We start from the raw sequence: 57,671 nt of genomic DNA, 5'->3' as shown, positions 1-57,671 counted from the left end.
CGACACCCAGGGCTTCCGAAGAGAGATCTACGGTCGTCACAGTCCAATTAGGGGCCTCTAACACCAAACTAATCGAGATGCAACCACTTCCAGTCCCTACTTCTGCTATCCAAACTTCTTCATCACCAAAAAGGCTCTTTCCTTCTTGAAGAACACCTTCGACTAATAGCTCCGTTTCAGGCCTTGGAATTAAGACGGACGAATTGACTTCATACACACGTCCATAAAACTCTTGATCCCCTACGATGTATTGGATCGGTTCCCCTTCCGCTCTACGAGCTAGCCACTTATCCCACTCCAATGTTACATCGGCCGGAAAAGCATCTGCCATCTTCATAAATAATTGTGTTCGATTCAGTCCTAACAAACGGCGCAATAACAACTCAGCTTCAAATTCGGGTGAATCGCTTCCTCTATCTCGTAAAAAAGAGGAAGCCCCTGCAAATGCTTCCCGAATCGTTTGACCGGTATGCATTGGGATTCCTCCTGATCCACATTAACCTTCTGTGGTAGATTGTAACATCTCTTGCTGATAAGTCACGATCAAGGTATCTATTACTTCCTGCAAATCCCCATCTAAAATCGCATCTAGACGGTGGAGTGTTAAGCCGATCCGATGATCGGTTACACGGCTTTGCGGGAAATTGTAGGTACGGATACGTTCACTACGATCTCCAGACCCTACCGCACTTTTACGTGCACTTGCTTGTTTCGCTAGCTCTTCTTGTTGCTTCATATCATATAAACGAGCGCGAAGAACACGCATCGCTTTATCTTTATTACTAATTTGCGATTTCTCATCCTGACAAGACACGGCGATCCCTGTTGGAATATGAGTAATCCGAACCGCCGACTTCGTTGTGTTTACACTTTGTCCACCCGGTCCACTCGAACAGAAGGTATCAATCCGCAAATCCTTTTCATGAACCTCGATCTCTACTTCCTCAGCTTCTGGCAATACTGCCACTGTAGCTGTGGAGGTATGAATTCGGCCGCCTGACTCAGTAGAAGGAACACGCTGGACACGGTGCGCACCACTCTCAAATTTCAAGCGGGAGTAGGCACCATTTCCTTGAATGGAGAAGACTACCTCTTTCGTACCACCCAAACCGGTTGCACTCAGTTCCAATATTTCTACTTTCCAGCCTTGACGTTCTGCAAACCGAGTATACATACGATAAAGATCAGAAGCAAATAACGCAGCTTCATCTCCTCCAGCCGCACCACGAACCTCAACGATTACGTTCTTATCATCATTCGGATCTTTCGGCAATAGGAGAACTTTAATTTGTTCTTCTAACTCTTTTTTACGAGGTGCTAGCTCGTCCAGTTCCATCTTGACTAGTTCACGCATCTCGTCATCTAATTTATCTTCTAGCATCGCTTTTGCGTCTTGGTATTGTTCAAGTACTTGTTTATATTCTAAATAAGCTTGATTTTGCTCTTCAATCGAGGATTGCTCTTTTGAATAGGTACGCAATTTATTAGAGTCACTAATTACTTCTGGTGTACAGAGTAATTGACTTAGCTCTTCATAGCGGCGATGAATCGCTTCCAGACGATCCAGCAATGGGGCTCACTCCTTATTCGGTAGACAAACTTAACAATATATCGGAATTAATAGCATAAGATTTATTCTAACACAACTGATGAGAAATGAGAAAGATTCCTCATCGAATATGGTACCATCTAGATATATTCTTTAAAAAAAGGAGCATATTCATGAACGACTATACAGAGATCATTTTCTTAATCGCATCATTTTCACTTCTGATTTTACTTGCATATCTCGTAAACAAAGTGGATTACACGATACAAGTGAAGGGAACCAGCAGTTGGAATGGCGTCTCTCACGTCATACAAGCTCTCTATGGATGTATGTATCTTCTCGTGATCCTCATAGCATTACTTGCTACTACTAAAAACATATATACCATTGCGGTAATACTTTTCTCTGCCTTAGGACTTTCTTTCCTCATTCCTGCTGTAAGAAAAGGATTGGCCAGACTGATTCCCATTAATCCAAATTCGCATGTACATACTTTTGCTTTGCTAACTAGCATCTTTATTCCTACTACACTCTTTCAATCCTTAATCATGCCCACAAGTCTGGCAGATGTACAACAAGAAACGATTACATTAGTCTCTTCCCTTTCCAGCCTTTGGGCCCAAAACATCTTATGTGCTGTCTTTGCAATCATGGGTGTAGGTTATCTGACCAGAAGAAATTGGAAACAAACCAGAGAACGCCTCGGACTCTACCGCCTTACCTTCAAGCAACTTTTAGGTGCGATTGCCGTAGCAATTGTGTTTGTCGTTCTACAGTCAGGACTCACCATTGTTTTTACTCAGCTTGGTCTATCTGATGAACAAGAAGTACTAAAGGTAAACGAAGCGCTTATGGCTCCACTATTCAACAGCGTGATCGGCATTATCTCCATCGGTCTCGCAGCCGCTTTAGGGGAAGAATTAGTGTTCCGTGGAGCCTTGCAACCTCGTTTCGGGATCATCCTAACCAGTATCCTTTTTGCCCTGACTCATTCTAACTACGGCCTGAGCATTGGCACGATTGTGGTTCTGGTTCTGGGTTTTGGTATGGGGTATTTCCGCAAACGTTGTTCTACTACCTACACTATGGTCATTCATGCCTCCTATAACATCATGGTGGGAGCCTTAGGTTATTTTTTCCCGTAGATGATCCAATCGACATAAAGCAAGTACGGCTCGGCCCATCATCTATCCAAAAATATTCACAGACTGTGCTCGTCCTTTTTGTCATAGGAGCATGTTCTATCGGCATATGATGGAGTGAAATAAGAATTCTCCTCCAAGCGCTACTTATCACCAGATAAGGGAGCTTGGAGGGCTTCTGTGGAAAGTCGAACCCCTTTCGCTTCCACAATTTCATCTGTATGGTAGAAGAATATGCTCGTCTTCCCTAGTGAGTCCTTCGTTTCTTCTCTCCGTTCGACCTTCTGTACTTGATGACTTCCCTTATTTAAAAACAATCGGTATGAGATCGTCTCTTGGTGATTAGCCGTTTCCAACTTATCACGACTTCGTTTGCCTAAATAGTTTTGAAATACTTCCGTATCTTGATCGCTTACTTTCACTTCGATGATCCAATAGTCCCCTTGCTGAGTAAGCTGAAACTTGTTTTTATGGTCTTTTGCAAGCCCTTGTAGTACATAAGTAGGGTTTGCCAATTCGCATAACATCTGAAAGTTTGCCGAGACAGCATCCGATCCAACGGTCTCCTTGCTCCACTTCCCACCTGCCCTCACAAACAGATAAGGTGCTTTTTCTTTCACAAACACCATCTCATATTGCTGTGTGGGAACATCATTTATATACCGAATACTTACATCTTCCTTTACACAAGCCACCTCTAGATGTTCTTTCTTATCTGCATTTTCGATATGTAACTTTGCCTGCCATCCCGCATAGTTCTGAACTGCTTGCTGTGCTTTTCCTACTAACTCACGAGCTTGTTTCGTTGCGCGATCAGTCGATACATGATCAGACTGCCCGAATAACTCCCAGCCTGTACATCCAGTCATCAGCAAACTACACAGAATCAAGCTTACCCATCTCATTTATACCGCCCCCATTCATCTACTATTATGAAAACATAGTTTGGTATAAATTTCCAGAAAAAAGAAAAAGCCCAACGTGGGCTCTATGTATATGATAGATCAATCTATACTCTTTCTCTTTCCTTAGGCACTTCGTGACAATGCCTGCAACGAGCCTCGTACTGCTCATCGGCGCCAACTAAAATAATTGGCTCATCTTTACCAGCAGGTTTCCCATCAATCAGACGTTGAGTCCTCGCTGCTGGCTGACCACATTGTACACAGATAGCTTGTAGCTTCGTCGCGTATTCAGCAATAGCAAGTAGATGAGGAGTAGGTCCGAAAGCTTGTCCGCGGAAATCTTGATCCAGCCCTGCACAGATAACTCGCACGCCACGATCTGCTAACGTTTGGCATACTTCTACGATCTCTTCCGAGAAGAATTGCACTTCATCAATCGCTACAACATTTGTTGTACTTTTAACCGCTGATACAATTTCGTATGGATCTCGAATGGCTTTCGCTTCAGCCATAAGACCATTGTGTGACGCGATCGACTCTGCATGATAGCGATCGTCGATTGCTGGTTTAAAAGCCTGAACTTCCTGCTTGGCAATCCTCGCTCTTCGGATGCGTCGGATTAACTCTTCACTTTTCCCTGAAAACATCCCACCACAGATAACCTCAATCCAACCTTCTTTATGCATCAATTGCAAAGACCGTACCTCCCATACTATGAATGTATCGCTTAAAGAATATGAAAAGGCAAGCGGGTGATAGCTCGCTTGCCCATGGGAAACCCCAACAAATTTATCATATTAACCAATGTTATATTTCTTTTTGAAACGATCGACACGTCCACCTGCGTTTACCATTTTTTGTTTACCTGTATAGAATGGATGACAAGCGGAACAAATATCCACTTTCAATTCTGCTTTGGTCGACCCAGTTTCAAAAGTGTTACCGCAAGCACAACTTACAGTAGCGGCTTTGTATTCTGGATGAATAGCTGCTTTCATCGAGTTCACCTCTTCCTTAATCCGATCCTAAACGTTTTCGAAGTTGAAAACTACTGAAGTATTATAGCATGAACGCTTGAGGACTGCAAGATGAGGGATCGATCTGGCTACGTCCATTTCTCTTCTCCAAAGTGAAGATGGCTTATGGCTTATTTAGGTAATACTTGCAATGGATTTAATACAGAACCGTTTTTGTGTACTTCAAAATGAAGGTGATAGCCGGATGCATTACCTGTTATTCCCATAAAACCTATTTGTGCCCCTTGGGAAACCGTACTTCCTTTTCCGACCAATATTCGACTCAAATGGGCATAGTACGTGACCCAACCATCGCCATGGTCGATCACAATCAAGTTTCCATAAGCGCCTGAATATCCTGCTTTTACGACCGTTCCACTCGCCGCAGCAAAAATGGGTTCCTTTGACTTCTGCTCACTCCAGATGTCCACTCCTTTATGCTGACGTCCATTTCGCCAACCAAAGTTACTCGTCACTCTACCGTTAACAGGCCAGATAAACCGCTCATTACCTGCTCGCGGGGGAGCTACCTGCTTCACAGATTTTTTGTTTGCAGGAGTCGTTTTGCTTACTTTCATCTTTTGCTTTTGTGGAGTTGATTGTTTGGGAGTATCTTGTTCTTCCTCAGGCAAAGTAATCAACTCATCCTTGGGAACGAAAAGTAAGCTGTCGACAGATAAAGCGGATGATTCTCCAAGCGACGGGTTTAGGTGAAGAAGTACATCTTTAGTCGTTCGATACGTACTGGCGACGGAATCGATTGTATCTCCAGAACGAACAGCGACCAACTTCACCCTGAGCGGAATGGTGAGATTACGCCCAACTGACAATAAGCGTGGATTCTGCACTTCATTTTGATTCGCGATCTCTGGATGTGGCACTTGGAATAGTGAACCGATCTCGCTTAGTGTGTCACCTCTTTGCACTCTGTACAAGATCGGTTTACTTTTGAGTTCTGCAAGGCTACCTGCGTAATACGTCAGCTTAGGAAGGACATTGGCTGTATTCCGCATGGTAATCTGCAACGGCTCACCATCGCCATCCGTCTTTCCCAAGTTCTCACCGAGTATTGAATGAGAATCGGTGCCTATCGCCCAAGCAGTAGATGCAGAACAAATGGCCAATGAAGAAGCCAAAAGCGCTTTTTTGCGGGACATTTCATCAACACCTCAGATCAAGGATTGGTTAGGGTAAGTACCCGAAACATTCTTATGTGCTTTGAGAGTGTTGTATGTCAAAAAAAGAAATACGCACATTAGGAAACAGTAGTAGGACGCCCGGAAGCTCTCGGTTTCTCTTGATCTAAAGATGCTAAAAACTCTTCGTTGGATTTCGTTTTTCTTAATTTACGGATGAAAGCTTCTGTATAATCATTGTGCTCCGAAAGAGTATTACGCATGGACCAGATTTTCTCCAGCTCCTGCTTACCCATCAATAGCTCTTCACGACGCGTTCCGGAACGGCGAATATCAATCGCTGGGAAAATTCGGCGTTCCGCTAATTTCCGATCCAAATGTAACTCTAAGTTGCCCGTACCTTTAAATTCTTCATAGATCACGTCATCCATACGAGAACCCGTATCAACTAGTGCCGTCGCCAAGATCGTTAAGCTTCCACCTTCTTCAATATTTCGAGCCGCTCCGAAGAAGCGTTTTGGACGGTGAAAAGCAGCAGGGTCAATTCCACCCGATAATGTTCTCCCGCTCGGAGGGATTACTAGATTATAAGCACGTGCGAGCCTTGTAATACTATCTAATAAAATCACAACATCTTTTTTCGATTCTACTAAACGTTGTGCCCTTTCTAAAACAAGCTCTGCCACTTTTATATGATTCTCTGGCAACTCATCAAAGGTAGAACTTACTACTTCGCCTCTGACGGAACGCTGCATATCGGTTACTTCCTCCGGACGCTCGTCAATTAACAGAACAAATAACTCAATCTCTGGGTAATTTTCCGAGATGCTATTTGCTATCTCTTTCAACAACATCGTTTTCCCAGCTTTTGGTTGAGCGACAATTAATCCACGCTGTCCAAGACCTACAGGTGCGATCAAATCCATCGTACGAGTCGAAATTCTTTCTGGTGTTGTTTCCAATAGAAGTCGATTTTGAGGATATAACGGAGTAAGTGCAGGGAAATGAAGGCGTTCAGCAGCTACTTCGGGGTCTTGCCCATTTACAGCTTCCACATGTAGTAAGCCAAAAAAACGTTCATTTTCTTTAGGAGCACGTACTTTTCCGGAGACTAAGTCCCCAGGGCGGAGATCAAAGCGACGAATCTGGGAAGCAGATATATAGATATCTTCGGAGGAAGGCAAGAAGTTAATTGGGCGTAAGAAGCCGTATCCTTCTGGCAGAACATCCAACACTCCGCCCATAAACATCAATCCATCTTTTTCTGCTTTTGCTTTTAGAATCGAAAAAATCAATTCTCTCTTTTTGAGTTGGCTATAGTATGGAATCTGGTATTCTTTTGCCAATTTATACAAGTCTGTGAGTTTCTGATTCTCTAAATCACTTAATGTATAATCCATAAGCATGTATCACCACTTTTTTTCAGGCTCGAACGTTTGGCCTGTTCCAGTGTGGGAACAGGTCCATCTATTCTAACACGTAATTTGGTTTCTTTTCTAATCTGTGCGTCCCTTCCATAAAACGAATGGTACCTGTTTTCGCCCGCATGACAAGAGAATGTGTTTGAACCTTATCCCCTTTGTAGCGAACTCCACGTAATAACTCGCCATCTGTCACGCCTGTTGCGGCAAAAATAGCATCTTCCGTACGAACGAGATCAGTCATGCGCAGCACTTTCTTCGGATCTTCAATCCCCATTCGCAGACAACGCTCGAACTGCTCGTCATCCTCTGGTAAAAGTCTACCTATCATTTCTCCACCCAGGCACTTTAACCCTACCGCGGCTAGCACACCCTCTGGCGCACCTCCCGAACCGAATAATATATCAACCCCTGTATCATAGAAGCCCGTGTTTAGAGCGGCGGCTACATCTCCGTCAGGTATTAATTTGATTCTTGCACCCGCTTGGCGAATCTCTTCGATTATCTTAGCATGACGAGGACGATCCAGTAATACAGCTACTAGGTCTTCCATATCTTTGCCATTAGCCCTGGCGACCGCCTTTAAATTATCAATGACGGGAGCATCTATATCAACTTGTCCAACCGCTTTTGGGCCCACTGCTATCTTATCCATATACATATCAGGAGCATGCAACAAACCACCTTTGGGAGCCAACGCAACCACTGCGAGCGCATTCCACAAGCCATTGGCAACGATATTCGTTCCCTCTAATGGATCAACAGCTACATCCACTTCAGGTAGATAGCCAAGCCCGAGACGCTCTCCAATATAAAGCATAGGCGCTTCATCCATTTCCCCTTCTCCTATTACAACGGTTCCACGCATAGGAATGGTATCAAATACCTGTCTCATAGCGGAAGTAGCGGCTGCATCTGCCTCGTCCTTCTTACCCGATCCGATCCAACGGCCGGACGCAATGGCCGCGGCTTCTGTGACACGTACAAGCTCCATTGTTAAACTTCGTTCCATTCTATCCATCTCCTTTATTCGTTCATGACTATTTATGTAATTAGCATAGCATATCTTTTAATTAGTGTATTATATTTGGCGTAAATGTAACACATGGTGTAAAAAGATGGAAGTACAGACTAGAGTAATGAAGCTAGCAGTGCTACAAAAAAGAAGGACCCCTACTTAGCAAGGGGCCCCTCTCATAGATAACTCATACTTGCTTATTTCGACTTCGCATTTTTCCAGTCTGCTTCAAACTTAGCAATCCCTTGAGTGGTAAGTGGGTGATTCACCATTTGAGTAAGGATTTTGTATGGAAGGGTCGCGATGTCAGCCCCGGCTAGTGCAGCTTGGGTCACATGGATCGGATGGCGAACACTCGCGGCAATAATTTGTGTATCAAGGCCGTGGATGTCAAAGATATCACGAATTTGTTGGATGAGCTCCACACCGTCATAGCTAATATCATCCAAGCGCCCTAAAAACGGGCTAACAAAAGTCGCCCCTGCTCGTGCTGCCATCAAAGCTTGGTTAGCAGAGAAAATCAAAGTAACATTTGTCTGAATGCCTTTATTAGCAAAGTGACGAACTGCCTTTAACCCTTCTAAGGTCATCGGGAGTTTTACATTTAAGTTAGGAGCAATTTTAGCAAGGCGCTCTCCCTCTTCGATCATGCCTTCATGGTTAGGAGACATCACTTCTCCACTCACTGGACCCTTTACAAAACTAGTAATTTCAGCAAGTACCTCTTCGAACACACGACCAGAACTAGCAATTAAACTTGGATTGGTTGTCACACCTGATAGTAATCCTAATGAATGAACTTCACGAATTTCTTCTACAACTGCTGTATCTAAAAAGAACTTCATATACTTCCCACTCCTTTATGTAAGAAAGAAAAGGTAGATAGATAAGGCACCCTTTCGCACCTATCTATCTACTCTTACCTTGTTCAACTACTGCCATTGTACCCGATTGCCCTTAAACTATGCATAACCTCGGACACTAGGCAAGACTTATGCTTTTCCTTCACTACCAAAGAGACGAATTTTATCTTTCACTGTCTCTTTAATGGCGTCACGCGCTGGACCTAAGTATTTGCGTGGGTCAATCATTTCGTGATTACTTGTAAGAAGCTCGCGTACCAACTTCGTACTAGTTACTTGGTTTTCTGTATTGACGTTGATTTTACCTACACCACGCTGGATCGATTGACGGATCGCTTCATCCGGTACACCCGAGCCACCATGGAGAACGATGGGTGCATCAATTGCATTTGCTACCTCTTCGATAATATCAAAACGAATCTTAGGTTCACCTTTATAAATCCCGTGTGCAGTTCCTACGGCAATAGCCATCGCATCCACACGTGTCTCTTGCCAGAAACGGATCGCATCTTTCGCATTCGCTAGAGTTGCATCTTCATCCGCTACGTCTAGATCATCTTCTACACCTCCGATGGTTCCGAGCTCACCCTCTACTGATACTCCGACAGCATGAGCCGCTTCCACAACCTTTTGGGTCAAACGGATATTTTCGTCTAGCGGATAGTGGGAACCATCAAACATAACAGAAGAAAACCCTTCACGAATACATTGCATGACCACTTCAAAGCTACTTCCATGGTCCAAATGAAGCGCAATCGGCAAACCAGATTCTTCTGCCGCGATCTTCGATAATGCTACTACATTCTTTAAGCCCATATAGCGAATCGCACCTTCGCTAGCACCAAAAATCAGGGGAGAATTCAACTCTTTCCCTGCCGCTACAATGGCTTGAACATATTCTAGGTTGTTGATATTAAACTGACCTACCGCAAACCCTTCTTTTTTGGCTCGTGGTAAAAATGCATTCATAGACACTAATGCCATATGTACAACCCCCTCAATTAACTTCAACAAATTTATCTTAGCAGAAGAGCCCATCTTCTGCGAGAGGGATCATGAAATTTGCAAGATCTTCCTCGCCTCGTCAGGAGTCGCAATTTCCCGACCTATTTCCCGGGAAATCCGCACCACTCTCTCCACCAATTGTCGATTTGTCGCCAATTCACCTTTTCTATAATATATATTATCTTCTAAACCAACGCGAACATGCCCACCTAATAAAATAGCCATGGTAGACATTGGCAACTGGGCACGACCCACTCCAGCAACGGTCCACGTCGCTCCTTCTGGAATCTGTTTACTCACAAATAGCAACTGTTCAGGTGTTGCTGGCATTGCCCCGGGAACTCCCATCACAAAGTCATAATGTAGGTGCCCGCGAACATAGCCGTCTCGAACTAACTTGTAAGCGTTTTCAATCATTCCTGTATCAAAAATTTCAAACTCTGGACGAATCCCATTTTCCTTCATCTCTAACGCAAAACGGCGGATCTGTGTTGCTGAGTTCATAAACACTTCTTCGCCAAAGTTAACTGTTCCGGTTGTTAGAGTAGCCATCTCTGGCTTCAGACTTACTGGCTGGATCCGTTCATCATCTGTCATGCCTACCGCTCCCCCTGTAGACACTTGAATGATAATCGGACATCTCTCTCTAATCTTTGCGATGATCTCTCTGTATACTTCCCTATCTTGTGTCGAATTACCCTCTAAATCCCTTGCGTGAATATGAACGATGGAGGCGCCTGCTTCATACACTTCTCGTGCTTGCTCCGCTATTTCATCTGGGGTAATCGGTAGATGAGGCGTATCCTCCTTCCGAACCTCTGCACCTACTAAAGCAACTGTAATAATCAACTTTTGCATAAATATACTCTCCTACGATATTTGAATTGTTTTATCTTTTTCTCAATGCAAAAAAAGGCCCTTGTTTTACCTAGGAGGTACCACACAGGTGCCAGATGCTTTGGTAACCAGTTTTGGCTCTTCTAATACAAAAGCTTTATAGGGATACTCCGGATCGCGACTTGCTTCAATCACTTTATATGCTTCAAAGCTCATTTTCCTAGATGTATTTCCTACTTTCGTAATCATTCCTACTGCCTCTATGTAGTCGCCAGCATAAACTGGGCCCGTAAAAACCACTTCATCATAAGCCACAAACAAGCCTTCATCGCCATCATTTCGGATCAGCAGCTCCGTAGCTACATCTCCAAACAGAGCTAACATTCTTGCACCGTCCACTAAATCTCCACCATAATGAGCATCCGCTTGGCTCATACGTAATCGAATTTTCACTTCCACGTCGATTCCTCCTGACTTTCATTCATGATGCGAGTTGACGAATCACTTCGTTACATAGATCTTGAATATCAAATGGTTTTGTAAAATGAGCCAACGCTCCTAGATGGGTAGCCTTTTCGACCATATCCAGCTCTCCATAGGCGGTCATCATAATGACCTTTAGTGTTTCATCCATCTTTTTTAGTCGGCGTAAAATCTCTAACCCATCCATACCCGGCATTTTCATATCCAATAATATTAAATCCGGACGCTCGCTTTGCACAATTTCAAGTGCCTGCATTCCATTGGCTGCTTGAAGTACCTGTAATGGATATTTGGAAAAGACTTCTTTGACTAAGATTCGGATTCCGTATTGGTCATCCACAACGAGTACTTTTTTGCATTCCATTAACTGCCCTCCATTTTTCCTAGTAGTCCATTACCTACGTGTACTTAATTTCGTTTTAACAGGATCTTTTCCTTCTTTTTAGCGACTTTCTTTTTTCTCATCATTTTAAGGAGAAGTGTTACTATAGAGAGAAATGCTTAAGGAGGAAGGAAATATGCGGGTACTCGTAGTTGGAGCAGGAGCAGTAGGTGGCTATTTCGGGGGAAGATTATTTGAAAAAGGGGCAGATGTTACGTTTCTCGTTCGTCGAAAGCGGCAAGAACAGTTGAACAATGAAGGCTTGATCATAAAAAGCGTTCACGGTGATGCTAAATTAGCCGTACCGACGATTACATACGGACAATCAGCAGAGCCCTTTGATCTCATTATTTTATCGGTAAAGGCATACCACTTAACGGATGTATTATCTTCTTTAGATCCTTATGTATCATCCAACACGACTATCCTTCCTCTATTAAATGGTTTTGCTCATTTCCCTCTTCTACAGGAGCGTTATGGAAAAGAAAAGATATTAGGCGGACTCTGTGTGATCGAATCTACGGTAAATGCAGAGGGGTATATTGAACAATACAGCCCTTTTCATGATCTGGTATACGGAGAATGGTCCGGGCAAGCAAGCGGGCGAATGGATCAGATGGCGCAGTTGTTTGCAGGTGTGACATGTAACATAACTCAAAGCTCTCAGATCGGGCTAGATGTGTGGAAGAAATATGTGTTTATCTCCACCATGAGCGGCATGACATCGCTTACTCGCAGTAGCATCGGTACAATCTGGGATACTCCCACTGGGGAACGGACTTATCGGCGACTTGCACAGGAAGTAATCCAGATCGCTCAATCTCAAGAACCACAACTTCATTTTGACGAGGTTTATCAACAAGTTATGAAGAGGTCTCTCCATTTGCACGAGAGTATGAAATCGTCGATGTCCCGCGATATTGAAAAGGGACAACCGATTGAGACAGATCACTTTCACGGATATTTGTTGCATGTGAAACCAGAGCAAATGCAAGCACCTACGCTTGAGACAATCTATACTGCATTATCTGCATATCAAGCAACACGTGAGGAATAAGGACTTTAGCTATGTCAAGTGCTGGATCTATAATGACAATATAAAAAGCTCTGTCTCTCAATCCTAATGATAGACAGAGCTGTCTTTTCTGTTCAATATAACTAATCTAGTAAATCCCTATCACTGACTATCCCTCTTATATTCGATGATTTCTGTTTACTCATCAAGATGAAAGCCGCAACCATGGCGATCGCAACTCCAAACGCTCCGATCCAAGTAACAGAAGACAGAGATACCTTCTCTACGAAAATGCCTCCAATCCCTGCACCTACAGCCATTGCTAATTGCATCATAGACTGATTAATACCAAGCAATACACCCGATACTTCTGGTTCTAGAGTAGCTAGATTATACTGTTGAGTTGGACCTGTAGTCCATGCAGCGAACGACCATAACATAAGAATAATGAGTACTCCCATATACGAGCCGGTTACAACGGATAGCAAAACTAACATGATAATATGCAGCGTCATACTACTGATCAATGTAGCAGACACTCCCCAGCGATCAGTGCTAAATCCTCCGAATTTTGATCCTACCAAACTTGCGATACCAAACATAAGTAGAATGCCACTCATCATACTCTCGCTAATCCCAGAAATGGTAATGAGGTATGGCGATAGATACGTAAAGACAATCGAATATCCACCTAGCCAGAAAAAGGTAATCGATAAGCCCATTGCGATTTTGGGATTTTTAAAAAGAGCAAGTTGTTTCCATAAAGGCACCGGCTTATCCCCTTGGATTTGCGGAAGAATCAAATATAAAACCAACATAACAAGTAATCCCAATAAGGCAATCCCACCAAATATAGACTTCCAGCCAAATGCTTCTGCCACTACTCTTCCAATGGGAACACCGATAATGAGAGAAGCGGTGAACCCCATTACTACAGTAGCAATCGCGCCACCTCTTTTTCCTTCCGGTGCGATTTTAGCTGCGATGGTTAGTGCATTTACCACCACTACACCTTCTCCCATTGCCATAATGATCCTAGCTGAAATAAACCATGCATATCCAGGTAGTACAAATGCCACCATATTCCCTATCACAAACAAACTGAGGGCATACATCATTAATTTTCTTCTATCCATACTGGCTGTTACTGCCATCAAAATAGGCGTAAAAATCGCATACACAAGGGAAAAGATTGTAATCAACTGGCCCGCAGAACCGATTGTGACTCCTAATGTATGGGAAATCTTGTCCAAAGTGCCTGAAATCACGTACTCCGAGGTACCTACTAAAAAACTAGCTAAAGCTAACATATAAACTTTCCAAATGTTGGACATTATCATCCACTCCCTTATTTATTATCTTCATAAAAAAACAAATCGCGATATGTAGATTTGTTTCGTTGTAAAAATAAACATCTACATATCGCGATGTCTATTTTTACAACGACTATAAAACGGGACCTTGGTATCATCATACAGTTTCATGATTATATTTCGACTTTCAACAAATCGGCAATTTTTTCAAAGGTGCCCTCATCTCTTTTATAGTACGTATATTTTCCTATACGGGATGCCTTGATCAAGCCCGCTCTTAATAGAATCGTGAGATATTGGGAAGCAGTCGATTGTGTCATTTTCAATTTATCTGTTATCTGACTAACACATACCCCTGTTATATTCATATCCACTCCTTCATGGGGTGTAAAATGACGATCAGGCTCCTTCAACCAGTGTAAGATTTGTAACCTTGATTCATTTGCTAGTGCTTTAAAAATCTCGATTGGCTCCATGATTTAATCATATCACGATTTATCGATATGTCAATGTGTGGGGTTCCAGTTTTTTATTATGATTTTAAATATAAGTAAGTTGACCTATCCCTTGTAACATTTTATATTTATATAGTATGGAAAAGTGAATATGTTTCATGGATCCTTCGGGGCAGGGTGAAATTCCCGACCGACGGTGATGGTAGTCTGCACTACCTCAGCCCGTGACCCGCTTATAGCGGTTGACTCGGTGAAACTCCGGGGCCGACAGTATAGTCTGGATGGGAGAAGGATGATAACTCGTACGACTGTTGAAAAAACAGAGTATCTACGGGCTTTTTTGAGTATAACTTTTACCGAAAATCCTGTAGTTCGTCTTTGGCGTACAAACAACCCCGAAGCAAGGAGATCTTACTCCTTTTTGCTTCGGTTTTTTATTGCCATGATTCGTGCGGTTGTCATCAGAATTCACAAATCATTAGAGGAGTGTTGTTCTGATGCAACAGAAAAGTAAAGTAACCAAGATGGTTTTACTCGCACTATTAGGTGTGATCTCATTTTTAATTGAAAACATTAGTTTTCCTCTTCCTACCCTACCACTCTTTCTCAAGGTAGATTTCAGTGAGCTTCCTGCTCTGGTAGGTGCTATCCTCTTCGGTCCTTTAGCAGGCATCGTTATCGAATTTATCAAGAATGCTTTCCACCTAATGTTTACAGGAGGGGAGATTATTGGAGTCACAGCTAACTTCCTAGCCGGAAGCATCTTTGTCTCTGTCATCTCTGTCATCTATCGTAAATTTCAGGGCTGGAAGGGCTTTGTATATGGCTTTATCACTGCTACCCTAATGATGACACTCTTTATGGGGATCGCTAACTTCTTTGTCTTCCTGCCACTTTATGCGGCCATTACCGATCCTACGGCGAAAACTACCTTTATCCTCAATATCATTACGCCTTTTAATATCATAAAAGGGATTTTGGTATCCATTGTCTTTGTGCCATTTTATTTAAAAATCGTTCCTTATTTAAGAAGTCGTAGCTCGATTTTGTAGTTCTAACGAGAACGATTTGGGGGATTTAATTGATATATAGATCAGCATATCTAGAGAATGAATCTATTCACAAAACAGAATAAATTCATTCTCTTTTTATTTTCATCCTCTATAGTGATCGTTTATCAGCAAGCTTTACCAGTTAACGGATCATTATATATTTACATTATTTTAACTTAACAGATAGTAAATAATATTTACACATTAATACATAAACTATATGATAATTTAGTAATCTAATTCCATCATAGAAGGGAACTATCTATGAAAAAGTTATCAATTCTGTTTGCATCTGTTGCTATGATTGTAAGTGTCGTATTTCCTAGTTCGTCTGCTGTCCAAGCTGCTCCAGATCATTTGTTAATCACGGAGGTATATGTAGACACCAATCTTCCGAGTGAGCCAGAAGAGTACATCGCGGTAACGAATCCAACTCGTGCTTCGGTAAATATCGCGGGTTGGCGGCTCACTAGTGGGAAAAATAGTATGTCGTTTCCGAGTGGTACCTCTGTTTCGCCAAATCAAACGTTGTATGTCACAAAAAATGCAAGTAAGTTTCTGCAAGAATTCGTAACGATCACACCCGACTTTGAATACGGGGCAGATAGTAGCCCAGACACTCCACAGATGAGTTCAAGCATCGGATCTCTCGCCAATAACGGCGGAGAAGTCCTCCTGAAAAATGGGAATACTGTTGTGGATGCAGTTGTTTATGGTAACTCGTCCTATAAAGGAACTGGCTGGTCGGGAGAGGCGATTCCCACGAAACCATCTGGAGTCATGACTGTTCGGGATCGGACAGAGTCTAGCGGTATCTGGGAAGATACCAATACGCGTGCTGATTTCAATCAACTCCGTGTCTATCAGGCAGGACAATCACGGTTTGATTTAGCCAGCTTTACGTTTAAGGGAACTGTAACCCCTTATACCTCTCCTGATAGCAGTTTTAGCACGTTAGAAAAATATCTGAATAGCGCTAAAAAAACGATTGACTTAAATGTCTACGAGTTTCAAAACACCTATTTGTTAGAACCGATAAAAAAAGCCCTAGCACGCGGTGTGAAAGTACGCCTCTTCTTAGAAGGACAACCTGTAGGCGGCCTCCTGGATCAATCGAAATACGTAGCTCAACAAATCACAAATGCAGGCGGGCAGGTACGATTTATTATTAGCGATACGGCAAATGAACGATATAAACGATACCGATTTAATCATGCCAAGTATGCCATCGTGGATGGGGCTCGTGTATTGATGCAAAGCGAGAACTGGAAAAGCACAGGTGTCCCCACTACCAACTCGTATGGGAACCGGGGCTGGGGAATCATCATTCAAAACCCAGGCTTTGCTTCTTATGTAAAAAAAGTTTTTGAATCAGATTGGAATCCATCCTTCCGCGATAGTTTTCCTTATACGCCTGGTACCAAATACGGAGAACCTTCAGCAGGCTTCGTGCCTGACAAGAGTAATCCAACTGGCAATTATCCAGCCCCTTTCCCTGCCAAAAATATAACCGGTGCCTTTACCGTAACCCCTATATTTGCCCCAGACTCAACGATGCTACAGGAAAAAGCGGTTCTTGGGATGATGCGAAATGCGAAATCAGAACTATTTGTGGAACAACTCTATATTCATAAGCACTGGGGCGATACCAAAACAGGCTCCCCTGAATCAACCCCGAATATCTATCTGGAAGAAATGATCAATGCGGCGAGGCGCGGTGTAAAGGTACGCGTGGTACTAGATGCTTCCTTCCTCGATGCTTCAGATCCTCGGGATAATCAATATACGATCCGATACATCAACGAAATTGCATCACGCGAAAAGCTCGACATGGAAGCCAAACTCTTTAATCAATCAGCCATACAGGTAGATAAGATTCATAACAAAGGCATCATCGCCGATCAAAAAGTGCTTGTATCTAGCATTAACTGGTCACGAAACAGTCCGGAAAACAATCGAGAGGCAGGTGTCATCGTCGAAAACGCAGAAGTAGCGAACTTCTATAAAGACGTCTTTTGGTGGGATTTTACAGACGGAGCCAAGAAACCTCACCTCGGCAAATGAAAAGCAAGCTTCATATCTCTAAAATCTACTGTTCGAATATTGTTGAATGTATATATAATGATACTCTATTCATAACACCTCTCTCTCGAGAAGGGTGTTTTTTATTATTAATCATAGAAAAGGAGTTTTTTCATGAACACACTAAGTAGTTCGGCTGCATTAAGGAAAGGGATAGTAGCATTTATTACCTACTTCATTTATTATACGATGTTTATTTTTCCTGAAGTCCCCCTAGGTGCGGGCGGATTTGCTTTTATTCTCACTGTTCCTATTATAACGATCGGGTATATGAAGCTTTCTTATCTCATTGACTATATAATCGTAAAAAAACAATACCATTACCCATCGATATCCTTATTTCTTGATCACAGTTTTATATGATTCAAGACTGTTTATATCCATCGTTTGTACATTATCATTAAAAATATTGTATCTTTCTAGGAGATGCTTGCCGGAGTCTTCGTCTTTGGATGCCGATTTCAGGGTATTATCATAGACATACACCACTACACCGATATCATGAAAATTCATTTTCTTTATCTCCTGTAAGAGATTCGAAATCGATGCAGTAGTCCGCTCATCTTGCTTGTAAATATCAAGAGATAATCGCAAACATATGTCCTTATCCCCTCTTTTTAAAACATCAAGAGCAGAAGGAATATCTAAGGTATATTTCCTTTTCACACCCTCCTTATACCCATAGAAGAATCCGTCCCTTATCCATCTCAAATCGAATGTCTTAGAGGCTAATTCCTTAATAGATGGCTCTATTTCATTTGTGAATAGGCGATTAACATATGAGTCTTTAAAACCATCGCCGTCTGGGGAATCAACACCTACACCTACATAAATAGAAGTGTTCTTACCATCTTTAACTGTCCCATTAATACTATAATCCCCCAAAACCCGACCTTTGGATATTTTATCAATCACAAATTCTTTACCATAAGTCCTCTGGATATATTGGATCGCAGATTCTTTTATTTGCTGCTCTTCATTCGATGTCATCTTAGACTTATCTCCAGACATCGTACTACACCCTGTCAGCAACATCACGATCATCAATAGAAAGGTTACCCATCTGATTCCCACACTTGTCACATCCTTAGACAATTATTATCTCGGAACTATATTCCCATTATTTTTTTCATACATAGAAGTTACTGCAGTTTCAATCTCAACCCTTTCTATCTCAGGCATCATGGTCTTTAGCTTGTTTTCAACACTCGGAAACTCCGTCCTTTTAGGCATTTCAGGCTTAGTTTTCTCATAAGAATACCCTGTAAACTTACCAATTCCATGATCTGACAAACTTGGTACCATTCCAGAAAGAGATGGTTTCGGTGGGGATACAATATTATTTCTAATAATCAGTGTTTCACCCGGCTTCGTCCCAAGATTCCCCACAGTATCATCCTCATATACGTAATTCCGAGAGACTCCCTTATACATCCCTTTAGCATGATTAAGTACTGCTTTCCTTTCATCACTATCACTAGATTTCGGATTAGGAATGGTATCCCCAGGTAGAGGATGGAAACCATATCTTCTCCCTCCGGGAGTTGCTTCAATATAATCTCCAGGAGCGTTAAAAGTAACAGTTGGAATAAAGTATTTCATTGCTACCTTATTAGCTAAGTTCCCACCTAATGAATGACCAGTAGCAGATATTTTATATCCAGCAAACTGTGGGTCATTCATAACTTGCTCTGCAAACTTAATAGCCGGACCTGTCTGAGGATTAATATAACTATATACTAAGACTAGATCTGTAAAGAGATCTTTACCCTCCTGTGTTCCTCGATAGGCTATGATTACTTCTTTAGTTTTTTCATTGTAAAACATTACCCCCTGCATGCTGTTTGGAGTATCCATCTTCGGACCTAATTGCCAATCTGCTCCCAATCTATCTTGCACGTCTGTAGTTGTAAGACCATCTTCATACGCAAGCTGAGACATAATTGCCATCTGTTGGTCAGTTGTTTTTCTATCTGCTAGTTCTCCATAAGGTCTCTCAGGATTTACTTGTCCTGTATTCCTAGGTCTATTACTAACGGAGCGAGTATTTTTATTCCACCATACTACCGTTGCAGTAGCTGCTGATAAGACCAATGCAAAGATTGCTATACGCATACTATTAATTGCCTTACCTAACTTATCAAGAATGCCTGATATGAACTCAGTAATTTTTTTCCATTTTTCAGCACACCAGTCTGTAAAGGAATTCCATCTTTTTGAAGCCCAATCACCTACCTTGTCCAAAAATCCTTTTTCCTTGACTGAGTCATTAGCCATCTCTTTATCAAATCTACTATCTATAGGAGTTTGATCGATAAAGCCAGCTGCTACGGCCACTCCATTCCCTGTGAAACATAACATCATTCCCATGACACATAAAATCAAAAAATAATTCTTCCTTTTCACTGATGTAAACTCCTTTGTTTCATTATGCGTTATTACAATGAATCGTTTAATCGTTAAAAAAGGCAGTGTAGATATACTACATCCGCCTTTTTCAATGTTAATAAAGTACTATCATTCTATAAATTATTATACTACTTACACATAATACGCCATAATAGGACTATTTTCAATATTTTATCCGTTAGGAAACCATCATATTTGACATATGGTCTAGAACCCCGTATCCCAAAATAGACACTAGAAAAAAGCCACTTCTAGAACTCTACTTAGAAGTGGCTTTTTTTGTATTATACCTCTACTCCACTCGACTTTTTCACATGCAATGTCGCAGCTACGAAGTCGCGGAATAGGGGTTGGGGGCGGTTGGGACGGGAGGTGAACTCTGGGTGGAACTGAGCGGATAGGAACCATGGGTGGTCCTTATACTCTACAATCTCTACAAGACGACCGTCTGGAGAGGTTCCGGAGAATACATATCCGGCTTGCTCCATCTGTTCACGGAATTCGTTGTTAAACTCGTAACGATGGCGATGACGCTCATAGACGAGATCTTCTCCATATGCTTTATGAGCCAGTGTGCCTGTGCTTACTTTACAAGGGTATAGGCCTAGACGTAATGTACCGCCAAGATCTTCTACTTCTTTTTGTTCTGGCAGTAAGTCGATCACTGGATATGGAGTATTCGGATCAAACTCAGAGCTATCCGCAGATGGAAGGCCTGCCACATACCGCGCACCTTCTACACACATCATCTGCATACCTAAGCAGATTCCGAGGAATGGAATTTTTTGCTCACGGGCAAAGCGAGTGGCGATAATTTTCCCTTCGATTCCACGATCACCAAAGCCACCTGGAACGAGGATTCCATCTACCTCTTCTAAGAACTCTGTCACGTTTTCATCTGTTACATCTTCCGAGTTCACCCATTTGATCTCAATCTCAGCATCATTTTCAAAGCCCGCATGGCGCAATGATTCAGCGACACTCATATACGCATCTTGTAAGGAAACATATTTTCCTACGATCGCGATTTTGGTTCGGCGTTTCAAGTTTTTCACTTTTTGTACCAAGGCAGTCCAGTCTTTCATGTCTGCTTCTGGTACATCAAGACCAAAATGCTTGACAACGATCTCATCCAATCCCTCTTCTTGCATCATGAGAGGGATTTCATATAATGTTTCCGCATCACGAGCTTCAATGACTGCTTCACGATCGATATCGCAAAAGAGAGCGATTTTACGCTTCATAGATTCGGTTAATGGATATTCGGTACGCGTTACGATGATGTTTGGTTGAATCCCAATACTGCGCAGTTCTTTTACACTATGCTGGGTTGGCTTCGTTTTCAGTTCTCCACTCGCACGTAGCATCGGAACCAGCGTACAGTGAATGTACATCACATGCTCACGACCTACATCGCTTTTAATCTGACGAATAGCTTCTAAGAAAGGAAGACTCTCGATATCGCCAACGGTTCCCCCGATCTCCGTAATCACGACATCCGGCTGGGTTTCACGAGCCGCACGAAATACACGATCTTTGATTTCATTGGTGATGTGCGGAATGACTTGTACGGTTCCTCCTAGATAATCACCACGACGTTCTTTCTTAATAACAGACTGATAAATTTTACCTGTTGTCACATTGCTGTTTTGGCTTAAGTTGATGTCAATAAAACGCTCATAGTGCCCCAAATCTAGGTCTGTCTCCGCACCATCATCTGTTACAAATACTTCACCATGTTGATAAGGAGACATCGTACCTGGATCGATATTTAAGTATGGATCAAACTTTTGAATCGTTACCTTTAGGCCACGGTTTTTTAGCAACCGCCCTAAGGCAGAAGCGGTAATCCCTTTTCCTAACGAAGAAACGACTCCACCTGTTACAAACACAAATTTCGTTTTCATCTCCATTTTCCTCCTATATAAGAAAGCATTCCCTTTTTAAAAAACATTCTTCCAGAAAAACAGAAAAAGCGCCCCTAAATAAATAGAGGCGCTCGATTGATTTCGTCAATAATTGTGTACCCATTTTTAATGAGCCCAAAAAATATTCTAACTAAGTTTACTACAGCTGTCAATAAACTCATTAGTGAAGAATATCATTTTATTTTTTTAACAGAAAAACCGACATTCCCCCATGAAAACAGGCTTGTCGGTTTTCTCATTCCCTTTGGTACCAAGGAAAAATTCTTAGAGCTCGTCTTCATCCTCGAGATCTAATTCATCATCGTCCTCGTCCTCTTCTCCATCAATGTCTTCCTCGGTAAAGCCATCCGCTGTATCGTCGTCTGGCTCATCTGCATCTTCAGCACCAACGGTGTACAATGGATCTTCTTCAATTGGCTCTGGAGCGAAGTCATCACTTTCATCTTCGTATAGGTCATCACCAAAGTCATCATCGTCCAAAATGTTACTTGCGATCGCAGAATCAGTCGCTTGATCGGTTGGATACCATTCACGTAGGCCCCATAAGCTACGACCTACGCATACAAAGCGCCCATCTACGTTTAAATCGGTGTAGAATTGAGCAATGTATTGGGTTACCTCTTCTTCGGTATAACCTTTCACCTTCGAGGCGTATTCGATCAATTCACGATAGAGCATCGGTTGACCATTATTCTGTTCTAAAGCTATGTATGATAAATCGACCATAGCTATTTCTCTAATTTGCTCAAGAGTGAGGTTGTCGCTCAATCTGGACACATCCTTCCAATGTAGGTACACGATACAACTACACGTCTACCTTCTCGTCATTATTTTATCCAAAAAACGGTTGAAGTCAACGTGTAGAGGTATAGATGACGTGGAAAGATTTATTTTTTTACATATTACGACGATACTGGCCACCCACTTCGTAGAGAACAGAAGTAATTTGCCCGAGGGATGCAACTTGAACGGTGTTCATAAGTTCCGCGAAGAGATTTCCATTGTGTCTGGCAACCTCTTTAAGACGTTGCAGGGCGATTTCGGCTTCAGAAGCATAACGCTTCTGGAACTCTTGTACGTGAGCGACTTGTAATTCTTTTTCACTAGCATCTGCACGGGATAATTCAATCTCTGTCTCTTCAGGTGGATGAGGGTTTTCAAATGTATTCACGCCGATGATAGGGAGTTCCCCGGAGTGCTTTTTCATCTCATAATACATCGATTCCTCTTGGATTTTGCTACGTTGATACTGCGTTTCCATCGCACCAAGTACCCCACCGCGATCGCTAATTCGTTCAAACTCCTGCAATACGGCTTCTTCCACTAAATCTGTTAGTTCATCGATGATAAAGGCACCTTGCAATGGATTTTCGTTTTTGGCTAATCCGAGTTCTTTAGTAATGATCATCTGAATCGCCATAGCACGACGAACTGACTCTTCTGTAGGCGTGGTGATCGCTTCATCATACGCATTGGTATGAAGGGAGTTGCATTGATCATAGATCGCCATCAATGCTTGCAAAGTGGTACGAATGTCGTTAAAGTCGATTTCTTGGGCATGAAGTGAGCGTCCAGAGGTCTGGATATGATACTTTAGCTTCTGGCTACGTTCGTTTGCACCGTAGAGACGTTTCATCGTAATCGCCCAGATCCGGCGAGCCACACGGCCGATAACGGTATACTCTGCGTCAAGTCCATTGCTAAAGAAGAAAGAAAGATTATGAGCAAAATCATCTACATTCATCCCACGACTCTTATAGTACTCAACATAGGTAAATGCATTAGCCAGGGTGAAAGCGAGCTGTGAGATGGGATTGGCCCCTGCTTCGGCAATGTGGTAACCGCTAATACTAACCGAATAGTAGTTACGCACTTGGTTTTGGATGAAAAACTCTTGCATGTCCCCCATCATTTTGAGTGCAAATTCGGTTGAGAAGATACACGTGTTTTGACCTTGATCTTCTTTTAAGATATCTGCTTGCACGGTTCCCCTTACCGTACGCAGAGTAAATGCGCGGATTTGATTCCGTTCTTCTTCGCTTGGCTCTCTACCTTCGCGCTCTGTAAACAAGTGAACCTGCTGATCGATCGCCGCATTTAGGTACATAGCTAGGATAATCGGTGCAGGACCATTAATCGTCATCGATACACTAGTGTTCGGAGCACAGAGGTCAAATCCGGAAAATAGCTCCGCCATGTTATCTAAGGTACAGATACTAACACCTGATTCTCCTACTTTTCCATAGATGTCTGGGCGCTCTGCTGGATCTTCGCCGTACAGCGTCACACTATCAAAAGCGGTCGAGAGGCGTTTGGCCGTGTCATTTTTGGATAGATAATGGAAACGGCGATTGGTACGTCCAGGAGACCCTTCTCCAGCAAACTGACGCTTCGGATCTTCGTCTGCCCTCTTCAGCGGAAATACCCCCGCCGTATATGGGAACTGGCCAGGTACGTTTTCTCTTAACAACCAACGCAACCGTTCCCCCCAATCCTTAAAACGCGGCAGAGCGACCTTCGGAATTTTGCTACCCGATAAGGTTTCGTTGTATAAAGGAGTGCGGATTACGCGATCCCTCACTTTGGATTCTAGAAAGTCTTGACGATACATCGACTGGAGCTGTTCCCACTCATCTAGCATTTTTTTATGATGCGGTAGCAACTCTAGCTCCTTTTTCTGGGTGACCTGCTCGATTCCCTGCACAACTTCTCTCTCAATCGATTGGGTAGCAAGTAGATTTCGAGCTCCATATAGCTGATAGAGTTCGGTTGCTATTTTTGCTTGTTCCTCAACATCTTCATAGTACTTGCGAACGGTCTGAGCTAAATCCCGAAGATAGTGGATTCTCTCTGGTGGGATAATATATTCTAACTGACTGGTACCAATAGGTATATCGATCGTTGAGACCCAGTCTACTTCACACTTCACACCGATCGATTCAACCATCTTTTTATAGAATAGATTGGTTCCGGGATCATTATAACGAGAGGCCATTGTACCGTAGACGGGAATCGCTTCTTCTGGTGAATGAAAGAGGTTATGATTACGTCGATATTGCTTCTTCACATCACGTAATGCATCTAATGAACCTCGACGATCAAACTTATTAATTGCAATGAGATCTGCATAATCTAGCATCTCAATCTTCTCTAGTTGAGATGGAGAGCCAAACTCTGCCGTCATCACATAGATGGATAAATCACTGATTGGGACAATATCGGCATTTCCTTGCCCGATTCCGCTTGTCTCCACGATGATTAGGTCATAACCCGCGCTCTTCACGACTTGAATCGCTTCTTGAATTGCTCCACTTAGCTCAGTACGAGTTTTACGTGTTGCCAAACTGCGCATATAAACGCGTGGATGATGAACCGCGTTCATGCGGATCCGATCGCCGAGTAGTGCGCCACCTGTCTTCTGTTTCGATGGGTCAATCGAGAGAATCGCCACTTTCTTATCCGGAAAATCCTCGAGAAAACGACGTACCAACTCATCGGTTAATGAGCTTTTCCCTGCTCCACCTGTACCTGTGATCCCGATAACGGGAATGCGCTTTGCAGTGGATGGCAAGTCGGCTAACCAGCTTTTCGATAGTGTCGCCGCCGATTCATCTAGCACATTCCGTTGCTCAAAAGTCTGCTCTACATATGAAATCGCTTTAGCTACTGCTTGGAAGTCACCTTGCACGAGAGATTCCTTTGACCCATTCGGCTTTTGGACAGTCGGATAATCAGTCTTACGGACCATAAAATTAATCATCCCCTGTAGCCCTAGGACCCGACCATCTTGTGGAGAGAAGATTTTCGTCACTCCATACGCTTCCAGTTCCTCGATCTCACGTGGGATGATGACACCACCACCACCACCAAACACTTTGATATTGGCATTTTCTTCTCTTAATAAGTCAATCATGTATTTAAAAAACTCGATATGTCCGCCTTGATAGGACGAAATCGCAATCCCCTGCACATCTTCTTGAATCGCCGCTCTGACAATCTCCTCTACCGAACGATTATGACCCAGATGAATGACTTCCACCCCTGAATCTTGAAGCAAACGACGCATTAAATTAATCGAAGCATCATGACCATCAAACAAACTGGCAGCTGTTAAAAACCGAACAGCATGCTTGGGACGTACAATTTCTGTTTCCATCATCGTCTCACCCCTTGTTTGGTATCTCTATCATTAATAGGGAAACTTGCTTTTCTGTATATTCTTCGAGTGTGTACATTTTTCTTAGTGCCCAATAGCGAAAGGCCCACATCTGCCCTAGTACGACAATATTGTGTGCCGTTAGTCGAACAGAAGAGACAGGGATCTGGAATGAGCCATCTTTGATCCCTTGTACTAACATTTTTTCAAAAAAAAGCGTGATCTCTTCCTCTCTCGCTAGCACTAGCTTCATCTGCTCACGGGGAAGAGATTTCGTTTCTTGATAGATTAGTACTACATAGGGACGTAGTTCATCCATGATTTGAAAATATTGGGCGAGGCTCGATTCTAGCATTTCCTTAGCTGTTAGATGATGTGAGGAAATGGAATGGAGTTTTTCTAGTAATAAGGAATGAATATAGTGACAAACGAGATAGAGAACATCCTCTTTGGACTGAATGTATTCATACATCGTCCCAATCGACAAACCACACTCACGAGCGATCTCGCGGGTGGTTGTTTTATGGAATCCCTTCTCGATAAATAGCCTAACTGCCCCTTCTACAATCTGTTGCCGTCGCTCTTGTACAAGTCTCTGGTTTTTAATCATAGAGGGAATCACTTCCTGCTTCTTAGTCACTACATCCCCTCCCGATCCTGTCTAATCAGATGACTCTTGACCCATTCACGAGCAAATTGGTGGGGCAACTTCTTGCCATGCCAAACCTCATTCATCTGCTCTTGGAATGCAGGTTCCTGGGTACATTGCTGAAGATAGGCCTGAAACTCAGCATCAATTCTCTCTTTTATCTCACGGACCGTTTGCTCCTTACGGCGACGAATCCCTTCACCACTTTCTTGTAAAAAGACTCGATGATGCTGAAACTGCTCCCATAATTCAACGATCCCCTTTCCTTGTATCGGAATCGTCTGGGATACCGTCGGGCTCCACTCGCTGTGATCATGTGTTACATGTACATACTGTTCAATCTCAGCAACCATCTTCACCGCCCCGGAGATGTCCGCTTTATTCACCACATACAGATCAGCGATCTCCATCACACCTGCTTTAAACACCTGCACCACATCACCACTATGCGGATGAACAACCAAAGCCACACTATCCACTAGATGCATGATTTCTAGCTCCGATTGCCCCACACCCACAGTCTCTACGATGATCACATCAAAGCCCGCCGCATCTAGCACACGAACCGCATCTTTGGTAGCACGCGAAAGACCTCCGAGACTACCCCGACTACCCATGCTACGAATAAATACGCCCTCATCCAACGCATGACGAACCATTCGTACACGGTCACCGAGGATCGCTCCTCCCGTAAAGGGGCTTGTTGGATCTACTACAATAACTCCCACACGTAGTCCCTTCGCTCGGAGTGTCGTGATTAAACAGTCAATCAATGTGCTCTTTCCAGCTCCAGGAGGACCCGTAATCCCAATGACATATGCTTTTTTTTCTAGTCGTTCTAATTCTTGTATTAAAAACTCTGCGTCCGAATGATTATTTTCTAAGAAGGTGATCACTCGTGCAATCGCCCTTCTTTCCCGATTTTTAATCCCCTGGATCCAGTCCTTCATCCGATATCACTCTTATTCATTCGAAATATATTTCGCGATGACAACACGCTGAATCTCGTTGGTTCCTTCATAAATCTGAGTAATCTTCGCATCCCGCATCATACGCTCCACTGGATACTCGCGTGTATAACCATACCCACCAAAAACCTGAACCGCTTCGGTCGTCACTTCCATCGCTGTATCTCCTGCGAATAACTTCGCCATCGCAGATGCTTTGCCATATGGAAGTCCCTTCGCTTCTAGCCATGCCGCTTGATACGTAAGCAGACGAGAAGCTTCGATCTTGGTTGCCATATCAGCTAGTTTGAATTGGATAGCTTGCAATGCGATAAGTGGCTTACCAAACTGTTTGCGCTCCTTCGCATAAGAGAGTGCTTCCTCATATGCCCCTTGAGCAATCCCCACTGCTTGAGCCGCAATCCCATTTCGTCCGCCATCTAGCGTCTTCATCGCCACCTTAAAGCCTTCTCCCTCAGCTCCTAGGCGCTGACTACTCGAAATACGGCAATCTTCGAAAATAATTTCCGTTGTAGCAGATGCCCGAATCCCCAGTTTCTTCTCCTTCTTCCCGATTGAAAAGCCTGGAGTTCCCTTTTCAACGATAAATGCAGTAATCCCCTTATGTTTGAGCGAAGCATCGGTAACGGCAAAGACGACATAGATCTCTGCATCTCCACCATTGGTAATAAAAATCTTACTTCCATTTAAAATGTAATCGTCTCCGTCCCTGACGGCCGTCGTACGCATCGCGGCAGCATCTGAGCCTGAGCCTGGTTCTGTTAAGCCGTAGGCGCCTAACTTCGTTCCCTCAGCAAGTGGCCTGAGATACTTCTGCTTCTGCTCTTCCGTTCCAAATGTGAAAATGGGATAGCTAGCCAGTGAGATGTGTGCCGATAACGTAACCCCTGTAGATCCACATACACGGGATAGCTCTTCCACTGCGATTACATAGCTAAGATAGTCCGAACCAGCACCGCCGTATTCCTCTCCCCACGGGATTCCTGCCATGCCCAATTTACTCATCTTATCAAAGATCGAACGATCAAAAATCTCATGCTCGTCGCGTTCTGCGGCACTTGGTTTTACTTCTTTTTCAGCGAAATCGCGTACCATTTGGCGCATCATTTCATGTTCTTCTGATAGACGGAATTGCATGTTGTCTTCACCCTTTTTGTTAGGTTTTATCGTTTTAAGGGACCACAGCTTCTCAAATCTACTTCACAATCTCATTCCCAATCACAATCCGCTGAATCTCATTTGTTCCCTCATAGATTTGTGTAACCTTCGCATCTCGGAAGAAACGTTCAACTGGATACTCACGGGAATAACCATATCCACCAAAAACCTGAATCGCCTCTGTCGTAACTTTCATTGCGGCATCTGTCGCAAACATCTTCGCCATGGACGCTTCTTTTTTACAAGGTAATTTCTGCGAGACTAGTTCCGCCGCACGGTAGACTAACAAGCGTGAGGCCTCTATCTGAGTCGCCATATCAGCTAATTTAAATTGAATAGCTTGTATCGCATTAAGTGGTTTCCCGAACTGTTTTCTCTCTTTCGCATAGGCATTTGCCGCCGCATAAGCGCCTTGTGCAATACCTAATCCCTGCGCCGCGATTCCGACACGACCACTTGCTAGATTCGCTAAGGCGATTTCATATCCTTGTCCTTCACGACCGATCAGATGATCTGCTGGAACCCGTGCTTCTTCCAATATCAGCTCACATGTATTGGAACCGTGAAGCCCCATTTTCTTCTCTTTTTTCCCAATCGAGAATCCTGGGGTATCCTTATGCACAAGGAAAGAAGAGATTCCGTAACTCCCTTTATCCGGATCAGTCACGGCAAAAACGGTATACAAATCAGCCGCTTCTGCATTGGTAATAAACATTTTGTTGCCTGTTAAGATGTACTCCTCTCCCACACGCTTAGCTGTCGTGCGAAGCTGACTGGCATCGGATCCCGATTGAGGTTCTGTTAAACCAAATGCGCCGATATACTCTCCACTGGCTAACTTAGGGATATAACGTTGCTTCTGCTGTTCCGTTCCATATCTCAAAAGAGGGAGTGTTCCTACTGAGGTGTGCACAGATAGGATGACCCCTATCGTTGGACTCACTTTCGAAATCTCTTCGATCGCTAGGATATAAGAGATAAAGTCTGCCCCAGATCCACCCCACTCCTCCGCAATCGGGATCCCCATTAAGCCGAGTTCCCCCATCTTCCGAATCACTTCACGTGGAAAGCGGTCCTCTGTCTCCATCCGTTCCACTTCGGGCGCAATTTCTTTCTGAGCAAAATCGCGTACCATTTGCTGTAATAAAATCTGTTCTTCCGTAAACGAAAAACGCATCCAACCCACTCCCAGCTATCCTACTTATATACGTAAAAACCACGTCCACTTTTTCTTCCTAGCCATCCAGCTTTCACATATTTTCGTAGAAGGGGACATGGACGATACTTGGAATCTCCAAATCCTTCATGCAAGGTTTCCATAATATATAAACAGGTATCAAGTCCAATGAAATCAGCCAGCGTGAGCGGTCCCATCGGATGATTCATTCCCAACTTCATCACATCATCCACCGCTTCTGGTGTCGCCACTCCTTCATAAACGGTATAAATAGCTTCATTAATCATCGGCATCAGGATTCGATTCGATACAAAGCCCGGAAAATCATTTACCTCTACTGGATGCTTACCTAGCTCCCTTGATAACTGCTCAACCAAATCATAGGTTGCTTGATCCGTCGCAAGCCCGCGAATGATTTCTACTAGTTTCATCACTGGTACCGGGTTCATAAAATGCATGCCAATCACTTTCTCTGGGCGTTTCGTCATTGCGGCAATTTCGGTGATAGGGAGAGAGGAAGTATTGGATGCAAGAACAGTATGTGCCGGGCAAATTCCGTCTAATTGCTGGAATAACGAAACCTTTGCTTCCATTTGTTCCACAATAGCCTCCACCACTAAATCAGCCTTCGTAGCAGCTACTTTCAGTTCAGTCACACCTGTAATTCGGCTCAAAATAGAATCCATTTCTTCTTGAGAACTACGCCCCTTCTCCACTTGACGCGCTAGGTTCTTTTCGATCGAAGACAATCCTTTTTGTACAAATGCTTCCTGCTGATCTAATAGAGTCACTTCAAAACCAGATTGAGCAAATACCTGAGCAATTCCGCTTCCCATCTGGCCTGCTCCAATGACTGTCACATATTTTATCGACATAAAAACCCCTCCTTCACTTAACCTACTCGAATCAATACAGCATCTCCCTGCGCCGCACCGCTACAAATCGCCGCTACTCCCAGACCACCACCACGACGTTTTAGCTCCTCAATTAAGGTAAGGATAATGCGAGTGCCACTTGCCCCAATCGGATGACCAAGGGCGACTGCTCCACCATTTACATTTATTTTGTCAGGGTTTACACCAAGGATTTTAGCATTCGCAAGCGCGACTACTGAAAACGCTTCATTCATTTCAAATAAATCAATCTGATCAATCGTGAGATTATGTTTCTTCAATAATTTCTGAACAGCATAGGCTGGGGTAATCGGAAAATAAGGTGCCTCTAGACCAATCGCCGCATGTCCTAATAATGTTGCCACTGGCTCCACACCTAACTCTTTTGCCTTCTCGCGAGATGCCAGCACCATTACTGCCGCACCATCATTTACACCAGGTGCATTTCCCGCTGTAATCGTACCGTCTGTCACATAAGCTGGCTTTAACTTGGCTAATGCATCGATACTGGTATCACGACGAACCGCCTCGTCCTGATCGACCACCATCGTTTGCTTGCGAGACTTCACATGAACAGGCACAATCTCATCCGCAAATTTACCTGCATCTATTGCCGCCGCGGCTAGCTGATGGCTTCGAACCGCCCATTCATCTTGCTCTTCGCGACTCACTTCATACTTCTTCGCAATGGCGCTACCGTGTACAATCATATGAACATCATGGAAAGCACACCACAAGCCATCATGTACCATGGAATCTACAGCTTGGCTATTTCCCATACGCATCCCAAACCGACCCTGTGGAAGCAAATACGGAGCATTACTCATACTCTCCATGCCACCTGCCACCATTATCTCCGCATCACCTACGCGAATAATTTGATCGGATAACGTTACACTTCTCATCCCCGAAGCACATACTTTATTAATCGTCTCAGTACGCACTTCCCAAGGAAGATCTGCATAACGAGCCGCTTGACGGGATGGAATCTGCCCAGCACCTGCTTGTAGCACCATTCCCATAATCAGTTCTTCTACTTGGTCAGCCGCTACTCCCGAACGCTGAAGCGCACCTTGAATCGCCACTCCGCCTAACTGAGCAGCCGTTTGATCTTTTAATGCCCCACCAAATTTACCAAATGGAGTACGAGCTCCACCTAAGATTACTGCTTCTCTCACAAACATACACCTCCAGATGAATTCCCAATGGTTTCTCTTGATCGAGCGTTCGTTCATTTTTGGATTGCAACAAATATGCAAACGCTTACAAGTTAAGGATACAGGATTAAATTTTTATTTACAATAGTATTTCATTTCGGTCTAATAAGGATTAGAGAAAGAGTTGGAAAATAAATTAGTAGCATTTAGACTGTTTATTATACTTATATTACACTATTTTCTTTCTTCCTGTCTCCTGCATATTGTAATGCGAGTTAGGGATATTTCTCTGTGTGATATACAAATATGATATAGAGAGGTGTGACCTGGTCAATGTTTTAGATTCGTTTATATAAACTCTAGAAACCGCTGAGAAATAGCCACTGTCTCAGAAATAATAAGGATGTACTTACGTTGTCTATACATAACCTGATGAACAGGAAAGATGTTACTCAGGTAAGCCGACTTTCCGTGTCCTCTAGGCACTGACCAACAAATATATTTTGTAGGTTTTGTAGTCGACAATTCATCTAATTTGTTGCACAGCTCCTGATGAAAATTAGGAGAATCTTCTATACCTGTACCATATGGGATTAAGTTTGTTTCATTATCGGGTTGCGATCATCTGAAAAGTACTCAAACGAAAAAAAGAGAGTATCATAGTACCCTCTAACGATCCTATATATCCTACTGTATCTACCTGTATATATAACAACTATAGTTTTCTCACATACCATAGCCTCCTGAAGCTGATTACCCCTTGCATACCTATCACCTCAGAATCATTATTTAGAATATACATTCTGTTTATAAGCGGAAAAATAGGGACTATAACAGCCCCCGCTTACTATCACTAGCTTAATTTTTCAATCGAATCAAATCTGATGCAACCATTTCGTGATCTGGCAATGTAATTTTTTTCTTCAGAACCCAGCTATCCAGATCGTAAATTTCAATCGAACCACTTGATTTTGTCACCTTTTGATTGTGATCCTGTCTGAGAAGATAAAGGCCATCTGGAAAGGCTCGCATACTTACAATATTGTCAGAACTAATTTTCTTATGTTTGATCACTTTCATTTGATGATCTAGTTCTGCCAACTCTCCCTGAGGATTAACCACAAATAAATGATCCTTATGTTTTGCTAAAATCTGTGGTGTAGCAAAGGGAATCGGATGTTTCTCCACTTTCCATGTATTTACATCTATCGAAGCAACCGATTGATCATTACACCCATAACACGAGGGGATAATCAATTTGTGATTTATCAGTTCGGTTGACAAAGCCACCTCATATTTTTCTTCTAATTTAATTTCCTTGATTACTTCTTTACTTTTCCGATCAATTACTAGGACTACAGGCTCAAAAGCCCCCCCTGATTTTATATTGTTCGATTGGACATAAATATACTTTTCATCCATCTGAGCATCACTTAAAACTCCCTTCCATTCAAGTAATTTTTTCCCCCCTGCTTCTCGGATTTCTAACGTATTTTTTTTGGTATCGTTATTGTAACCTATTACAGTCAATTCAGGTGTTTCTTTAATAAATGCAACATGAGCCTGAACATTCTCCATCTCCACTTTTCCCTCTTTGGAGATGTGGGTAATTTTCTTATCACTGTAGGCAGGCAACGTATATCCTCCAGATGGATGATATTGCACTTTAATACTACACCTTGCTGAAATAGGAATTTTCGACACCTTCTTGCCCGATTCATCAAAGCTGACAAATTCACTCTCTTTTGAACCACAGTCCGTAAAGATAACCCCGTACTCCCCTTTTAATTCATCTGGTTGACAACCAATTGAAATTGAAATGACCACCATAGTCAATAATAGTAACTTGAAGATTCGATAATTGCTTCCCATCTATCTACTCACTCACTTTCAAAAAAGATGTCGGTGGAATTTCCACCGACTTATTCATTAAAAACCTTTTGTATAATAGGCGATTGCTTTCTTGCTCCTATCAATATCAGACGGTAAAACCGCTCCACCACCATTGGAATCTAAATCGTAACCTTGATTCACCCATGCTCTCCAAACAATTGATGAACAGTAATATCTGTCTGTTCTCCGTTTATTAAAGAAATCTCTACTATATGGCTTTCCAACACTATTTTCTGAAAAACTAGCGGCTGATTGGTACTCATCACTCTTTGCACCATCAACCAAATAGGCCGCCCATTTTCTTGTGTTATTTGGCCATGTACTACGGGCTCTATACTGCACTCCACCTTCTGGAAAAGACTCTACAGTGAGACTCGAACTATGTGAGCCAATCCCTGCATGCCCATGTCTAAAACCAGAAGTCTTGTTATCCCATGTGACAAAAACATCTCCTCTTGTATGGTGGCTTGGAGGAAATCCTAACGCACCTACTAGATTCTTTGCATCTTCCACCGTGATGTTCGGATCATTGAATTTTGACCGCAACGCTTCCGCTACTTTTACTGGATCAACTTTTACATCTTTACGAAGGAATTCCTCATAATCTTTCTGCGAACGTTCCCACTCTTTTCTTGCCGCTTCTTGCTCATCTAGTGGCATATTTTTGATAGTTTCCTGCATATCTTGATTGGCTTCCATAATCTTTTTCTGGATAGAATTCTCTTCCTCTGCAAATGCCACAAACGACATACTAGAAAATGCCACTGTACACGATAACAGCAAACCAAAAAATTTACCTCTCATTTCCAATCTCTCCTTCATATATTCTAATAGATAAACTTGATTACCTTTTGAATGTTAGGGAGAAACCAATTTATAGATTATCTATTTGTACATTTCAAATTTCATTCATTAGGTTTATAGATTTCTACTAAAAAATCAGTCTCGCCCTTTTACACCAAAACCAAAATACAAAGGATGAGCCTACTCTTCTCTACATCCACCGTATTTAGTTAAAGATCATGTGAAGCAATGACCAGAGCGACCACTTACTAGGTGTAATAGATTTTCTACCACTTATCTACATTTGACATCACCCCTTTCTCCTGTGGGCTTTAAGTTTGTTTGTCAAAGATTTTTTTAAGCTTCATCCAGAGTAAAAAGCCTTCCTTTTCTTCTTGTATGAGACTGAAAATGTCGACTTCTCTTCCCCGATACACTTTTATCCCTTTAAATTCGACTGCTTCAACCATGTCAAACATTTTAAAGTCAACCTTCTGTTCATCCGTCTTAATAATCTGAACTAAGCTTGTCCGCTTGTCTGGCAAATAGTTAACAAAGCACTTCACACTATTACGCACATTTGCATCTTCAATTTTGCATCCAGACTCTTCTTTTAGTACCTCTAAACTAGGGCTACGGTACAACTCTGACACAACCGATTGAACCTCTTCTTTAGGGCCTGTCACTTGGATTTCTACCATTGTAAATTCTCCTACCTTTCGTTACAGTAGATTATCAGTAATAAAATGTATGCTTTTATATTCTTGTGGTTGTGACAATCTATTGAGTATTTTGATAAATACCCCGGAATATCTATACCTAAATTTCTGTATAGCTGAATGATACTTAAAAAACAATTGTTTTGTCTATGATTTTAGAAATTTGGAAATTCAATTTGTCTAGTTAAAATTCAAAATAAAAATAGGTTTACATGTCAAAATAAAATTTTTCTCTGGTTCACATTCTACTTAGCAAAATATACATAAACCATAAAGAGTCAGCAGGATTATTTATAACAATCAAAGAATTTAAATATAATAATAATTAAAACACTATGAAATGATTTCAATTTCGTTTATTTTTTACTGAAAGGAGAGTTGTTCAATTGAAGACATGCGAGATAGATTCAACATTTATTGAAGAGAATCGAAAAGAGATCGGAATGTTGATTCGCAAAGTCCGAGAAGCTAGAAAACTCCGGTTGAAGGACTGGGACGATGGGAAAATATCAACAACAACTATATCTAACATCGAGCGAGGGACAGACCAACACACAACAGATATGATTATTTATCTACTCGAAAAAATAGGCATATCCACCATGGAAGAACTTTCTGACATGCTTGAGCAAGAAAGGGATATAACAGCACAACTTAACTTTCAACTGAAGTCAGCAGAATCATTTCTGAAATTAGGCCTCTATGATAAGTCAATAAAAACTATGGAGCATATTGATATTACTGATTCACATCCTTCTGCTCCTTTACTCCATTTTCAAAGAGGACAATGTTTAAAAGAAATGGGTAAATGGGAATGTGCTGAAAAATCATTCTTTCATGTCCTAGAGCTATTATCAGATCAAACCGAACCTGATAAAAGTAACATCGAATCTGCTTCTCTTAATGAACTAGCCTTTTGTATGCATCATCATAACAAATTGGATCAAGCACTGCATTTCACTGAAACAGGAATACAATCATTCACGAAAGGAAGCAATAGACAATATTTGATTTTTCGTTTATATTTGAATAAAATAGTTTTCTTGCATAAGTTAAATCGAACTGAAGGTATTCTGACTTTATTAGATGAGATTAGTTCATCTCTTCATAAAGTTACAGATACCAATGTACGATTGAAGTACTACTGGTTAAGGTCACATTACACTCGCAAAGCTGGCGAATTTGAAGAAGCCTTGCATTATGCAGAGCAGGGACTAGAGCTAGCAGAATCAAATGGTTCGTTCAACATGATATTAGAGTTTTGGTTATGTATCGCAAGTGCATTAACTTCTATGGGCAAATTCCAAGAAGCAGAGAAAGGACTTCTGTTAGCTATTGAGTTTCCATCTGATCTAGTTGAATCCAAATCAATGGCCTCTGCACACTTGAAGCTTGGTATTCTTTATTCTCAGCAACAATTGTGGAATAAAGCAGAACCATACTCTAGGACAGCCAGAGAAATGTCATTCAGTCTAAACGATGCACCCATGCTGTTCTCAGCACTAATCTTATCAGGTGATGTCAGTCTTAATCAAAGCGATCCTATTAATGCTGTTCAATTTTATGAAAATGCACAAACACTTGCTCACCGCTATAACTACACAGAATTGGAAATACAAGCATGGTCCCGTCTTGCTAACTACTGGAAAGACGTAGATCAGCAAAAATTCTACTATTGCACTAGTCAGTTTTACTGTTTGCAATCAACTACAAGCTTGAAAGGGGACTACTATTATGATGAAATCGTCGTTTAAAATTCTCATGGGTATTTCCTCTCTAGTTGCTATTTCTACCCTGTTTATGTGGGGCATATTTGATATTAGTTTTAATTCCGTCTCTGTTTCATCTCTGACCAAGGATGTTACACAACGAATTGAACCAGAACCATCATAGAAAGCTCTAGCTACCTTAACAGGTGGCTTTTTTTGTTCAGCTCAGTTTAAAGTATTTTTTGACATAGATATTATTAACAGGCTCCTCTACAGCATTTTTAGGGGTAGCCCCCCCTGTGTACCCCCTCTTATTTTTTTGTTCAACTATTTTTATTTATAGTTACAAAATTATTCTTTTGTTACGTTATTTATGGACAATCTATATACAAAATTAAAGGACAGAAACCTAGACAGCCTCTATCCCTCTTATACTTTGTCTAGGCTTATACCCTATCCAGCTCTGCTAACAATTCAGCTATTCCCTTTTCTTCCACTCATAAATAGTAGATGGATTTATCCCCACCTCATGCGCTATTTGATCGTTTGTCAGACCGTTTACATCCTTGTAGATCATTAGTGCGATCGTCTTGTATTGTTCAGACTTTAACACTGTTCTAGATTTATATTTTCCCACGTCTTACATCTCCCCGATTCTTGATTATTTTCTAGTTAATTTAATTACTGTTAATCCTATCCATTCATCCATATACAGTTCCATACAGTCCATATAGCTCAAGCACTTCTCTATAGTTGACGACATTAATATATACAGAACATTCAGACCTAAAATAGCCACTTATTATAAGTTAGCAATATTACAAGTCCACACTTAAATAAAATAGCCTTTTATCTAATTGAATTGATCCCTCTGTAAAAACCTCCATACTCGGATCAAAAGTATCACCGCCCGGATTATGCCGAACAAACTGAGTAAAGCCTGAAAGAGTCAATTCTGATTCAGACGGCTTACACTCCTTTAAATCTGTGATTACGAAAAGACTATTATCGTCTAGTTCGATCATAAGCCACCGAGGACGGCCTGCAACAAAAGTAAGACGATATACATTATCATAAGGTCTTCCATTCCAGCCAGTAGGTAAAATGAGACCTGCACATAACTGTTCTTGAAACCATTGCTCAATGTCTTTTACTACCGTATCCATTTTAATTCCCTCACTAACGTTTTGGGGCGAGAAATTGTACAGATCCTTCTTTGTATACCTTATGGTAAGTGTCCCCCACAACAATACACTGAGAAAAGTCAAAGAATCTCAAGACCGTTTCACTTTTAGTGTCAGTTCGCTGAAATCCTTTTAAGTCTGTAAAAATAAAAAGGCCATGTTGATCTAATTCAAGTAGGAGCTTACTAGGACGATGTGCGAGAAACTGCAAACGATGAATGTTGTCATATGGACGACCATCCCAACCAGTAGGTAGCATAAGCCATGTCGCTTCATTTTCTTCAAACCAATCTCTAATTTCTACTACTACCTTCTCTAAATTTAATTCTGTTGACATACACCCTACCTCCTCATTTAATTGGAACATCTCGAGTTGCTCCAAACCACTCTTCTTTCGCCGGATATGGTAATAATATCTGATCTCCGCCTCCAGGATATTCAATTCCCGTATCTTTTGCTGTCTGAGGTGCTACTTTCCCTATATTAATGGTAGTACCTTTAGGAATTGTAATTGTAACCTCTTTTTCCATCGTATTTCCCCACTCAGGTAATAGAGCACTGTCCCTTTGTACTTGCACACGGCTTTTGGCTGGTGAGGTCGTAGCAAATGAACCAACTTTTAAAGCCCCTCGTTCACCTTCCTTATTACCATAAACACGATACAAAGTAATCTCTTCATTCGTTACTACTGTTCGATAATTACTATCAGTAAAGGTAGGAATATCACCTTTCCAAATCAACTGTTGATCAATTATTGTAACCTTATCATCAATACCTGTAGGAAATTCCGTCTTACTAGCAAATAGTTTTCCTTTTGCTAACAATTCCTCATAATCTATATCCTTAGGAAGGATTGTTTCATCAAGAGCCTGTGAACTATTTCCACTCGGACAATCAATCTTCCCAGCCAACTGCATCGAAGCAAAATAATGCCTTGTATCCTGCTGTTGTATGGCCACACAATCCGAGAACTTCATTATGTACGGTTCAATCTTCGGCCACACAAACGTAATCCCTGTAAGTAACATCGCACCTGCTGTAGTGGTAGCAAGTATTCTCTTGGCATTACCGAATAGATTATCGCCGAATGACTTTACTTTGTCACCGAATCCTTTGAATGAATCAGAGATTGCATCAAAAGCTTTACTTGCTAGAGGAAATCTACTAGAGATGCCGCCTGCCTTTGAAACAACAGAGCCTGCCTTGCCTGCTTTATCTAAGCCTTTTGTCCCAACGAATATACCGACAATTTGTGTCGTCGCATAACCTAACCACTCTGAACGAGAATTCGCATCACCGTTCACAACCATTCGATCCCACGATTCAGTTATCTCATTCCAGACTCCGCCTACCATATTCGATATGTTGTTCCAGACTTCGCCCGGATGCGTAATCCAATGTCCAAGCTTCTTTCCTGACTCAATCGGATTGAAAACGATATAGGCAAGTAGTCCCAAGGCTCCAACCACTAAGTCAAAGACCCCGATCACAATGTCAGCCAATCCTCGTAATGCACCTTTGATAAAAGAGAATGCCCATTCAACGGCTTGTAGTGCAGGAATCTGCTTCTTCAAAAATGCCCATGCTAATGTAGCTGCAGATCCGATTGCTAATGCCCACTTCCATGCAGTGTCCATGATATCCTGAATCTTAGCACCTAGATCGTCCAATAGATTGTTTATATCATCCCACGTTTCACTACACCAATCTGTGAAACCGTCCCACTTGTCACTAATCCAATCTCCTGCAGACTCTAGCCATCCTTTTTCCGTTGCGGTTGATGTTTGAGCAATGTCTTGATTGAATCCTCCATTTATGGGAGTATTATCGATGTTGAAATCCACAGCATATGCGACACCATTTCCTATGTAACCAAAGCTTAAAAAGACAACCATCATAATAAGTAAGAATTTCGATAATCTTTTTCTATTCGTGTTGTTTCTCATAGATGGAATATCTCCCCCATAACCCAACGAAAAAGGGCAGCATATGCCACCCCTTTCGTCTATCTGCGATTTACATGCTAAATATAAAATTACCTATTCTAATATTATATAACAAAATTGGAGTTTTTTCAATATTTAATCGTAATAGTTACATTTATATTTGTCCTTCTTCTTAGTAGCCATACGCTAACAGAAGTGAAGGCACTAAACTAGTATAGGGGCAGGTATATAGAGTTACCTTCGAGTGAAGACATTATTTTATTCGTTGGTTTATACATGACTGACACACCTGTAGAAAAATATTTTTATGTAAGTTAGTACAAGCCTTGATAACTTGATAACAGGCTTCTTCACTTTTGGATAACTAGAAAAGAAAAAAAGAGGAGGGATAAGGATTAAATCAATCCTCAATCTCCCCTCTCCTAAAATTGATTTGTAAACATTGTTATTTTTTTACGTTTCTCGCTAGGAAATAAACACCAGCGGATACTACTATTAAAATCCCTAACAACCAGAGAAAGCTAGACATCTGAACAAGAGTTGTTCCTATTCCATTCATCTCCATCTGATATCATCCTTCTCCTCGTATTCAGAATTCACGTTAAATTCTACAATGAGATGAAGTAATAAGCAATCATTTTTTACCAGTTGGCTTTATCCTTACCTACAAAGACTTGATGATAGAAAGTGCTTGTAATTACCTTATCGACAACAAATCGCAACTGTGCATATGCAGGCTTACTATTTGAGCTGTGGATAGATACATGCCCCGGGATTGCTCCAACAAGCTAAACCATTTGTGTCTAACTAAATATCAAAGCTCCTGAACCTCATCAATCATAATCTTATTCACATTTACCAACAAAAGATTACCTTTTTTCGTCTCGATAAACGCGATCTGATCCCCCTCATTCATCTCTAACTTTCGACGGATCTCACTCGGAATCACGATTTGACCTTTATCGGAGATTTTGCGTACATGCATTGGTATTCACCCCTAACGTGTGCAGATTTATCAATGGTCTATAGTCTTATTAGGAGGCCTGCTCTTCTTGATCAATCGTAAATTCAATAGAGAGAGCAAGTATCTCAGCGACATCAAGTGTTTGCACCGACTCCTCTACTTCTTTTGCTTTCGTTCCATCTGACAACATGGTTAAGCAGTATGGACAAGCACTACCAATCATTGTCGGCTTTGTTTCAAGTGCTTGTTCGGTACGCGCAACGTTGACACGTGTTCCTTCATGCTCTTCCATCCACATCATGCCACCACCGGCACCACAGCACATCGCATCTTCAAAGCTACGTTTCATCTCTACCAAGTCAATCCCTGGAATCTTACTTAGGATGAAGCGCGGGGCGGAGTAGATATCGTTATAGCGTCCGAGATAGCAAGAATCATGATAGGTGATACGTTCGGTCAATGTCTTACTTGGAACGAGACGTCCATCCGAGATGAGATCTGCTAGCACTTCGGAATGATGATACACTTCCGCTTCCAAACCAAGGTCTGGGTATTCATTTTTAAAAGCGTTGTAAGCATGTGGATCAATAGTAATGATCTTCTTAACGTTGTTCTTTTGGAACTGTTTGATATTATCTTCCGCCAGTTGCTGGTACAAGAACTCATTCCCCATACGACGAGGTGTGTCACCAGAGTTTTTCTCCTTGTTTCCGAGAATCGCGAATTTCACACCCGCTTGGGTAAGGAGTTTCACTAGAGTTCGTGAGATTTTTTGGCTCCTCATATCATAAGCACCCATAGAACCTACAAAGAAAAGATATTCGAATTCCTTCTCTTCTTTTACTGTGGGCACAGGCACTTCTGCATCGGTCACCCACTTATCACGGTCTTTTTTGCTAATTCCCCATGGATTTCCTTGCTTCTCGATATTGGAGAACGCACGACCTGCTTCTGCACTCATCTTCCCTTGTGTCATCACGAGGTGGCGGCGCATATCGATAATTTTATCTACATGCTCATTCATAACCGGACATTGATCTTCACAGTTACGACACGTGGTACAAGCCCAAATTTCTTGCTCCGTAATGACATCTCCGATCATCGCAGGACCACTCTCTCCGACTGCTACCTCCAACGCTGCTTGATTCGCATTCGAAAAGGCAACTTGTGGTACCCAAGGCGCTTTTTGTGTAATCGCCGCTCCTTGTTCCGTTAAATGATCCCGTAGCTTCACAATCAACTGCATCGGCGATAACATCTTACCTGTCCCAGAAGCAGGACACATATTGGTACAACGACCACATTCCACACACGCATATAAGTCGATCAATTGTTTTTGGTTAAAATCGGTAACCTTCCCCACTCCATACTCTTCTACCGTCTCATCTTCAAAATTAATTAATGAGAGTTTACCTGGGGGTTGCTGACGTTTCATAAAGACGTTTACAGGTCCCATTAACAAGTGGAAGTGCTTGGATTGTGGTACATATACCATGAAAGTAAAGAGTACAAGTGCATGCATCCACCAAAAAACATAAAATACCGCCTCTGCTACACCTTCAGACAGCCCCGAAAAAGGCACAGCCAACATAGATGAAATCGGTGTGGCCCAACTAGATGGATGCTGGAGAGCGATTTGTTCAAAAGCGCCACCCATCAGGATTGAAAACATCAACGAAGTTAAGAAGATGATAACCAGACCTGATTTAAAATTACGCTTCAGACGTGCAAGTTTCTCCACATATCTACGATGAAACGCATAGATCGTAGCGATAAGCACGAGGAACGTTGTGATTTCTTGCAAGAAAGTGAAAACTCCATAAACAGGACCAAGAGGTAGATGACCACCCGGTTGTAAGCCCTTCCAAAAAAGATCAATCGCTCCAAACTGGATAATAATAAACCCATAAAACATAACGGTGTGCATAATCCCGCTTTTCATATCTTTAAAAAGCTTCTTTTGCCCAAATACATTAATTAAAATCTCACGGAAGCGTTCTCCAAAGTTCAATTCGAATTCAATTGGCTTACCCAATCGAATGTACTGATAGCGTTGATAAACCACATAACCAAACAAGTAAAATGCATAACTAGCTACTGCAATAAGTGCAATGATATTGAAAATTTGTAACGTAGACATTGCTAGCTCGCTCCTTTCGAAACATTTCATTTAAGGAAACTATATATAATCTTACCATTACTAATTGGTTTCATTGTAACACAAAAATGAGTGGTCATTCATTCAGTTTTTTTATTTTCCATATAAAAAGAAAAGACACCCACTTCAAAATGATTAGCCAAAACTAACCGAAGCAAAGCGGTGTCTTCCTTATTATGAGATTGGCTCCGTTACGATTTCATATTCGTTCATGGCTCTCAGAAGATCCGATTCGATGTCTTCTTCACGACCAATAAAGGCAAATTTACCAGCGTTAAAATAGTACCCGCCTTTACCGTCCAGAATCGAATCTACTTCAGGAATATATTCATAGGAGAGTGTAGATAAGTTCTCTACTGTAGATACCTTCACCACTTTACAAGGAACCTCTTTGGGCTCAGGAAATAACAAGAATCCAGATACGAAAGGCGTCTTCCTAGGAGCTACTTCAATTTCTTCTCCCAGTTGGGATTGGAAAAGGGCCCTCACTAAGTCCACATCATATAGAAGCCTCATAAGAGGCACGACTTCCCCGCCCCCTTGACGTGCACCTAACTCTAGGAATACAGGCTCATTCCCATCTCGTAGAATAGCCTCTAGATGAAACACACCGTTGTCCAGCCGAAGGGTCTTCATCACCTCTTCCGTAAAGTCAGCAAATTTCTTCGATCTCTGCTCATCGGAAATGATGATGGAACCAACTGGTTTTCCTTGTGTATATTCATAGCATGTGTTTAGATAGCGAGACGTCCTTACAAAGACAAGCTCTCCATTTTTCATAATACCATCCATATGAAAAATGGGACCTTCGATATATTCCTCACACTCATAGGTATGAATATCAATCTCTTTCATCGTAGCCATAAGCCGTTCCCGATCAGGGATAATCTTTACTCCTGCACTAGCTGCCCCTGTTCTCGGCTTTAGAACAACAGGAAATCCAGTCTCTGATACAAAATCAAGCAAACTCTTTTCCGTCAAATCCTCTAAATAGCGAGGAACCGCAACCTTCGTACCCGCAAAACTCTTTTTCATCTCAACTTTATCAATAAATCGCAAGGTATCTTGTAAACCCATCCCTTGAATCGAATAACGATCTCTCATTTGTCCCGCAACTAAAATATCATTTTCCGATAATGCGATGAGAACATCGATCTTGCCAAAACGGCTTATGATATGATCCATTGCCGCACTTACTTCTTCTACATCTTTCAAATCGTTAACCACTTGTGCATAGTTAGGAATCTCTGGGTGATTCTTTAGATACACCGCACCACCCGCATTTACGATGTAGGAAACGTTATTCTGATGATGATCAAGAAGAATTGCATAGTTTCCGTAATCATCACTCCAGCGGTTCATAATCACTATATTTTGATTCGTTACCATCGTTGTACCTCCACTAAGTCAAGGAAATTTACTATTTATGAATGGAAATCGCTTCTTTTAATGAAGAAACAATCGTATCAATGTCATCGACAATCTTTACTTTGGTCATATCATCATCGTTCAAAAAGCCGTGATGCTTCAAATTATCAATCAACTGGATAAACGGATCAAAAAAATGATGGATATTCCATATATAGAGAGGGGCGTCATGTATGCCAATCTTTAACCATGCAATCGTTTCACACAGTTCATCAAAGGTACCAATTCCACCCGGCATAGCCAAAAAACCAGATGCTAATTGATACATCGTATTTTTCCGCTCATGCATGCTTTGGGTGAAGATCGTAGAGGCCCGTGCTTCGCCTTCCGCCTCCTGATGTTTGAGAAACTCAGGCAAAACCCCGACAACTCTACCACCGCTAACTGCTACCTCATCTGCCAATCTCCCCATCATGCCAACAGTGCCACCCCCATACACAATACCGAAGCCAGCCTCAGATAGCTTTCTTCCTGCTACCTCTGCTTGTTTCATCCAAATGGGATCGTTACCTGTTCTAGCACCACAAAAGCAACAAATTAAAGGTGGGCTTTCATCCTTGAGCTTTGCAATCATATCTGTATCCCCCTATCCAGCCATTGTGCTACTACTGCTACTCTTCTTGCCCATACGATAAGAGAGTCCATAGATGATAAAGCCTAGCATCATCACACTTGATAAAATCAAGAATCCGTACTGCGCACCCCATGCATCCATCGATTTCCCTACTATATACGTACAGCCGATTTGTAGGGCCATTCCAATCACATTCCAGATTGACATCGCTCTTCCTATGTACTCAGACGGTAGTTTTTCCATCACTTCCGAATACATAATGATTCGAATCCCCGAACCGCAGAATCCAAACATCATGTTATTAAAGCAAGCAATTGCCACACTGTGGTTTACAAACATGAGTCCCCCGCAGAGGATCGCGATGATGAATCCAGCGAGCACTAACCCTTTTCGTGAGATCTTAGAAGAAAGATTCATGATAATCAAACCCGATATACAGGCACCAATTCCGTAACACATGGTAATCAGCCCGAACGTGACAGAATCCTCATTCAAAAATGTACTTACATAACCCGGGAGCGACACATTGATCAGGCCTGCCGCCACAAATGGGATAAACATCGTGATACCGAGCAAGAAGATCGCGGAACGATGACGGAAATACTTGAATCCATCAATAAAGTCTTCTTTTAAGTGAGCCAGTTTTAACCCCGTTTTAGCTGGAGTCGTCTCAACCGAGATCAATTTTACTAATAAACTCGCGATCACAAACATCACGATATTGATGATCAAGATCGTATTAAATCCTAGGTTTTTATAGAGTAATCCTCCAACCGCACCTGCTGAGAACATCCCTACTTGCATCGCGATTTCCGCACCTGAATTTCCTTTTAAAACATTACCACCTTTTGCCGTAATGCTTTGTAGGAGTGCCTTCGTAGCGGGGAAGTAGATGTTCCATCCGATTCCGTTGCTGATCGCTAATAAGAAGACATAACTATAGTGGAAACCTGTAAATAAAAATAACAAAAGCGTAATCAGTGTCAACGCAATTCGAAAAACATTTGACCAGATTACAACTGCCTTCTTATCAAAACGGTCGACTATCAATCCAGAAAAGAATGATATCAACAAACCACAGACGACGTTTACACCAAACACATAACTAACCAGCTCATTCTTTCCCATATGATCGAGCACAAGCCAGTTTAAGGTTCCAAGTGTAATCCCTGCGCCAAATTGACAAATTAAATCTGCTAATAAAAATAGTTGCAAATTATTTCTGAAGAGATTCTTCATGCTACACCTCAATTCGCTCCATGAATGAATAGTTGGGACTAGATTGGATTCATAGTCCCATATATTCTTATTACGTCATACTGCTTCGTAATTCCTCGATAATATGATTTGGAACGATCTTATTTCCTTCATTTAAACCCATCAATTTCGAGAAACAATCTTCTGCATCTACTGCGCTAAGCATCATCTTATACTGTGTTCTACCGTCATGGTAACGATTAAAACTTACATGAACCACATCATTACGGCCCCGCATCTGCTCAGCAATGGTAGACGTCATATTTTCCAATGGAAACTCAGCTACAAATCGGTCTTTCTTCGGTAGACGATACTGATTCACCCATTCACCCTCTGCCATTTCAAGGAGGCATTGAAACGCATTATGCCCAGAAACAGCGGATGACAGATTCGTCATTCCTGAGATCCGAGGATTAATCTCGATGATGTAAAAAATACCGCCCTTATATATTAATTCTACATCGATTGAACCACTTACCTCTAATTTAGAGGCAATATTTAAAACCATTTCCTCTAATTCTTGAATCGGATACGACTCATTGATAAAGGGAGCAAATCGGAGATGGTCAAATGGAAATAGATTGCGAACTGAGTTTGAACACTTCCTTACTAACGGTTGGCAACGATAATTGCCATCACATCCGAGTACTTCGATCCCAAATAACTCTCCTTCAATAAACTGCTCCACTAACACATCAGCCATTGGAGGATTCGTGGTTACATAATCTCGCAGTTCCTCCATCGTATCCATAATCTGAATCCCACAAGACATCGAATCCCACAGTGGTTTAACAATAATAGGAAAGCCCATTTTCTGTACTTTATTAAAAATGAAATCGCGATAAGAATGGTAGCGAATGCCCCGGTCGTTAAGCAAATCGCCCTGAATTAAGAACCCATCCGTAACGGCATATCCTAGATTACGTAAGAAGCCCTTTGTCTCCCACTTATTGCACATAATCGAAGTTGCTTCCATCGAGTGCATAATCATCGGAATCTGATGCTTTTCCATCAAGATCTCCTTCACACATGCATCGCGTAAGCTATTATCATCTGGAAGAGAGATCGATATCACGAAATCCGCTTTCCAATCCATGATTTTTCCAACGAGTGTTTCACAGGAGACATCAGCTGGAACCTTTTCCATCTCCCCAGGAAACAAATCTTGATTGCATTCACCATCTGTATAGAAAAGCTTGATCTGATGTTCTTTATCCTGAACATACGTGCTAATATTTCGTAAAAAAGGTTGTGCCTGTCCGATATCTACTGATCGAGTAAATGCGATCCTCATCGATGTCCACCTCTACTCAGCAATTTGCAATTCCATTTTTTCTAATGCTTCCGAACATAGAGCAGATGCCTTTTCATAATGATTGGAAACGGAAATAATGTGACCGATTCGGTCAATATTGTTAATCGGGATGCCAATCTTTTGCCCTTCTTTAGCATATATCTCGATATCCACAATCCCTTCCTGTCCATCTGAAGAAACTTTCTGGATTTTCTCAAAGCCAATCGATTTAATAATCCCCTCTTTGTCGCTGGTAATAAAACGGACGGCCGCAAATTGATCGTTTCGGGGGGCAACATCCGGATTGAGTCCCAAAGAGGTTTGAATATAGACAATCCCTTCATCAATTCCGCAAGCATGTAGTAGAAGGCAAGGAATTTTCCCACCTGGCATCCTTGCCCCTACTTCAATAATCTTCACGCTATCCGAAGTTAGCTTTACTTCAACATGAGCAATTCCATTATTTAATCCGAGAGAGCGAACAGCCAATTTCGTCATATCTGTGATTTTCTTCTGTTCCAGAGAATCTAAATGAGAAGGAAGTGTATGGCCGATTTCGGCAAAATGATTACCCGAAGTCGTCATCTTATCCGTAATCGCGAGAACACTCATCTCTCCATTATAAATCGCCACTTCTACACTTACTTCCTGTCCTGATAGATACTCTTGGATCAAGATGTGGTCATCGAGGGGCATACCATGCGGAAACTCTACATTATTCTGACTGATGACTTCAAAAGCTCTCCTTAGCTCTTGTACACTGTTCACTTTGAAAACACTACATGACCCTGCGTTGGATGATGGTTTAATCACAACAGGATAGCCTATTTCAAGCGCCGCCGCGCTACACTCATCCCATGTTCGAACTACAATCGTTCTGGCACAGGAAACCTGCTGTTCTGCAAAATACTGATGCATTAAATCTTTTCTTCTCAGCGCCTCACACTTCCACACATCATGAGTAGGTAGATTTAATTCGCTTGCCACTCTCACCGTGAGATCGGTTACAAACTCGAAACCCGCTACAACCCCTTCAATCCCCACTTTTTCTCCATATGCTACGATATCTGAAATCGCTTCTTTTTCAACACAGAAATTCGTAAACAGTGTATAGTCAATCATTTCCTTTACCGCATCTGAATAGCTATGTTGATATAAATCTTCATGCGTCACCGCATGTATCTCAACACCCATTCGCCTCGCACTCTTCAATAGCTCAATACCACCTGAGCAATTTGGTTCGATGATCATCATTTTCCGCTTCTCTTGAACCATCTCTTCCGCTCCTCGTCATCAGCTCAACTAAACGAAATATCATTACTCCACGATTTGCAATTCAATTTTTTCTAATGCTTCCGAACATAAAATAGATGCTCTTTCATAGCTATTGGAAACCGCAATGATATGGCCAATTCGGTCAATATTATTAATCGGAACCCCGATTTTTTGTCCTTCTTCCACATAGATCTCGACATCCACGATCCCCTCTTCCCCGTTCGAGGAAACATTCTGGATCCCTTCCAATCGACCAATCGATTCGATAACACCTGCTCGATCGCTCGTGATAAACTGGATCGCCGCAAACTGATGATTCATCGGCGTCACATCAGGAAATTGCCCCATCGAAGCTTGAATGTAAACAATCCCCTCATCAATCCCACAAGCGTGTAATAAGAGATTCGGGATCTTATCGCCCGGCATTCTCGCCCCTACTTCAATAATTTTCACACCATCCGTCGTCAGCTTCAACTCGACATGACCAATCCCGTTTTTCAATCCGAGAGAATGAACAGCCAGCTTCGTCATATCTATCACCAGCTTCTGCTCACGAGGATATAACTTAGACGGTAGAGTGTGGCCTATCTCGGCAAAGTAATTTCCTGTAGTAGTCGTTTTATCTGTGATGGCCAATACGCTAACGTCACCGTTAAAAACAACTACTTCCACACTTACCTCAGGTCCGGATAAGAACTCTTGGATCAAAATATGATCATCCAAAGTCATACCATGCGGAAACTCCACATTATTCTCACGAATCACTTCAAATGCTTTCTTTAGCTCTTCTTCGCTGTTCACTTTAAAAACACTGCATGATCCTGCATTAGACGACGGCTTAATAACGACTGGATAGCCGATTTCAATCGCTGCCGCAATACACTCATCCCACTTTTGAACAATAATCGATTTCGCGCAAGCAACTTGATTCTCTACAAAGTATTGATGCATCAAATCTTTTCTTCGAAGCGCCTCACATTTTAGCGGGTCATGAGTAGGCAGACCTAATTCACTCGCTACCTTCACCGTCATATCAGACACGAACTCAAAGCCTGCTACAACTCCCTCAATCCCTACTTTTTTGCCATACGCAACCATATCTGCAATCGCTTCTGCTTCAACACAGAAGTTCGTAAACAATGTGTAGTCAATCATTTCCTTTAACTCAGCGGAATAGTTTTGCTGGTACAAGTCTTCATGCGTAACCACATGAACCTGTGCACCCATTCTTCTCGCACTCTTTAATAGCTCAATACCACCTGAACAGTTTGGCTCGACTATCATGATTCTTCTTTTCTCTTGACTCAATGTACTCGACTCCCTTACTCATGTAATACTTGATTTAGACCTGCATGAAAGTAATGAAAGTATTACTGCCATCCTATTACTGTCACAACTACTCACTCACCAGACTCAAACTCCTGCAAATGCTCCATTAGCGGTGCCGCCAGTCTTGATTTAATACTGTAAAATTTCTGATTTAATAACTCTTCATCCATCGGCTTAAACTTATAATCGTCAATGACCAGTTCACCGCCGATCACCACATATCTCGCTAACGAGGTCATGAGGACCTCTGAGATCAGAAGCAATGGATTATATTCATCAATCGGGGCATGGTCAGGAACGGAGAATACCGCTAAGTCTGCTTTCCAGCCTTCTTCGATCACCCCCACCTGGTCTAAACCAAGAGCCTTAGCACCCTCAATCGTGATCAATTTAAAAATGCTCTCGAATTCTACTTGCCTTTCCCTACTCATCACACGCTGTGAAAAATAGGAAAATAGTGCATCTGCCATTAAATTATTTTGTGGATTAATCATCCCCGCATCCGTTCCCAGTCCGATACTACCTTTTCCGTCGTTTAATTTAAGTAATTCGAATAATCCGGACTGGGCAAAAGCATTCGCTAACGGACAACTTACTAGCTTCACAGGTAAATTTGCTACTAACTCCACTTCTTTTGGAGTTAGAAAAGAAGCATGAATCAACAAAGTGTTTTCAGTCAATATATTGAGACTGTTTAGAAATTCAACACTGTGTAATCCATGTACTTCTTTACATTTGTTCGATTGTGTTTCACCTTCACTTACATGTAGCGAAAACAATACTTCATTTTGCTTAGCCACTTCGTAGAGTTCCTTCATAAATCGTGGGGACGAAGTTAACTCAGAAGAAGTCCCGATCGACAATGAAATACGGTCACTTCTATCACTAGCTAAGAAGCTCTCCACTCGTTCAAATGCTTGTTCATCCGAAATCACTTGGGGCGATACACCATTACCGTTCCACTTCTCATTGACGGCATACGTTATAAAACAACGAATTCCGGATGCCTCTGCCGCTTTTAAGTCAGGTTGGTATCGACTAGTAAAGACGCCTGCTGTGGTCACACCCATTTGAATCATTCGCTTATAACTATATAAAGAGGCCCAATACTGGTCCTCGTCCGACTCTTGACCGTTTTGCTGATGGATCAAAGAAAGAATCGTAGGAAGTGATTGTCCTAAAAAAAGACCTCGATATAAATCTTTACTCGGATGCAGATGAGCATTTGTCAATCCAGGAATACATACGAGATTCACACCATCAACAACCCTACCTAAAAAGCCACTCTCTGCTAAAAAGGTATCCACTTCCGACTCACTGTAGAAAATCCGCTTTATCTTTTGCTGCTCTACCACGATGGAACCAAAGCGAATCTGGAAAGTACGGTCCAGAAAATGAGTATTTTTGATGACTAGATCCATGTCCCGATCATCCTAGCCTGTTTATTTTTGGGGTACAGAGCGTTGATCCCCCACATTGGCGGGATTATGAAGATATCCCAGCGCACATAAAGCCGCATCCTCAAACTCTTGAACTCGTGTATAGCATAAATTCGTAAACAAACCGTTACTTCCTACCACTGACATCCTAGAAAGATGTGGCGAGGGGTAATCTGCTTTTACCACATCGCTAAATTCAACATCAGCCGAGATTTTGCTACTGATAAATCGAGGAACCATTACTTGAGAACTAGCCCCCAAACCGTATTCGTCTTTCGTACTATCAACAAACAAGCACCATCCGTATAAGAACATCCCAAATTTATGATTGGAAATCAATCCTTCAAACGAGACATAGGCATCGTAATCTCCCTTGACCTCTTTTGCTCGATCAATTCGATTCCAACATCCTTGGATTGCTTCTTGATCATTGGTTGGTGTTTTAGACACGCCTGAATCAACTGAAATCGTTTCAATAGTAGCCTGATCATAAAATCGGTCGACTATATTTTGTAGTGCTTTTTGTTTCGCCTCATTGGTTGAAGTTAGTAAGATTCTCATTGCTTCTCTCCCATCTGCTTACGTAGCGTTTTCATAAACCCATTTCATCACTTCACTATTTGCAGTACCGTTATAGATATCTTCCAATACTTCACTTGCATTTGTAATTTTCGGCATCATAACCGATTCTTGATGCACGAAGCTATCGGAAATATCAAGCGCTTTCTCTGCATGTCGATCATAGATTTGAGTGAAGTTACTAGCCATCATGGTATAGCCTAGCTTCAAATCTTGTATGCCTCTATCTACTAAATCTTGATAGACAAGCTCTGTTAGAAACGAAAAGAAGCCCATATCATATGGCAATCCAGTAATCACATCTGTACTACGAGAGAATACTTTTGAACACAAAAAACCCTCTCTGATGAAATAATTAATCGCTACTGTACAAGGAAAATCTTTTGTTGCGGTCTTGTGCATTCCTTGATTTATATTGATAATAGCCCGTCTAGAATCTCGGTTATCACAAAGACGTTTGATAACCCAATCATACTGGCTACTAATTTTCACATCTGGAACAGGCTGGTAAAACACATAGTAACCATAATTCGAATTAATATTTCCGTTTGGATCCGCTAAATGGTTCCAAAATTTTGAAGCTTTAGATAATCCGCTATCCACTTTCAGACTCCCTTGGAAGTATGCACATAACTCTCTGGCAAAGTATGTGATTGCTTGAGGGCGAGCTGTATGCACCCGATCTCTGGAGTCTAGCAAGAGATAATTCACGTCATACGCTTGCAAAGCATCTCCGGCTCTCGTTGAGACCCGATCTCCTTTGTCCAAAATATGAGTAATCCCATGCTTTACTAATTCATCTACAGTGCTTGCGTGAATATCAATACTTTTCAGTCCATTTAGCATGGAGTCTGTTGCTTGCAGAGATAACATATCTCTCCTCCTCAGGAATATTTCTTACTGACGAATTAAAGTATACATAACAATTATAATATGCACAATAGACTAAATTGTATTTTTTGATAAAAGATATTATTATATTTTAATTAATATTTATATGTATGAATATTTATTCCAATCAGAAAAGGGTGGTAGATTCGAAGAAGCTAATTCGATAGACCTATCTCACTCGAATTAGCTTCTTCATTATATCTCATTAAATACATCTACCTCTCCAAACTCTTCCTTTAAAAGAACCAATACTTTCTTATATGCTCCCCGCTCAAACCACTGCAACAAGTTTAGCTGTTCATAAAGCTTCTTTATATTCATTCGCTCGGTTCGCCTACCACGGCTTCCATCTCCCATAAAGAAATCATCTAGCGCCACGTGGTTTGTAACACCTCGTAACGTCCTCGCTATATGTTTACTTAAGGGGAGCATGGGCGAAATCGAAGCTCTCGTTGGGACCCCAGCTTCCGTAATCTCTCGCAGTGTCGCTAGCCTCGCAGGAATAGGCGGAGCGCTCGGCGTAAATACCTTTCTAACCTTCTCCAGATCCGTTTCAATTGTCATACTCACGATGATTTTCTGCTCAAACTCCAAGAAGAGATCGATATCCCGCTTCGCCAGTGGTGACCTCGTATGAATCATCAAGTAATCGATCTCATTCTTCTGAGAAAGCATCGCTTCGAGAAGAGAACGCGTTAACCCTGTTTTCGCTTCCACCCCTTGATAGGGATCAGTCGCTGTACTCATAAAGATCGATACCGATGTCCCCTTTTTTCTCGCTTTCTGAATCTCTTTTTCTAGCAACTGTGCTGCATTCGTCTTAATATCAACATACTCTCCCCATTCAGCCTCTCGATACTTCGCTGCTGGCATCTCTCGTACATAGCAATACTTACAGCCAAATACACAGCCTACATATGGGTTTAGAGTAAATGTAAATCGACTTCCATCCATCGAACCATTGGCAAGCGTTAAAATCGTTCGGGATGTAATCTCCTTAAACTCTACCATGTTGATTCCCCATTTATCTGGTGTGTTTATTTCGTATTTCTCTTATTCATTTTAACTCTGCCAAATGTTTGATAGATGTGCAAGAAGGAATCGGATGGATTGTATGATTATTCGTCATCGAGAGTCTACGGAGAAAAAAGGTGAATAGATTGCTATCACATTCTCTCCCAGACACTTAGCAAATATGCTTCAAAACGTTGTTTCATTAGTCGCTCCGTCAACCCTGTAACACCAACATCTAACCAACCTTGATAAACAGTAGGTGGTCCTGGAAGGAATTCAAAAAGCATCCGCAAATCCCAGTATGGGTGATAGTGAAAGGAATCCCCTGCTACATTCGTATATTCGAGTAAGAACTGATCCGCTTTTTCTACTCCATACAAGAGTGCAAGGTTTAATCGGCAGTGACCTACATCTACCCCTCGCGGACCTATGCAAGCATTTACCCAATCTACAACGCCAGTGATTTTTCTTCCTTCCCATAATACGTTCATCGGATGATAGTCACGATGAATAAAGGTAACATCTTGTTTCACATGATCTGCTTGAACCTTTTTCGTGTACTCTATCGCCTTCTCCCATAACTCCACCTGATACGACCACTTTGGTGCTTGAAGTGTTTCGATCTCGTAATAAGAAGAGTATATCCACTGTAAATCCACCTCCATCGAGTGGATAGCAAGCAACGTTTCTGCTAGTTGAGTCAAGGCCTCTTGATCCATCGGAAATAGTTGAGGGATACCCGGAACTTTGCTCATCAGTACAGCAGGGTATCTTGTGTGTTTGCCCTTTTCATCTATAGCTATTAGTTGAGGTGTTTGCAACATGCTCCCCTTTATTCCTTCTAATGAACTCGCTTCGTGTAAGGCAAGGTCAGGTACTTGATTATTCCATTCTCGATTCGTATATAGACGAAGAACATACAATACATCATCATCCATTGTTACTTTATATAAAGAAGAGGAAGTGGCCCCTAATAACGGAGTAAACGATGGAATTGTGCCGTTAGACTTCGTTTTCTGTAGAATCCATTGTTTTGCTTGCTCTAGATGCTCTTCCTCTATCATCATTTCCCCATCATCTCCCACACTACCTTTTCTTTTTCCCCTTCCCTATTGTATAATCATTCTAACTAATCGAAAGGATGGTACGTGACCAATGAACAAACAACAATCAGTACGTATACAACAAATAAACACGTTAGAGTAAGGTTGTTGCTAGTATTCATTGTCATCCTTTCAACCCTCTCTGGCGTTATTTGGAGGGGGATTTTTTATGTTCATTTTAGGGATGAACCATGTTACAAAATGGTTCGGGAACCGTTTGCTCTTTTCAATTGATAAGCTCCAGATTAAATATGGCGAGAAGATCGGCATCGTGGGGCGTAATGGAGCAGGGAAAACGACTTTGCTGCGCATGTTAGGTCATGAAGATTCGCACTATCCTTCTCCGGAGACCACATATGGCAACGTGTCTCTTCCTTGAGTGGCGGGGAGAAACAACTGCAATACGATCTTACCGAAGTAATAAGCCGATTATCCCTTTCTTTAAAGGAAGAAGAAAAAGAGGCATTGGAAAAGAGATATAAAAAGATACTTGACTCACTAAAAAATACAGATAAAAAATGCTAGGGTAGCAGGAGGAGAAAATGATAAAATCAGGCCCCCTTACCATACGACTTGTTAGCGAAGATGATGTAGCCATTCTCTCAAAATGGCTCACAAATCCGGATGTGCTTTATTTTTATGAAGGGAGAGATCAGCCACAGTCTCCTGAGCAAGTACGGAAACAATACCTGAATCACGATGAATCAAGTAGAAATTGCATCGTAGAATATGATAACAAGCCGATTGGCTATATCCAATTCTATCCTCTAACCGACCACGACAAGCAAAAGACAGGCTATTCGAAAGAACCGAACGTGTGGGGGATGGATCAATTTATTGGTGAAACGGATTATTGGAACAAAGGTGTAGGAACCCGTTTGGTTTCCTGCATGGTTGGTTATCTGGTTCGAGAGATAGGGGCAAAAGCCATCATAATGGATCCACAAACTCGTAATAAAAGAGCAATTCGTTGTTACGAGAAATGTGGTTTTAAAAAACTATCTTTTCTACCAAATCATGAACTACATGAAGGTATACATGAAGATTGTTGGTTATTAGAGTATGGAATGAATGATGAATAAACTGGAAAAAATAACTAGAGTGAATCCAGTTTTATTCATTTTTAAACGTTGTTTAACAGACTATTTAATAGAAGAAAGGGACGACTCTATGTTGAAAATAGAATCGTCCTCATATTTTTGATGTTTCCATATCTAGATGCCGCCTCTCTCATTTCCAATCCACACATTAAAAACCACTTCCATAAAGGTCTTGATCGCTGTTAATCCTCTCACTCTACCACCCCCATTGTTTTATATCTCTATGCTAATCTACCTCCTATTATTTCCATGTATTTATCGTTCAAATCAAGAAATGCGTACAATCTTAAAAACTTCTTATCTTTCTATTCATACCAATTTTTACTTTTCGTTATGAGTGGAATACTTATAGACCAGCTACATACCACTTCTAAAGATAATTGAATAATTATACTGTTACACGTAGCAAAAATTATGCATACCTACAGTAAGAATCAGCATACCTATAATAAGAATATTGTATCAAGGAGGTATAACATGTCTCAAGCGAATATCCCTAATATTTCACCTAATATAAGCATTACGAGAGAAGATGCAGTGAATCTTCTATTATCATCGATTGCCTTAGAAGAATTAGGCTTAAGTCATATTATTAATGCAGAAGGAGAAAAGCTACAATACGTTCTCGGGACTCTCCCTGGAGTCTCAACATCCTTTCAACCTTCCATTAGCGATTTACTTACGATCAATAATAGCGTTCGCGACACGATTAATGTAATCGGGAAGAAAGAATGGATTCTAAATGAGAAGTTAGAAAATGTGTTAAACACAGACGTGACAAGGGGACCTACCGGGTCGGCAGGTGCCACTGGGCCAACAGGGCCATCAGGAGGGCCACCCGGACCAGCAGGGGCTACCGGGCC

At 41.8% G+C, this 57,671-nt stretch carries 55 protein-coding genes and 1 riboswitch (1 of these 56 running past the window's edge); of the genes, 9 read left to right on the top strand and 46 right to left on the bottom strand.

The features are described 5' to 3' along the window. Together prmC and prfA are read right to left on the bottom strand one after the other, a co-directional pair. Nucleotides 1–475, bottom strand: the 5' portion of a protein-coding gene (prmC, locus tag BT147_RS11250; protein ID WP_072335209.1) for a peptide chain release factor N(5)-glutamine methyltransferase. 401 nt of this gene lie to the left of the window's left edge; only the first 475 of its 876 coding nucleotides appear in the window; it begins with the start codon at nucleotides 473–475; the stop codon falls past the left edge of the window. A 21-nt stretch (nucleotides 476–496) separates the two neighbouring features. After that, nucleotides 497–1,570 (bottom strand): peptide chain release factor 1, encoded by a 1,074-nt coding sequence (gene prfA, locus BT147_RS11245; RefSeq protein ID WP_072335206.1) that lies wholly within the window; start codon nucleotides 1,568–1,570, stop codon nucleotides 497–499. Nucleotides 1,571–1,722: 152 nt separating this feature from the next. On the opposite strand from prfA, the gene BT147_RS11240 reads away from it, so the two are divergent. Next, nucleotides 1,723–2,694: a CPBP family intramembrane glutamic endopeptidase gene (locus BT147_RS11240; protein WP_072335203.1), complete on the top strand. Its 972-nt coding sequence runs from the start codon at nucleotides 1,723–1,725 to the stop codon at nucleotides 2,692–2,694. Between the two features lie 140 nt (nucleotides 2,695–2,834). On the opposite strand, the gene BT147_RS11235 is transcribed toward BT147_RS11240, so the two are convergent. The 11 genes from BT147_RS11235 to BT147_RS11185 form a co-directional block, all read right to left on the bottom strand. Continuing rightward, the gene (locus tag BT147_RS11235; RefSeq protein WP_072335200.1) at nucleotides 2,835–3,596 is read right to left on the bottom strand and encodes a hypothetical protein; all 762 of its coding nucleotides are present in this window, start codon (nucleotides 3,594–3,596) and stop codon (nucleotides 2,835–2,837) included. A 104-nt stretch (nucleotides 3,597–3,700) separates the two neighbouring features. Then, nucleotides 3,701–4,282 (bottom strand): thymidine kinase, encoded by a 582-nt coding sequence (locus BT147_RS11230; protein WP_502688570.1) that lies wholly within the window; start codon nucleotides 4,280–4,282, stop codon nucleotides 3,701–3,703. A 111-nt stretch (nucleotides 4,283–4,393) separates the two neighbouring features. Continuing rightward, nucleotides 4,394–4,594 carry a 50S ribosomal protein L31 gene (rpmE, locus tag BT147_RS11225; protein ID WP_072335194.1) on the bottom strand — a complete coding sequence of 67 codons (201 nt, stop codon included), beginning with the start codon at nucleotides 4,592–4,594 and terminating at the stop codon, nucleotides 4,394–4,396. Between the two features lie 149 nt (nucleotides 4,595–4,743). After that, the gene (locus tag BT147_RS11220) at nucleotides 4,744–5,769 is read right to left on the bottom strand and encodes a LysM peptidoglycan-binding domain-containing M23 family metallopeptidase (protein WP_072335191.1); all 1,026 of its coding nucleotides are present in this window, start codon (nucleotides 5,767–5,769) and stop codon (nucleotides 4,744–4,746) included. A 98-nt stretch (nucleotides 5,770–5,867) separates the two neighbouring features. Next, nucleotides 5,868–7,148, bottom strand: coding sequence for a transcription termination factor Rho (gene rho / locus BT147_RS11215; protein ID WP_072335271.1), 1,281 nt, complete (start codon nucleotides 7,146–7,148; stop codon nucleotides 5,868–5,870). A 67-nt stretch (nucleotides 7,149–7,215) separates the two neighbouring features. After that, nucleotides 7,216–8,181 (bottom strand): class II fructose-bisphosphatase, encoded by a 966-nt coding sequence (gene glpX / locus BT147_RS11210; protein ID WP_072335188.1) that lies wholly within the window; start codon nucleotides 8,179–8,181, stop codon nucleotides 7,216–7,218. Nucleotides 8,182–8,384: 203 nt separating this feature from the next. Beyond that, complete coding sequence (gene fsa / locus BT147_RS11205; protein ID WP_072335185.1) at nucleotides 8,385–9,032, bottom strand: fructose-6-phosphate aldolase; 648 nt, start codon at nucleotides 9,030–9,032, stop codon at nucleotides 8,385–8,387. Between the two features lie 147 nt (nucleotides 9,033–9,179). Further along, a complete protein-coding gene (gene fba, locus BT147_RS11200; protein WP_072335182.1) occupies nucleotides 9,180–10,034 on the bottom strand; it encodes a class II fructose-1,6-bisphosphate aldolase in 855 nt (284 codons plus the stop codon). Between the two features lie 69 nt (nucleotides 10,035–10,103). Beyond that, entirely contained in the window at nucleotides 10,104–10,913 is an 810-nt protein-coding gene (gene kce, locus BT147_RS11195; protein ID WP_072335179.1) for a 3-keto-5-aminohexanoate cleavage enzyme, read from the bottom strand. Nucleotides 10,914–10,979: 66 nt separating this feature from the next. After that, nucleotides 10,980–11,351 (bottom strand): 3-aminobutyryl-CoA ammonia lyase, encoded by a 372-nt coding sequence (gene kal / locus BT147_RS11190; protein WP_286119364.1) that lies wholly within the window; start codon nucleotides 11,349–11,351, stop codon nucleotides 10,980–10,982. A 22-nt stretch (nucleotides 11,352–11,373) separates the two neighbouring features. Then, complete coding sequence (locus tag BT147_RS11185; RefSeq protein ID WP_072335176.1) at nucleotides 11,374–11,739, bottom strand: response regulator; 366 nt, start codon at nucleotides 11,737–11,739, stop codon at nucleotides 11,374–11,376. A 154-nt stretch (nucleotides 11,740–11,893) separates the two neighbouring features. Here BT147_RS11185 and BT147_RS11180 point away from each other — a divergent pair, with 154 nt between their 5' ends. Then, nucleotides 11,894–12,814, top strand: coding sequence for a ketopantoate reductase family protein (locus BT147_RS11180; RefSeq protein ID WP_072335173.1), 921 nt, complete (start codon nucleotides 11,894–11,896; stop codon nucleotides 12,812–12,814). A 101-nt stretch (nucleotides 12,815–12,915) separates the two neighbouring features. Here BT147_RS11180 and BT147_RS11175 read toward each other — a convergent pair whose 3' ends face one another. Next, nucleotides 12,916–14,106: an MFS transporter gene (locus BT147_RS11175; protein WP_072335170.1), complete on the bottom strand. Its 1,191-nt coding sequence runs from the start codon at nucleotides 14,104–14,106 to the stop codon at nucleotides 12,916–12,918. 152 nt (nucleotides 14,107–14,258) lie between these two features. Next, on the bottom strand, nucleotides 14,259–14,561 hold the full coding sequence (locus BT147_RS11170) for an ArsR/SmtB family transcription factor (protein ID WP_072335167.1): 303 nt from the start codon (nucleotides 14,559–14,561) through the stop codon (nucleotides 14,259–14,261). 138 nt (nucleotides 14,562–14,699) lie between these two features. Beyond that, a riboswitch (FMN riboswitch) is annotated at nucleotides 14,700–14,837 on the top strand. On the opposite strand from BT147_RS11170, the gene BT147_RS15275 reads away from it, so the two are divergent. The 3 genes from BT147_RS15275 to BT147_RS11160 all read left to right on the top strand — a co-directional run bounded on the left by BT147_RS15275 (nucleotide 14,833) and on the right by BT147_RS11160 (nucleotide 17,656). Continuing rightward, nucleotides 14,833–15,054, top strand: a complete 222-nt coding sequence (locus BT147_RS15275; protein ID WP_143187989.1) for a hypothetical protein — start codon at nucleotides 14,833–14,835, stop codon at nucleotides 15,052–15,054. (Overlaps the previous riboswitch by 5 nt.) After that, nucleotides 15,038–15,592 (top strand): ECF transporter S component, encoded by a 555-nt coding sequence (locus BT147_RS11165; protein ID WP_072335164.1) that lies wholly within the window; start codon nucleotides 15,038–15,040, stop codon nucleotides 15,590–15,592. Before BT147_RS15275 ends, BT147_RS11165 begins: the two co-directional genes overlap by 17 nt. Nucleotides 15,593–15,856: 264 nt before the next feature. Further along, complete coding sequence (locus tag BT147_RS11160; protein ID WP_072335162.1) at nucleotides 15,857–17,656, top strand: phospholipase D-like domain-containing protein; 1,800 nt, start codon at nucleotides 15,857–15,859, stop codon at nucleotides 17,654–17,656. Between the two features lie 354 nt (nucleotides 17,657–18,010). Here the strand turns inward: BT147_RS11160 and BT147_RS11150 are convergent, their stop codons facing one another. The 14 genes from BT147_RS11150 to BT147_RS11085 all read right to left on the bottom strand — a co-directional run bounded on the left by BT147_RS11150 (nucleotide 18,011) and on the right by BT147_RS11085 (nucleotide 35,546). Continuing rightward, nucleotides 18,011–18,748, bottom strand: coding sequence for a hypothetical protein (locus BT147_RS11150; RefSeq protein ID WP_072335156.1), 738 nt, complete (start codon nucleotides 18,746–18,748; stop codon nucleotides 18,011–18,013). A 24-nt stretch (nucleotides 18,749–18,772) separates the two neighbouring features. Then, nucleotides 18,773–20,080, bottom strand: coding sequence for a Tle-like phospholipase domain-containing protein (locus tag BT147_RS11145; protein ID WP_072335153.1), 1,308 nt, complete (start codon nucleotides 20,078–20,080; stop codon nucleotides 18,773–18,775). A gap of 287 nt (nucleotides 20,081–20,367) precedes the next feature. Next, nucleotides 20,368–21,990, bottom strand: coding sequence for a CTP synthase (pyrG, locus tag BT147_RS11140; protein ID WP_072335150.1), 1,623 nt, complete (start codon nucleotides 21,988–21,990; stop codon nucleotides 20,368–20,370). A gap of 285 nt (nucleotides 21,991–22,275) precedes the next feature. Continuing rightward, nucleotides 22,276–22,779 (bottom strand): DNA-directed RNA polymerase subunit delta, encoded by a 504-nt coding sequence (gene rpoE, locus BT147_RS11135; RefSeq protein WP_072335146.1) that lies wholly within the window; start codon nucleotides 22,777–22,779, stop codon nucleotides 22,276–22,278. A gap of 127 nt (nucleotides 22,780–22,906) precedes the next feature. After that, on the bottom strand, nucleotides 22,907–26,167 hold the full coding sequence (gene icmF / locus BT147_RS11130) for a fused isobutyryl-CoA mutase/GTPase IcmF (protein WP_072335265.1): 3,261 nt from the start codon (nucleotides 26,165–26,167) through the stop codon (nucleotides 22,907–22,909). A 7-nt stretch (nucleotides 26,168–26,174) separates the two neighbouring features. Continuing rightward, nucleotides 26,175–26,807, bottom strand: coding sequence for a TetR/AcrR family transcriptional regulator (locus tag BT147_RS11125; RefSeq protein WP_072335143.1), 633 nt, complete (start codon nucleotides 26,805–26,807; stop codon nucleotides 26,175–26,177). After that, nucleotides 26,807–27,766, bottom strand: coding sequence for a methylmalonyl Co-A mutase-associated GTPase MeaB (meaB, locus tag BT147_RS11120; RefSeq protein ID WP_072335140.1), 960 nt, complete (start codon nucleotides 27,764–27,766; stop codon nucleotides 26,807–26,809). Before meaB ends, BT147_RS11125 begins: the two co-directional genes overlap by 1 nt. 12 nt (nucleotides 27,767–27,778) lie before the next feature. Next, nucleotides 27,779–28,921 (bottom strand): acyl-CoA dehydrogenase, encoded by a 1,143-nt coding sequence (locus tag BT147_RS11115; RefSeq protein ID WP_072335137.1) that lies wholly within the window; start codon nucleotides 28,919–28,921, stop codon nucleotides 27,779–27,781. A 58-nt stretch (nucleotides 28,922–28,979) separates the two neighbouring features. Beyond that, on the bottom strand, nucleotides 28,980–30,119 hold the full coding sequence (locus BT147_RS11110; RefSeq protein ID WP_072335134.1) for an acyl-CoA dehydrogenase: 1,140 nt from the start codon (nucleotides 30,117–30,119) through the stop codon (nucleotides 28,980–28,982). Nucleotides 30,120–30,139: 20 nt separating this feature from the next. Next, entirely contained in the window at nucleotides 30,140–30,994 is an 855-nt protein-coding gene (locus BT147_RS11105; RefSeq protein ID WP_072335131.1) for a 3-hydroxybutyryl-CoA dehydrogenase, read from the bottom strand. A 17-nt stretch (nucleotides 30,995–31,011) separates the two neighbouring features. Next, nucleotides 31,012–32,190, bottom strand: coding sequence for an acetyl-CoA C-acetyltransferase (locus BT147_RS11100; RefSeq protein WP_072335128.1), 1,179 nt, complete (start codon nucleotides 32,188–32,190; stop codon nucleotides 31,012–31,014). 837 nt (nucleotides 32,191–33,027) lie between these two features. Beyond that, nucleotides 33,028–34,041 carry a hypothetical protein gene (locus BT147_RS11095; RefSeq protein WP_072335124.1) on the bottom strand — a complete coding sequence of 338 codons (1,014 nt, stop codon included), beginning with the start codon at nucleotides 34,039–34,041 and terminating at the stop codon, nucleotides 33,028–33,030. Between the two features lie 57 nt (nucleotides 34,042–34,098). Then, on the bottom strand, nucleotides 34,099–34,866 hold the full coding sequence (locus BT147_RS11090; protein ID WP_072335121.1) for a YiiX/YebB-like N1pC/P60 family cysteine hydrolase: 768 nt from the start codon (nucleotides 34,864–34,866) through the stop codon (nucleotides 34,099–34,101). A gap of 311 nt (nucleotides 34,867–35,177) precedes the next feature. Continuing rightward, a complete protein-coding gene (locus BT147_RS11085; protein ID WP_072335118.1) occupies nucleotides 35,178–35,546 on the bottom strand; it encodes a hypothetical protein in 369 nt (122 codons plus the stop codon). A 404-nt stretch (nucleotides 35,547–35,950) separates the two neighbouring features. Between BT147_RS11085 and BT147_RS11080 the strand changes: the two genes are divergently transcribed. Then, complete coding sequence (locus tag BT147_RS11080; RefSeq protein ID WP_072335115.1) at nucleotides 35,951–37,318, top strand: helix-turn-helix domain-containing protein; 1,368 nt, start codon at nucleotides 35,951–35,953, stop codon at nucleotides 37,316–37,318. A 433-nt stretch (nucleotides 37,319–37,751) separates the two neighbouring features. Here BT147_RS11080 and BT147_RS15895 read toward each other — a convergent pair whose 3' ends face one another. From BT147_RS15895 to BT147_RS10995, 17 genes are all read right to left on the bottom strand, one after another. Beyond that, on the bottom strand, nucleotides 37,752–37,910 hold the full coding sequence (locus BT147_RS15895) for a phBC6A51 family helix-turn-helix protein (protein ID WP_286119362.1): 159 nt from the start codon (nucleotides 37,908–37,910) through the stop codon (nucleotides 37,752–37,754). Nucleotides 37,911–38,091: 181 nt separating this feature from the next. After that, entirely contained in the window at nucleotides 38,092–38,439 is a 348-nt protein-coding gene (locus tag BT147_RS11070; RefSeq protein WP_072335112.1) for a hypothetical protein, read from the bottom strand. Nucleotides 38,440–38,452: 13 nt separating this feature from the next. Next, on the bottom strand, nucleotides 38,453–38,794 hold the full coding sequence (locus tag BT147_RS11065) for a hypothetical protein (RefSeq protein WP_072335109.1): 342 nt from the start codon (nucleotides 38,792–38,794) through the stop codon (nucleotides 38,453–38,455). Nucleotides 38,795–38,807: 13 nt separating this feature from the next. Continuing rightward, nucleotides 38,808–40,403, bottom strand: a complete 1,596-nt coding sequence (locus BT147_RS15890) for a phage tail family protein (protein ID WP_072335106.1) — start codon at nucleotides 40,401–40,403, stop codon at nucleotides 38,808–38,810. 814 nt (nucleotides 40,404–41,217) lie between these two features. Beyond that, a complete protein-coding gene (locus BT147_RS11055) occupies nucleotides 41,218–41,388 on the bottom strand; it encodes an AbrB/MazE/SpoVT family DNA-binding domain-containing protein (protein WP_083426531.1) in 171 nt (56 codons plus the stop codon). A gap of 49 nt (nucleotides 41,389–41,437) precedes the next feature. Beyond that, the gene (locus BT147_RS11050) at nucleotides 41,438–43,507 is read right to left on the bottom strand and encodes a (Fe-S)-binding protein (RefSeq protein ID WP_072335103.1); all 2,070 of its coding nucleotides are present in this window, start codon (nucleotides 43,505–43,507) and stop codon (nucleotides 41,438–41,440) included. Between the two features lie 192 nt (nucleotides 43,508–43,699). Then, complete coding sequence (locus BT147_RS11045; RefSeq protein WP_072335100.1) at nucleotides 43,700–44,914, bottom strand: ATP-grasp domain-containing protein; 1,215 nt, start codon at nucleotides 44,912–44,914, stop codon at nucleotides 43,700–43,702. Between the two features lie 31 nt (nucleotides 44,915–44,945). Further along, entirely contained in the window at nucleotides 44,946–45,527 is a 582-nt protein-coding gene (locus BT147_RS11040; protein ID WP_072335098.1) for an LOG family protein, read from the bottom strand. Between the two features lie 12 nt (nucleotides 45,528–45,539). Next, a complete protein-coding gene (locus BT147_RS11035; protein ID WP_072335095.1) occupies nucleotides 45,540–46,778 on the bottom strand; it encodes an MFS transporter in 1,239 nt (412 codons plus the stop codon). Nucleotides 46,779–46,836: 58 nt separating this feature from the next. Next, nucleotides 46,837–48,078 (bottom strand): ATP-grasp domain-containing protein, encoded by a 1,242-nt coding sequence (locus tag BT147_RS11030; RefSeq protein ID WP_072335092.1) that lies wholly within the window; start codon nucleotides 48,076–48,078, stop codon nucleotides 46,837–46,839. 12 nt (nucleotides 48,079–48,090) lie between these two features. Continuing rightward, entirely contained in the window at nucleotides 48,091–49,353 is a 1,263-nt protein-coding gene (locus BT147_RS11025) for an ATP-grasp domain-containing protein (RefSeq protein ID WP_072335089.1), read from the bottom strand. A 42-nt stretch (nucleotides 49,354–49,395) separates the two neighbouring features. Continuing rightward, nucleotides 49,396–50,661, bottom strand: a complete 1,266-nt coding sequence (locus BT147_RS11020) for an ATP-grasp domain-containing protein (protein WP_072335086.1) — start codon at nucleotides 50,659–50,661, stop codon at nucleotides 49,396–49,398. 92 nt (nucleotides 50,662–50,753) lie between these two features. Then, complete coding sequence (locus BT147_RS11015) at nucleotides 50,754–52,103, bottom strand: amidohydrolase family protein (protein ID WP_072335083.1); 1,350 nt, start codon at nucleotides 52,101–52,103, stop codon at nucleotides 50,754–50,756. Nucleotides 52,104–52,124: 21 nt separating this feature from the next. Beyond that, nucleotides 52,125–52,682, bottom strand: a complete 558-nt coding sequence (locus tag BT147_RS11010; protein ID WP_072335080.1) for an inosine/xanthosine triphosphatase — start codon at nucleotides 52,680–52,682, stop codon at nucleotides 52,125–52,127. 18 nt (nucleotides 52,683–52,700) lie between these two features. Next, nucleotides 52,701–53,573 carry a thymidylate synthase gene (locus BT147_RS11005; protein WP_072335077.1) on the bottom strand — a complete coding sequence of 291 codons (873 nt, stop codon included), beginning with the start codon at nucleotides 53,571–53,573 and terminating at the stop codon, nucleotides 52,701–52,703. Between the two features lie 213 nt (nucleotides 53,574–53,786). Further along, nucleotides 53,787–54,602, bottom strand: coding sequence for an SPL family radical SAM protein (locus BT147_RS11000; RefSeq protein ID WP_072335074.1), 816 nt, complete (start codon nucleotides 54,600–54,602; stop codon nucleotides 53,787–53,789). A 155-nt stretch (nucleotides 54,603–54,757) separates the two neighbouring features. Continuing rightward, nucleotides 54,758–55,672: an aminoglycoside phosphotransferase family protein gene (locus BT147_RS10995; RefSeq protein ID WP_072335262.1), complete on the bottom strand. Its 915-nt coding sequence runs from the start codon at nucleotides 55,670–55,672 to the stop codon at nucleotides 54,758–54,760. Nucleotides 55,673–55,877: 205 nt separating this feature from the next. Here BT147_RS10995 and BT147_RS10990 point away from each other — a divergent pair, with 205 nt between their 5' ends. From BT147_RS10990 to BT147_RS15590, 3 genes are all read left to right on the top strand, one after another. Continuing rightward, on the top strand, nucleotides 55,878–56,087 hold the full coding sequence (locus BT147_RS10990; RefSeq protein WP_072335071.1) for an ATP-binding cassette domain-containing protein: 210 nt from the start codon (nucleotides 55,878–55,880) through the stop codon (nucleotides 56,085–56,087). Nucleotides 56,088–56,250: 163 nt separating this feature from the next. Beyond that, the gene (locus tag BT147_RS10985) at nucleotides 56,251–56,790 is read left to right on the top strand and encodes a GNAT family N-acetyltransferase (RefSeq protein WP_072335068.1); all 540 of its coding nucleotides are present in this window, start codon (nucleotides 56,251–56,253) and stop codon (nucleotides 56,788–56,790) included. A gap of 495 nt (nucleotides 56,791–57,285) precedes the next feature. After that, a partial coding sequence (locus BT147_RS15590; protein WP_502688569.1) for an alpha-helical endospore appendage domain-containing protein occupies nucleotides 57,286–57,671 on the top strand: 386 nt, incomplete at its 3' end.

The sequence above is a fragment of the Thermoactinomyces sp. DSM 45891 genome, from assembly GCF_900119485.1.
In the GTDB taxonomy this organism is placed as follows: domain Bacteria; phylum Bacillota; class Bacilli; order Thermoactinomycetales; family Thermoactinomycetaceae; genus Baia.
This window is presented reverse-complemented; position numbering and strand designations above follow the sequence as displayed.

Coding starts and splice junctions, on each gene's coding strand:
- BT147_RS11240 (WP_072335203.1), top strand. CDS start 1,723: ATGAACGACTATACAGAGATCATTTTCTTAATCGCATCATTTTCACTT.
- BT147_RS11235 (WP_072335200.1), bottom strand. CDS start 3,596: ATGAGATGGGTAAGCTTGATTCTGTGTAGTTTGCTGATGACTGGATGT.
- BT147_RS11230 (WP_502688570.1), bottom strand. CDS start 4,282: ATGCATAAAGAAGGTTGGATTGAGGTTATCTGTGGTGGGATGTTTTCA.
- rpmE (WP_072335194.1), bottom strand. CDS start 4,594: ATGAAAGCAGCTATTCATCCAGAATACAAAGCCGCTACTGTAAGTTGT.
- BT147_RS11220 (WP_072335191.1), bottom strand. CDS start 5,769: ATGTCCCGCAAAAAAGCGCTTTTGGCTTCTTCATTGGCCATTTGTTCT.
- rho (WP_072335271.1), bottom strand. CDS start 7,148: ATGGATTATACATTAAGTGATTTAGAGAATCAGAAACTCACAGACTTG.
- glpX (WP_072335188.1), bottom strand. CDS start 8,181: ATGGAACGAAGTTTAACAATGGAGCTTGTACGTGTCACAGAAGCCGCG.
- fsa (WP_072335185.1), bottom strand. CDS start 9,032: ATGAAGTTCTTTTTAGATACAGCAGTTGTAGAAGAAATTCGTGAAGTT.
- fba (WP_072335182.1), bottom strand. CDS start 10,034: ATGGCATTAGTGTCTATGAATGCATTTTTACCACGAGCCAAAAAAGAA.
- kce (WP_072335179.1), bottom strand. CDS start 10,913: ATGCAAAAGTTGATTATTACAGTTGCTTTAGTAGGTGCAGAGGTTCGG.
- BT147_RS11185 (WP_072335176.1), bottom strand. CDS start 11,739: ATGGAATGCAAAAAAGTACTCGTTGTGGATGACCAATACGGAATCCGA.
- BT147_RS11180 (WP_072335173.1), top strand. CDS start 11,894: ATGCGGGTACTCGTAGTTGGAGCAGGAGCAGTAGGTGGCTATTTCGGG.
- BT147_RS11175 (WP_072335170.1), bottom strand. CDS start 14,106: ATGTCCAACATTTGGAAAGTTTATATGTTAGCTTTAGCTAGTTTTTTA.
- BT147_RS11170 (WP_072335167.1), bottom strand. CDS start 14,561: ATGGAGCCAATCGAGATTTTTAAAGCACTAGCAAATGAATCAAGGTTA.
- BT147_RS15275 (WP_143187989.1), top strand. CDS start 14,833: ATGATAACTCGTACGACTGTTGAAAAAACAGAGTATCTACGGGCTTTT.
- BT147_RS11165 (WP_072335164.1), top strand. CDS start 15,038: ATGCAACAGAAAAGTAAAGTAACCAAGATGGTTTTACTCGCACTATTA.
- BT147_RS11160 (WP_072335162.1), top strand. CDS start 15,857: ATGAAAAAGTTATCAATTCTGTTTGCATCTGTTGCTATGATTGTAAGT.
- pyrG (WP_072335150.1), bottom strand. CDS start 21,990: ATGAAAACGAAATTTGTGTTTGTAACAGGTGGAGTCGTTTCTTCGTTA.
- icmF (WP_072335265.1), bottom strand. CDS start 26,167: ATGGAAACAGAAATTGTACGTCCCAAGCATGCTGTTCGGTTTTTAACA.
- meaB (WP_072335140.1), bottom strand. CDS start 27,766: ATGAAGGACTGGATCCAGGGGATTAAAAATCGGGAAAGAAGGGCGATT.
- BT147_RS11115 (WP_072335137.1), bottom strand. CDS start 28,921: ATGCAATTCCGTCTATCAGAAGAACATGAAATGATGCGCCAAATGGTA.
- BT147_RS11110 (WP_072335134.1), bottom strand. CDS start 30,119: ATGCGTTTTTCGTTTACGGAAGAACAGATTTTATTACAGCAAATGGTA.
- BT147_RS11105 (WP_072335131.1), bottom strand. CDS start 30,994: ATGTCGATAAAATATGTGACAGTCATTGGAGCAGGCCAGATGGGAAGC.
- BT147_RS11095 (WP_072335124.1), bottom strand. CDS start 34,041: ATGGGAAGCAATTATCGAATCTTCAAGTTACTATTATTGACTATGGTG.
- BT147_RS11090 (WP_072335121.1), bottom strand. CDS start 34,866: ATGAGAGGTAAATTTTTTGGTTTGCTGTTATCGTGTACAGTGGCATTT.
- BT147_RS11085 (WP_072335118.1), bottom strand. CDS start 35,546: ATGGTAGAAATCCAAGTGACAGGCCCTAAAGAAGAGGTTCAATCGGTT.
- BT147_RS11070 (WP_072335112.1), bottom strand. CDS start 38,439: ATGGATACGGTAGTAAAAGACATTGAGCAATGGTTTCAAGAACAGTTA.
- BT147_RS11065 (WP_072335109.1), bottom strand. CDS start 38,794: ATGTCAACAGAATTAAATTTAGAGAAGGTAGTAGTAGAAATTAGAGAT.
- BT147_RS15890 (WP_072335106.1), bottom strand. CDS start 40,403: ATGAGAAACAACACGAATAGAAAAAGATTATCGAAATTCTTACTTATT.
- BT147_RS11055 (WP_083426531.1), bottom strand. CDS start 41,388: ATGCATGTACGCAAAATCTCCGATAAAGGTCAAATCGTGATTCCGAGT.
- BT147_RS11050 (WP_072335103.1), bottom strand. CDS start 43,507: ATGTCTACGTTACAAATTTTCAATATCATTGCACTTATTGCAGTAGCT.
- BT147_RS11045 (WP_072335100.1), bottom strand. CDS start 44,914: ATGGTAACGAATCAAAATATAGTGATTATGAACCGCTGGAGTGATGAT.
- BT147_RS11040 (WP_072335098.1), bottom strand. CDS start 45,527: ATGATTGCAAAGCTCAAGGATGAAAGCCCACCTTTAATTTGTTGCTTT.
- BT147_RS11030 (WP_072335092.1), bottom strand. CDS start 48,078: ATGAGGATCGCATTTACTCGATCAGTAGATATCGGACAGGCACAACCT.
- BT147_RS11025 (WP_072335089.1), bottom strand. CDS start 49,353: ATGGTTCAAGAGAAGCGGAAAATGATGATCATCGAACCAAATTGCTCA.
- BT147_RS11015 (WP_072335083.1), bottom strand. CDS start 52,103: ATGGATCTAGTCATCAAAAATACTCATTTTCTGGACCGTACTTTCCAG.
- BT147_RS11010 (WP_072335080.1), bottom strand. CDS start 52,682: ATGAGAATCTTACTAACTTCAACCAATGAGGCGAAACAAAAAGCACTA.
- BT147_RS11005 (WP_072335077.1), bottom strand. CDS start 53,573: ATGTTATCTCTGCAAGCAACAGACTCCATGCTAAATGGACTGAAAAGT.
- BT147_RS11000 (WP_072335074.1), bottom strand. CDS start 54,602: ATGGTAGAGTTTAAGGAGATTACATCCCGAACGATTTTAACGCTTGCC.
- BT147_RS10995 (WP_072335262.1), bottom strand. CDS start 55,672: ATGATGATAGAGGAAGAGCATCTAGAGCAAGCAAAACAATGGATTCTA.
- BT147_RS10990 (WP_072335071.1), top strand. CDS start 55,878: ATGTTCATTTTAGGGATGAACCATGTTACAAAATGGTTCGGGAACCGT.
- BT147_RS10985 (WP_072335068.1), top strand. CDS start 56,251: ATGATAAAATCAGGCCCCCTTACCATACGACTTGTTAGCGAAGATGAT.